The organism is Bacillus sp. A015, assembly GCF_053851875.1.
Window position 1 is genome coordinate 115,343 of sequence record NZ_JBSPZB010000001.1, and the last position, 57,671, is coordinate 173,013.

A 57,671-nucleotide genomic window follows, 5' to 3' on the forward strand; every position below is an offset into this window, starting at 1 on the left:
TCATGGACGGTCATTTCGTACCGAATATCACATTTGGACCGAATGTAGTGGAAGCGATCAGGCCGCATACACATCTTCCGCTGGATGTTCATTTAATGATTGAACAGCCAGACCGTTATATCCCTGCATTCGCAAAAGCGGGCGCTGACATCATTTCTGTCCATGTGGAGGCGTGTCCGCACTTGCACCGCACGATACAGCACATTAGAGAACAAGGTGTAAAAGCAGGGGTCGTCCTAAACCCGCACACACCTGTTTCTCAAATTGAGCATGTATTAGAGGATGTGGACCTTGTGTTATTCATGACGGTGAACCCTGGTTTTGGTGGACAGGCGTTTATTTCATCTGTCCTCAATAAGGTAAAAGAAGTGAAGGCACTTAGTGAGCAAAAGGGCTTAACCGATTTACTCATTGAAATAGACGGCGGTGTCAATGTAGAAACAGCAAAGAGCTGCAGGGAAGCCGGCGCTAATTTACTTGTAGCCGGCTCAGCGGTATACGGTAAAGACAACCGCGCAGCAGCCATTCAAGCGATTCGAGAAGCGTAAAGAAAGGAACCAAAGGCATTGTGATCTTTGGTTCTTTTTAAATGGAGAGGAGCGTATATCATGTACATACATATCGTAGCCGGCGGTCCTTTTGAATACATCCCGCCCCTTGAACGTGAAGCGTCTAAAGATGACATTCTCTGGGTTGGCGTAGACAGGGGAACCCTCTTCTTACTAGAGCATGGTATTGTACCTGCCAAAGCATTTGGTGATTTTGATAGTGTGACAGAAGAAGAGCTTCGCGAGCTAAAAAAGAAATTACCTGCCCTGAATGTATTTCAGGCAGAAAAAGATGAAACCGATTTAGAGCTCGCGCTTAACTGGGCCTTGCGTCAGCACCCAGCCCATATTCGAATATACGGCATAACAGGCGGAAGAGCCGATCATTTTCTAGGAAATATCCATCTCCTTTACAAAGGCATTCAGCACAAGCAGACCATCACACTTGTAGACAAACAAAATATCATTCAAATGTTTGGACCTGGCACATACGAAATAAAACAAGACTTGGACAAAAAATACGTGTCGTTTCTCCCCTTTGGTACACCTGTTGAAAAGCTGACATTAAAAGGTTTCAAATATCCTCTGAAAAATTGTCATATTGAGCCTGGTTCCACACTATGTATTAGTAACGAACTCATCCACTCAAATGGTACTTTTTCTTTTCATGAAGGCATATTAATAATGGTAAGAAGCAAAGATTGACCAACCTATCAATGTGGATGGCTGATTAAGCTCAATTGTGCTGCAAGCGGTACTTTTAGGAGGGGGACAAAATGAAATTTTATACAATCAAACTGCCTAGATTTCTTGGGGGCATTGTCCGTGCGATGCTTGGTTCATTTAAGAAAGATTAATGAGTAATCTCCTTTATTTCCACATAAAAACGCCTGCTACAGTTAATTGTAGCAGGCGTTTACTCTTGCTTATACACGCTCAACTTTACCAGATTTCAAAGCTCGAGCTGATACATATACTCTTTTAGGCTTACCGTCCACTAGAATACGAACTTTTTGAAGGTTCGCGCCCCATGTACGTTTTGTAGAGTTCATTGCGTGAGAACGGTTGTTCCCAGCTTTTGTTTTTCTGCCTGTAATAACGCATTTACGTGCCATTTGTTTCCCTCCTAACTGCGAAAACATATCATATTCTTCATATACGTTCTTAGAGAAGCCTCAAGATACTTTAATAATTTACCACAGCTTCAAGGGGTTTGCAAGGATTGTTTACTCCTCTTTCAAGAAAAATACCTTGACATCTTGATAAAAAATCAAGGCTATAGTATAAGTAGGATTGGGTCGGATTGAATGATTTCTTTTAAAAAGAAGGGTCTTATAGTAAAATAGTGATAACTCAGGGCAATTTCTCAAAAAGGGGGAACCAATGTGTCCATCGAACTTAGAACGAAATACGGACAAATTGATATATCAAATGAAGTCATTGCAATGGTGGCAGGAGGCGCTGCAATTGATTGCTATGGTATTGTTGGCATGGCGTCCAAAAATCAAATGAAGGACGGCTTGACGGATATTCTCCGCAAAGAGAACTTCAGCCGGGGTGTTCTTGTGCGTCAAAAAGAAGACAGCATTCATATTGATATGTACATCATCGTCAGCTACGGTACAAAAATATCAGAAGTCGCACATAATGTTCAAACGAAAGTCAAATATACGATTTCTCACACGATTGGACTTTCTGTTGACTCGGTCAACATTTATGTACAAGGAGTAAAAGTTACGAACCCGTAGTAAGGAGGAAATATATTGTCTATTAGAAATCTTGATGGCCGCTCATTTGCAAAAATGATTCTTGCAGGTGCTCACCATCTTTCTCAAAACGCACAAATTGTTGATGCGTTAAATGTTTTTCCAGTGCCAGACGGAGACACGGGGACAAATATGAATTTGTCGATGACTTCAGGGGCAAAAGCAGTTGAAGAAACAACTACCGATCATATTGGTAAGGTCGGGGTGGCCCTGTCAAAAGGACTATTGATGGGCGCAAGAGGAAACTCGGGCGTGATCCTGTCACAGCTCTTTAGAGGTTTCAGTAAAAATATAGAACAAAAAGAGACGATTGATGCCAAAGAATTTGCCCTTGCCTTGCAGGCAGGTGTTGATACAGCCTATAAAGCCGTGATGAAACCGATTGAAGGGACCATCTTAACGGTTGCAAAAGATGCAGCAAAGAAAGCGGTTGCTGTTTCAGCGACAGAAGATCAAATTGACCGCGTGTTAGAATTAACGATTGAGGAGGCAAGAGCATCACTTGATCGAACGCCAGATCTGCTTCCTGTTTTAAAAGAAGTGGGCGTTGTGGATAGTGGTGGTAAAGGACTTCTTTGTGTATATGAAGGTTTCCTTGCTTCTTTAAGAGGAGAAGAGCTCCCTTCTAAAACGGCCTCTTTGCCAACGCTCAAAGAACTAGTGAGTGCAGAACATCATAAAAGTGCGCAAAGCCATATGAACACAGAAGATATTGAATTTGGCTACTGCACAGAATTTATGGTGAAATTTGAAGAAGACAAACAGTCCTTTGAAGAGAATGCATTCAGAGAAGACCTAAGCGAATTCGGAGATTCACTTCTTGTGGTATCTGATGATACGCTAGCGAAAGTTCATATTCATGCAGAGCAGCCAGGAGATGTATTATCTTATGCACAGCGCTACGGCAGCCTGATCAATATGAAAATTGAAAACATGAGAGAGCAGCATAGCTCGATCGTGAATGAAGAAAGAGATCACTCGCCTGCTGTACCAAAAGCACCCGCTGCTGAAAAACAGCGCTTCGGAGTAGTGAGTGTCGCAATGGGAGAAGGAATTGCTGACTTGTTTAAAAGTATCGGGGCTTCCGTCGTCATCGAGGGTGGACAAACGATGAATCCGAGCACAGAAGACATTGTCAAAGCAATTGATAGCATTCATGCCGAAACCGTCTTTATCTTACCTAATAATTCTAATATTGTCATGGCAGCTAAACAGGCGGCAACTGTCTCAAGTCGTGAGGTCGTTGTCATTCCGACGAAGACCGTACCTCAAGGGATGTCAGCACTTCTTTCTCTAAATGAAACAGCTTCAAATGAAGACAATGAAGCAGCGATGTTAGAAGCGATTGATCATGTGAAAAGCGGCCAAATTACCTTTGCAGTGAGAGATACTCAAATTGATGGAATCGACATTGCCAAAGGCGATTATATGGGTCTATTCAACGGAAAAATCACCTTAACGGCGAAAAATCAACTAGATGCAGCCAAAGAGCTTTTGACCAAAATGGTGACAGAAGATGATGAGATTATCACAATCATTAAAGGGGAAGACGCATCATCTGATGAGATGGAAGCGTTAGAAGCTTTTATCGAAGAAACATTTGAAGATGTAGAAGTTGAAGTCCACGATGGAAAACAGCCGCTTTATTCATATATTTTGGCTGTTGAATAACGAAAGAAGGGCAAATAAAGCCCTTCTTCCAGCGTGTAGACAAACCCTCGCATTCGGTGTCAGTCCTGCGTGCCGGTGCTCACGAATGTCAAATTCGCTCCGCTCCGGTACTCGTCCTTCCTAGACTGCAAAGGTTTTCTATCACGCTGAAAAGAAGACAAAGAGCTAAAATAAAGGTCATTTTAGCCCTTTGTCAACAATCTGAAAGAAGGGCAAATAAAGCCCTTCTTCTTCTTTTGCAATTTTTTACTAGGGATTCCTCGGTGAAATGAGTTGCGGGAAACGAATGAATCCATTAGTCTAAAGGAAGAAACAAACCAATACGTGAGTGGTTATGAGAGGGGAAGACCTATGAAATTTAGAAGTGTGTTTGATATTATTGGACCCGTCATGATTGGTCCATCAAGTTCGCACACAGCGGGTGCGGCTCGTATAGGAAGAGTGGCTCGCAGCTTATTCGGAAGAGAACCGAAACGAATTGTCGTTTCATTTTATGGTTCTTTTAAAGATACGTATAAAGGACACGGTACAGATGTAGCGATTATAGGCGGTGTTCTTGACTTTGATACATTTGACGAACGAATCAAAACAGCGATTGATATTGCAAAAAGCAAAGCGATTGACATCGAATTTAAAGAAGAAGATGCGGTACCAGCGCATCCGAATACAGCAAAAGTAGAGATTTCAGATGCGAACGGAAAGCTTGAATTAATCGGGATTTCTATCGGCGGAGGTAAAATTGAAATCACCGAATTAAATGGTTTCGAGCTAAGGCTTTCAGGAAATCACCCTGCCATTCTTGTCGTTCATAACGATCGCTACGGTACAATTGCGGCAGTTGCCAATGTATTAGCGAAATTCGCCATCAACATCGGTCATATGGAAGTGGCGCGTAAAGATGTCGGGCAAGAGGCACTGATGACAATTGAAGTGGATCAAAATATTGACCCAGCTGTCCTATCAGAGCTTGAAACGCTGCCTAACATTATTCAAGTCACACAAATTGCAGAGTAACAACAAGGAGGTAATGTATGATGTTTAAAAACGTCAAAGAACTCGTGCAGCTAACAGAAGAACGGAATACCTCCATTTCAGAAATCATGATCGCGCAAGAAATGGAAGTGACAGGGAAGTCACGTGAAGAGATATTTTCGCAGATGTATCGCAATCTAGAAGTGATGGAGCAGGCGGTTGAAAACGGACTTAAAGGTGTGAAATCATTATCAGGCTTAACAGGCGGAGATGCGGTCAAACTTCAAGCATATATCGCATCAGGCAAAACATTGTCTGGTCATACGATATTAGATGCTGTCAGTAAGGCAGTTGCAACGAATGAAGTCAATGCCGCAATGGGGACCATCTGTGCGACGCCTACGGCAGGCTCAGCAGGTGTTGTACCTGGGACGTTATTTGCAGTAAAAGAAACATTACAGCCAACAAAGGAACAAATGGTCAGATTCCTATTCACTTCTGGCGCATTTGGTTTTGTTGTGGCCAATAATGCCAGTATCTCTGGTGCAGCAGGCGGCTGTCAGGCAGAGGTAGGCTCAGCATCAGGCATGGCAGCGGCAGCCATTGTAGAAATGGCAGGCGGCACGCCCCAGCAATCTGCTGAAGCGATGGCCATTACACTCAAAAATATGCTTGGACTTGTTTGCGATCCAGTAGCAGGACTTGTCGAGGTACCATGTGTGAAACGAAACGCAATGGGTGCATCAAATGCAATGATTGCAGCAGATATGGCACTTGCCGGTATTACGAGCCGTATTCCGTGTGATGAAGTCATTGATGCCATGTATAAAATTGGTCAAACGATGCCAACAGCCCTTCGTGAGACCGCACAAGGCGGACTCGCTGCAACACCGACAGCAAGAGAGCTTGAAAAGAAGATTTTCGGAGGTGTGACCTCATCTCGTGATACAGAAACTGCAAGATAATATCTCAGTCCTAAAAGGGATTGGAGCCGAAACAGAAAAAACCTTAAATGAACTAGGAATCCATACAGTAGCCGATTTACTCGGCTGCTTTCCTTATCGATATGATGACTATGAGCTTCGCAACTTAGAAGAAGTGAAGCATGACGAACGTATCACGGTTGAAGGCAAAGTGCACAGTGAGCCCGTTCTCACCTATTATGGAAAGAAACGAAGCAGGCTGACATTCAGGCTGCTTGTCGGGCGTTTTCTCATTACGGCTATTTGCTTCAATCGCCCATATTTAAAACGAAGCCTTGTTTTAGGTGATACGGTATCAGTCACAGGAAAATGGGATAAAAACCGTCAATCCATTATGGTGCAGGAATTTAAAAAAGGAACACACGAGCAAGATGGCAGTATAGAACCTGTTTATTCGGTCAAAGAAAATGTAACGGTGAAGATGATGAGGCGCTTTGTGAAGCAAGCTCTGTCGCTTTATGTAGACAAAGCCGAAGATCCACTGCCAAAGCAGCTTGTCACTGCCTATAAACTCATGTCCTATCAAGATGCATTAAAAACCATTCATCTCCCTGAAACAAGAGACTCGCTCAAGCAAGCAAGACGCCGCTTTGTGTACGAGGAATTTTTGATTTTTCAGCTGAAGATGCAGGCGATCAGGAAGAAAGAACGAGAAAAAACATCAGGTATCCAGCATCCGTTTTCAAAAGAGGCTGTCTTTGAGTTTGTTCACAGCCTGCCATTTCCGCTGACTAAGGCACAATCAAGAGTGCTTGATGAAATTATGTCCGATATGGCGTCCCCGTATCGAATGAACCGGCTGCTCCAAGGAGATGTTGGATCGGGGAAAACAGCCGTTGCAGCCATTGCACTTTATGCCGCTCATTTATCCGGCTTTCAAGGTGCGCTGATGGTGCCAACTGAAATTTTGGCAGAACAGCATGCAGATTCACTTTACCAGCTGTTTGAAAAATGGGGCCTGAATATCGCCTTGCTGACTAGCTCTGTGAAAGGAAAGCGCCGCAGAGAATTACTGGAACGTCTGAAAGAGGGCGAGATTGATATATTAGTCGGCACGCATGCTCTCATCCAAGACGAAGTGGAATTTCAGCAGCTCGGTCTCGTCATCACAGATGAACAGCACCGGTTTGGCGTGGAACAACGAAAAAAGCTTAGAAGTAAAGGGCAGGACCCAGATGTCTTGTTTATGACCGCAACACCTATTCCAAGAACACTTGCGATCACTGTATTTGGAGAAATGGACGTATCCGTCATTGATGAACTACCAGCTGGCCGAAAGCAAATCGAAACGTATTGGGTCAAGCATGACATGCTCGAGAGGATTCTTGCTTTTGTGGATAAAGAGCTGAGAAAAGGAAGACAGGCGTATATTATTTGTCCGCTCATTGAAGAATCAGACAAACTGGATGTTCAAAATGCGATTGATGTCCACAGCATGCTGACAGAGGCGTATCGCGGCAAGTGGTCGATCGGCTTAATGCACGGGAAGCTTGCAAGTGATGAAAAAGATCAGGTGATGAGAGCCTTTACTACCAATGAAGTCCAGATTCTCGTTTCGACCACAGTCGTTGAAGTAGGGGTTAACGTGCCGAATGCTACCATCATGGTCATTTATGATGCAGACCGATTCGGACTGTCTCAGCTTCACCAGCTAAGAGGACGTGTCGGCCGCGGAGAGCATCAATCATTTTGTATTTTAATGGCTGATCCGAAATCAGAGACGGGTAAAGAGCGAATGCGAATTATGTCCGAAACGACCGATGGATTTGAGCTGTCTGAAAAGGATTTAGAACTAAGAGGGCCTGGTGATTTCTTTGGCAAGAAACAAAGCGGGATGCCTGAATTTAAGGTGGCAGACATGGTCCATGACTACAGAGCACTTGAAACTGCTAGAAAAGATGCGGCAGACCTTGTGCAATCGGACGCCTTTTGGACAGATCCTGAATACAAAGAACTTCGGCAAACGCTTGTAGACAGCGGTGTGCTGGGCGGAGATAAATTAAGCTGATCGAGAGCTGGAGGAATTTTCTTGTCTTTTTGAAACAAGGATTGATTTATCATCTATGAGATTATATACTACTATTAGTACCTAGTCATAAATGTACGGATGGTGTCTGCATATGAAACTAAATAAAAAAGAACGTCAAAGGCTTCTCCAGCAAACGATCAGCTCGACTCCGTTCATTACTGATGAAGAATTGGCAAGTAAATTCGGTGTAAGCATTCAGACGGTTCGTCTTGATCGTTTGGAGCTGTCAATCCCTGAATTACGCGAAAGAATTAAGCATGTGGCCGAAAAGACATTAGAGGATGAAGTGAAGTCACTTCCGCTGGATGAAGTGATTGGAGAAATGATTGATGTAGAGCTTGATGATCAAGCCATTTCCATTTTTGAAGTGAGAAAAGAGCATGTATTTAGCCGTAACCAAATTGCCAGGGGACATCATCTCTTCGCTCAGGCAAATTCGCTGGCAGTTGCCGTCATCGACGATGAACTGGCGTTGACAGCAAAAGCGAATATCAGGTTTACAAGGCAGGTCAAACAAGGCGAAAGAGTTGTCTCAAAAGCCAAAGTAGCCTCGCATGATAAAGAAAAAGGCAGAACCGTAGTTGAAGTAAACAGCTATGTGGGTGAGGAAGTTGTCTTCTCAGGTGACTTCGTCATGTATCGCTCAAAACAAAAGTAAAAGGTGGCACATAACACATGAGAATTGCAGTCGATGCAATGGGGGGAGATCATGCCCCTAAAGCCATTATTGACGGTGTGCAAAAAAGCTTAGCAGCATTTTCAGATATCGACATTACACTTGTCGGCGATGAAAGCAAAATCAAACCATACATAACAAATAACGAGCGCATCACGATTTTAGATGCAAAAGAAGTCATTGAACCGACAGATGAACCAGTGCGTGCAGTCAGACGTAAAAAGGATTCATCCATGGTGAAAATGGCGCAGGAAGTATCCGAAGGAAGAGCAGATGCCTGCATCTCAGCAGGAAATACTGGAGCACTCATGACAGCAGGACTGTTTATCGTAGGCAGAATCGATGGTATTGACAGACCAGCACTTGCCCCAACCTTGCCAACACTTGATGGCAGCGGGTTTTTATTACTAGATGTCGGTGCAAATGTCGATGCCAAGCCAGAACATCTTGTGCAATATGCCATGATGGGGTCTATTTACGCAGAGCGCGTCTTCCCGAAGAGCAATCCGCGCGTTGGACTTTTAAATGTAGGAACAGAAGATAAAAAAGGCAATGATTTAACGAAAAAAACCTTTGGATTACTAAAAGCATCAGACTTGAATTTCATAGGAAATGTGGAGTCTCGTGATTTATTAGAAGGTGTAGCCGATGTCGTTGTCACAGATGGTTTTACAGGAAATATTGCGCTTAAAACGATTGAAGGCACAGCCCTTTCCGTATTTAAAATGCTGAAAGAAACATTAACATCCAGCTTTACTGCAAAAATAGCAGCTGGCATGATGAAGCCAAAATTGATGCAGATGAAATCTAAAATGGATTACTCCGAATATGGCGGTGCCGCTTTATTTGGTTTAAAGGCTCCTGTTATTAAAGCGCACGGCTCCTCTGATGAAAATGCCATTTTCCATGCAATTCGTCAGGCACGTGATATCGTTGAAAAAGACGTTTCAGCCATCATTTATCAAGAAGTCCAAAAAGAAAACACGAATGAGTCTTAATGGAGGTAGAGCAGCATGAGCAAAATTGCATTTTTATTCCCTGGCCAAGGCTCTCAAAAAATTGGCATGGGGAAAGATTTATTTGACCAAGAAGCAGCATCTAAAGCTGTGTTTGAAGAAGCAGACGAGACCCTTGGTTTTGACTTATCTTCTATAATTTTTGAAGGGGAAGCAGAAGAACTGACGCTGACATATAATGCGCAGCCAGCTCTTTTAACAACAAGTATCGCCATCTTAAAGAAATTTGAAGAGAGTGGAATCAAAGCAGATTATGCAGCAGGACACAGTCTTGGTGAATACACAGCCCTCGTTGCAGCAGGCGCTCTTTCGTTTAAAGATGCTGTATACGCCGTCAGAAAACGCGGCGAATTAATGAATGAAGCTGTTCCAGCAGGTGAAGGCGCAATGGCAGCAATCCTCGGACTAGATCAAGCTTCGCTTTTGGAAGTAACAAAAGAAGTGACAGAGAGCGGTCATCTTGTAGAACTCGCTAACTTAAACTGCCCTGGACAAATCGTCATCTCTGGTACAGCAAAAGGTGTAGAACTTGCATCAGAGAAAGCGAAAGAAAAAGGCGCAAAACGTGCAATTGCTCTTGAGGTGAGCGGACCTTTCCATTCAGCTTTAATGAAACCAGCAGCTGAAAAATTCACAGATGTTCTGTCAAAACTAGACATTGCGGATGCCAAAACACCGGTCATTTCAAATGTAACAGCAGACATCGTGACATCTCGTGATGAGATTGAGACAAAGCTCATTGAACAATTGTATTCTCCTGTTCGTTTTGAAGAAAGTGTGGAACGCCTTATTGATTTAGGTGTGACAACGTTTATTGAAATTGGTCCTGGCAAAGTGCTTTCAGGTCTTGTGAAAAAGGTCAATCGCCGACTGACGACTATTTCCGTTTCAGATCAAGAAACAATTGAAGCAGCAATTCAAACATTGAAGGGGGATTCTTGATGCATACAAATAAAACAGCCGTTGTAACAGGTGCATCACGCGGTATTGGCCGTTCCATCGCGATCGATTTAGCGAAGAATGGTGCAAATGTTGTCGTGAATTATTCAGGAAACGAAGCAAAAGCAAATGAAGTAGTGGATGAAATCAAAGCACTTGGCAAGCAGGCTTTTGCTGTCAAAGCTGATGTCTCAAATGCTGAAGAAGTACAAGCATTAATGAAACAAGCGATTGATACATTTGGCTCAATCGACATTCTTGTGAATAACGCTGGCATTACAAAGGACAACCTACTCATGAGAATGAAAGAAAATGAATGGGATGATGTCATTAACATAAACTTAAAAGGTGTCTTTAACTGTACAAAAGCCGTGACGCGTCAAATGATGAAACAGCGAAGCGGAAGAATCATCAATGTGGCATCAGTCGTTGGCGTATGCGGAAACCCTGGACAAGCAAACTACGTTGCAGCAAAAGCTGGCGTCATCGGGTTAACGAAAACAACAGCAAAAGAGCTGGCAAGCCGCCATATTACAGTCAATGCAGTAGCACCAGGCTTTATTTCTACAGATATGACAGATAAGCTTGATGACAATGTGCAGACAGAAATGCTAAAACAAATCCCGCTTGCACGCTTTGGTGCGCCTGAAGATATTAGCAACGTTGTTGTCTTTTTAGCTTCTGAAGGAGCAGGTTATATTACAGGCCAAACCATCCAAGTGGATGGCGGAATGGTCATGTCCTAAGAAATATCAAATTTCGTTACGTTTTCTCTAGTTTTTTAAAAACGAATCAACTATAATACTTTGAGGGGAGGTGAAAGGCAATGGCAGACGTATTAGAGCGTGTATCAAAAATTATTGTAGACCGCCTTGGCGTTGATGAGGCTGACGTGAAAATGGAAGCTTCATTTAAAGAAGATTTAGGCGCTGATTCCCTTGATGTAGTTGAGCTAGTTATGGAACTTGAAGATGAGTTCGATATGGAAATTTCTGACGAAGATGCTGAAAAAATTGCAACAGTCGGTGACGCTGTGAACTACATAAATAGCCAGCAATAAGTGTAACAAAGTCCCGTCTACTTTCATGACGGGACTTTGAAAATTTATGTTAGTTTCAACACATTCAGCTGATCAATTGTCAGCCTTTTTCAGATGCTGGGAGCAATGTTTCCTTGCATGTAGAAAGAGAGACTCCATATAATCTATATAATCAGTATCCTTAAAGGCGATTAAGCCTACCTGGAGGTTGCTATGCCAAAACACTATAAAGACAAACAGAAACAGAGCAAAAAACTAGAGCAATTTAGAGAATTCCAGCAGCGTATTTCCGTACAGTTTAAAAATGAAAAACTTCTATATCAAGCCTTTACACATTCCTCTTATGTGAATGAGCACCGGAAAAAACCTTACGAGGATAATGAAAGACTTGAGTTTTTAGGAGATGCTGTTTTAGAATTGACCATCTCTCAATTCTTATTTGCGAAATATCCAGCGATGAGCGAGGGAGACTTAACAAAACTGAGAGCGGCGATCGTGTGTGAACCGTCACTTGTGTCACTGGCACATGAGCTGTCCTTCGGAGACCTTGTTCTTTTAGGAAAAGGCGAAGAAATGACTGGTGGCAGAAAGCGCCCCGCACTTTTAGCAGATGTATTCGAGGCCTTTATCGGGGCACTTTATTTAGATCAAGGGCTGGAACCTGTTGAACGATTCCTAGAAGGGTATGTGTATCCGAAAATTAACGACGGAGCTTTCTCGCATGTCATGGACTTTAAAAGCCAGCTTCAAGAATTTGTTCAGCGTGATGGAAAAGGTGTGCTGGAATACCGAATCCTGCATGAAAAAGGACCTGCACATAACCGGGAATTTGAAGCAAATGTATCACTTCGAGGAGAAGTGCTCGGGATTGGAAATGGCCGCTCTAAAAAAGAAGCAGAACAGCATGCTGCACAGGAAGCACTTGCTAAATTGCAGAAACATCATATGAACCAATAAAATCCCCCTCGTCATTCAGGGGGATTTCACTCTGTTTTCCATCATCTTTTTTCACTTCATATGGTAAGATGATAGTACTTTAAATACATAAGGAGGATCACTCTCATGTTCCTCAAACGTTTAGACGTGATAGGATTCAAATCTTTTGCACAGCGAGTGACCGTGGACTTTGTCAAAGGTGTCACAGCTGTTGTTGGACCTAACGGAAGCGGCAAAAGTAATATTACTGATGCCATCCGCTGGGTACTTGGAGAACAATCGGCGAAAAGCCTCCGCGGAGGAAAAATGGAAGACATCATTTTTGCAGGAAGTGACTCAAGAAAAAGAGTCAACCTAGCAGAGGTGACTTTAACGTTAGATAACGAAGATCACTTTTTGCCGATCGATTTTCACGAAGTCAGTGTAACAAGAAGGGTGTATCGTTCAGGAGAAAGTGAATTTCTCATAAACAATCAATCTGTCCGCTTAAAGGATATTATTGATCTTTTCATGGATTCAGGCCTTGGTAAGGAAGCTTTTTCTATCATCAGTCAAGGAAAGGTAGAGGAAATTCTATCGAGTAAGGCAGAAGAGAGAAGAAGTATCTTTGAAGAAGCGGCTGGTGTCTTGAAATATAAAACAAGAAAGAAAAAAGCCGAGAATAAACTGTTTGAAACGCAGGACAACTTAAACCGAGTAGAAGATATTCTGCATGAACTAGAAGATCAAGTAGAACCATTAAGAATGCAAGCATCCATTGCAAAGGACTATTTGCAAAAAAAAGAAGAGCTTGAACATGTAGAAATCGCACTAACCGTTCATGATATCGAAGCACTTCACGAAAAATGGACAACACTTGGAGAAGCTGTCGAGCGGTTCAAACAAGATGAAATGAAGCAGTCCACAGACATTCAAGCAAAAGAAGCCAAAATTGAAGAGTCGAGAGACCGAATTCAGGCGCTGGACGAATCCATTAATGACCTGCAAGAAGTCCTTCTGTTCACAAGTGAGGAATTAGAAAAGCTTGAAGGAAAAAAAGAAGTTCTAAAAGAACGAAAAAAAAATGCAGCCGCCAACCAAGGACAGCTGGAAGAAACGCTCGTTCGCTTAACTGAAAAGCAGGCGCTGTTAACCGAAAAGATTCAGCAGCAGAAAATCACGCGGGACAGCCTGCAAAAAGAAGTGCAGCAGCTAAAAGATGAAGTGAAAACAAAACAGCATCAACTGTCACTTCACAGTGAAGATGTGGAAGGTCAAATTGAACAGCTGAAAAGCGATTATTTTGATCTGCTAAATGAACAGGCTTCAATCCGCAATGAACGTAAATTACTAGAAGAGCAGCAGCGCCAAGCGGCCATGCAGCTAGAGCGTCTAACGCAAAATAATCAGAAACATATCGAAGAACGTGTGTCTGTCAAAGAACAGAAAACGGAAGCTGAGCAGCAGCTTTCAGAACTAGAAGAAGACATTTTGACTCAGGTGAAACGCTTTAGAGAGGCAGAACAAAAGCTTGAGCAAATGAAACGTCAATACGAAAAAAAAGAAACGGCTCTTTATCAAGCCTATCAATATGTTCAGCAGGCAAAATCAAAAAAAGAGATGCTTGAATCCATGCAGGAAGACTTCTCAGGCTTTTTCCAAGGAGTGAAAGAGGTCTTAAAGGCAAAGGACCGGTTAGGCGGTATTCACGGTGCCATTGCAGAGCTGATTCAAACAGATCAGCAGCATGAGACAGCGATTGAAATTGCGCTAGGTGCAGCAACGCAGCACGTAGTCACGGAAAATGAAGCAGCTGCGAGACAAGCGATTGGTTACTTAAAGCAGCATTCCTTTGGACGTGCGACCTTCCTGCCAATGAACGTGATCAAAGAAAGAACCATTCAGTTCAGGGACGTCCAAACAGCTGAACAGCATGCAGCGTTTATCGGCGTAGCGAGTAACCTCGTTTCCTTTGACGAAAAGTACCAAAAGGTCATTCAGAACTTGCTTGGAACCGTCCTGATTGTCAGAGATTTAAAAGGCGCCAATGAACTGGCGAAAATGCTCGGACATCGTTATCGCATCGTGACCCTTGATGGGGATGTTGTCAACCCAGGTGGTTCAATGACCGGGGGCGGCGTGAAGAAAAAGAGCAATTCCCTCCTTTCAAGAAATCGAGAGATCGAAACATTGACGAAGCAGCTCGTAGAAATGGAAGAAAAAACAACGATTCTTGAAAAAGAAACAAAAGAAACGAAGCAATCGATTGCAGCAAGTGAAACCCAATTAAATGAACTGCGTCAGCGCGGTGAGACGCTTCGAGAAAAGCAGCAAGAGCTCAAAGGGAAACTATACGAACTGCAAGTAGCAGAAAAAAATATTAATGCTCACCTTGAACTCTATGATCAAGAAAAAGAAGAATTGCAGCAGCGCTCTTCTGAACTTGCGAGCAAGGACAAAGAGCAGGTCACCCTTGAAGCCTCTATAGGTGAGAAACTGACGTCTCTTGATGAAGAGATCAACACATTAACAAAGCGTAAGCAGACCCAAAGCTCAACGAAAGAAACCATTTCTGCGGAATTAACAGAGCTGAAAATCTCGCTTGCGAAAAAAGAGCAGTCCTTAGCTAATGAACAAGAGAAGCTGTCGATCTTGATGGCTGAATTGGAAGAGGCGGAACAGACGCTGATTGAAACAAAAGAAGATCTGTCACTCTTAACAAGTGAAATGTCATCAAGCTCAAGCGGAGCAGAACAGCTGGAAGAAGCTGCGAAAGAGAAGCTTGAAAATAAAAATAAAACGACAGCACTCATTTCCGAGCGCCGTAAACAGCGCCTGGCTCTTTCAGAAACATTAGAATTTGCTGAACGTGAACTCAAAGAGCAAAAACGTCTTTACAAGCAGCTCACCACAAGCTTAAAAGATGAAGAGATCAAGCTTGGCCGCATGGAGGTTGAGCTCGATAATCTTATCGCCTATTTGAACGAAGAATATGCACTTTCGTTTGAAGGAGCAAAAGAAATGTACCATCTGACGTTAACGCCAGATGAAGCAAGAAAACGAGTGAAACTGATCAAACTAGCCATTGAAGAGCTTGGAACAGTGAACTTAGGCAGTATTGATGAGTATGAACGCGTGAATGAACGTTATCTATTCTTAACAGAACAGCGAAATGATCTGACAGAAGCGAAAAATACGTTATTCCAAGTCATCGAAGAAATGGATCAAGAAATGACAAAGCGCTTCTCTGAGACATTCTCTCAGATCCGCGGGCATTTTGAATCTGTTTTCCAAGCATTATTTGGCGGGGGAAGAGCAGACCTGAAGCTGACCGATCCAAACGATTTACTAAACTCTGGCGTCGATATTGTCGCGCAGCCGCCGGGGAAAAAGCTGCAAAATCTAAGCCTGCTTTCAGGCGGAGAGAGAGCATTAACAGCGATCGCTTTACTATTCTCCATCTTAAAAGTCAGACCTGTTCCATTCTGCGTGTTAGATGAAGTAGAAGCGGCGCTTGATGAAGCCAATGTCTTCCGTTTTGCGCAATATTTAAAGAAATACAGCCAAGAAACGCAGTTCATTGTCATTACGCACCGCAAGGGAACGATGGAAGAAGCAGATGTCCTGTACGGTGTCACAATGCAGGAGTCAGGCGTCTCAAAGCTAGTATCCGTCAAACTAGAAGAAACGAAAGAGCTTGTCCAGTAATAAAAGGAGGTCTATGAACCAATGAGCTTTTTTAAGAAATTAAAAGAAAAATTTACGCAGCAAACCGATTCAGTATCAGAAAAGTTTAAAGATGGACTTGAAAAAACGAGAAACTCATTCCAAGGAAAAGTAAATGAACTGATTTCTCGCTATCGTAAGGTCGACGAAGACTTTTTTGAAGAACTAGAAGAAGTTCTCATCGGTGCCGATGTCGGTTTCACGACCGTGATGGAACTGATTGATGAGCTGAAAAAAGAAGTGAAATTAAGAAACATTCAAGACCCAAGTGAAGTACAGGTGGTCATCTCTGAAAAGCTTGTTGACATCTACAATAGCGGAGAGGAACAAATCTCTGAGCTGAACATCGAAGACGGGCGTTTAAATATCATTTTATTTGTGGGTGTCAACGGTGTTGGGAAAACAACAACCATTGGTAAGCTTGCAAACAAGCTGAAAAATGAAGGGAAATCCGTCATATTAGCAGCAGGAGATACGTTCCGTGCCGGTGCCATTGAGCAGCTTGAAGTATGGGGAGAGCGTTCAGGTGTCCCTGTCGTCAAACAGACGGCGGGCTCTGATCCAGCAGCGGTTATCTATGATGCCGTTCAGTCAGCAAAAGCGAAAAACGCGGATGTCCTCATCTGTGATACAGCAGGAAGACTTCAAAACAAAGTCAACTTGATGAAAGAGCTGGAGAAGGTCAAAAGAGTCATTGAGCGCGAGGTCCCAGATGCACCGCACGAAGTACTGCTTGCCCTTGATGCAACAACAGGTCAAAACGCCATGGCACAAGCGAAGGAATTTTCTAAAGCGACAAATGTGACAGGAATTGCCTTAACAAAGCTTGACGGTACTGCAAAAGGCGGAATTGTGCTTGCGATTCGAAATGAACTGAACATCCCAGTGAAGCTTGTCGGTTTAGGTGAAAAGATGGACGATCTACAAGAGTTCGATGCAGAATCATATGTGTATGGTTTATTTTCAGACGTGATTGATCAAGAAGACTAACAAAAAAGCCGGCTAAATTGCTGGCATTTTTGTTTATACGCCGCATCATGAAGTGACAAGATAAAAACTTGACACACAGGAGAGAACCGTGTAAACTTAGTTGATGTAAAGGGAATGAACTTAACAAAGGGGAGAGAGCCCATGACGCTTGAAAAAACAACGAGAATGAACTACTTGTTTGACTTCTATCAATCGTTGTTGACCGCAAAGCAAAAGAGCTACATGTCGCTTTACTACCTAGACGATTTTTCCCTCGGTGAAATTGCGGATGAATATGAAGTATCAAGACAGGCTGTTTATGATAATATTAAACGGACTGAAGCGATGCTCGAACAATATGAAGAAAAGCTGCTCTTGTTTAAGAAATTTAAAGAGCGTAAAGAACTTCTCAATAAAATGAGAGAGCTTGTAGCAGATTCCCCGCAAAAGGAAGAAGCAGAAGCTTTAATTGAATCGCTTGAGAAATTAGATTAGGAGGCGGCACAGTATGGCATTTGAAGGATTAGCCGACCGACTGCAGCAGACGATTTCAAAAATCCGCGGCAAAGGAAAAGTGTCAGAGCAAGATGTAAAAGAAATGATGCGCGAGGTACGCCTTGCCCTTCTTGAAGCTGACGTCAATTTTAAAGTAGTCAAAGACTTTGTGAAAAAAGTAAGCGAGCGGGCAGTTGGACAAGAGGTCATGCAAAGCCTTACCCCTGGACAACAGGTCATTAAAGTTGTAAAAGAAGAACTCACTGAATTAATGGGCGGGGAAGAGAGTAAAATCGCTGTGGCGAAAAAATCTCCGACAGTCATTATGATGGTCGGTCTTCAAGGGGCAGGTAAAACGACCACAACTGGGAAACTTGCCAATTTACTTCGCAAAAAACATAATCGCAAGCCGATGATGGTGGCTGCAGATATTTACAGACCGGCAGCGATCCAGCAGCTTCAAACCCTTGGGAAACAGCTTGATATGCCAGTGTTTTCATTAGGTGATCAAGTAAGTCCTGTCGAAATTGCCAAACAGGCAATTGAAAAAGCGAAAGAAGAACACCACGATTATGTCATTTTAGATACAGCAGGACGTCTTCATATCGATGAGGAATTGATGGATGAACTTCAGAAAGTAAAAGAAGTAGCAAATCCAGAAGAAATTTTCCTTGTTGTTGACTCTATGACAGGTCAAGATGCTGTCAATGTAGCAAAAAGCTTTAATGAACAGCTTGGCTTAACAGGTGTCGTTCTAACGAAACTAGACGGTGATACAAGAGGCGGAGCAGCACTTTCGATTCGTGCTGTCACAAATACGCCGATTAAATTCGCTGCACTAGGAGAAAAGCTTGATGCGATTGAACCATTCCACCCGGAGCGGATGGCATCAAGAATTCTTGGCATGGGAGATGTGCTCACACTTATTGAAAAAGCACAGGCAAACGTTGACCAAGATAAGGCGAAAGAGCTTGAACAAAAAATGCGGACCATGAGCTTCACGCTCGATGATTTCCTCGAGCAGCTTGGCCAAGTTCGTAATATGGGTCCACTTGATGAACTGATCCAAATGATGCCGGGAGCCGGTAAAATGAAAGGGCTCAAAAACGTCCAAGTAGACGAAAAGCAGCTCAATCACATCGAAGCGATTATTAAATCAATGACGACCGAGGAAAAAGAACAGCCAGAGGTCATTAATGCAAGCCGAAGAAAACGGATTGCAAAAGGAAGCGGAACATCTGTACAGGAAGTCAATCGCCTTTTAAAGCAATTTGACGAAATGAAAAAGATGATGAAGCAAATGACCAACATGTCCAAAGGAAAGAAAAAAGGCTTTAAATTACCATTTATGTAATAGGTTATACATGATAAAACCGTTGTTAAGAAAAAACACTTTACAAACCCTTTTATCATTGTTAATATACTATCTTGTTGAAATATTTTCGGAGGTGCTAGTAAAATGGCAGTAAAAATTCGTTTAAAACGTATGGGATCAAAAAGATCTCCTTTCTATCGTATTGTTGTAGCAGATTCTCGTTCACCACGTGACGGTCGTTTCATTGAAACAGTTGGAACTTACAACCCAGTGTTATCACCAGCTGAGGTGAAAATCAACGAAGAATTAGCCCTTAAATGGCTTCAAAATGGTGCGAAACCATCTGATACAGTTCGCAACCTTTTCTCAAGCCAAGGAATTCTTGAAAAATTTCATAATGCGAAAAACAGCAAATAATGAATGAGCTGTCCTTGGAAGAATTGATTGTGTCCATCGTCGAGCCACTTGTTGATTTCCCAGAAGATATTCATGTATCTTCATTAGAAAAAGATGAACAGGTGATTTACACACTGTCTGTCAATGCCGAAGATACCGGAAAAGTGATCGGAAAGCAGGGGCGTACAGCAAAAGCGATACGAACAGTCATTTTTGCAGCAGGTGCAGAGTCTTCTAAGAAAGTTCAACTTGAGATTGCTGACTAAAAAGGGAGAGGGCTTAGGACCTCCCCTTTTTTTACACGTTTAAATCTATTTTTCGTTATACTGTAGAGGACAAATGCCTTCGGATAGGGGGACAAAAAGGAAGATGCAGATCATTCAACATGTCACCGTGATGCAAGTATTAACTGAAAGCAGTAAGGACAAACTGTTAACGACTTTTTTGGAGAAAAAAGAAAGACTAGAACGTGAATGCAATCAGCTATATTTTCAACTAAAGAAGCATGAAAAAGAACCACATCAGCAAGAAGCCATCCCTCAATTTCAAAAAGCCATTGATAAAAGGCAAGAGAAAATCAGACAAATTGATTTTCAAGTAGAGCAGCTGCATATCTTGCCGCTTGGAAGTGAAATGAAAGAAACAGAAGTGGATGCGCTGGTTGAAGTGAAAATAGGTGATAAATGGGATGACAAAATGCAAGATAATGTCATTGTCGTCAAAGACGGCACCATTGTGGAAATACGTCAGGGGTGATTGAGAACATGGAGCTAGATTGGTTGAATGTCGGAAAGATCGTCAATACACACGGAGTGCGCGGCGAAGTGCGCGTTGTGTCAAAGACCGATTTCCCGGAAGAGCGCTACAAAAAAGGGAGCGTCCTCTATATTTTTAAGCAAGGTCAAAAGGAGCCGCTGAAAGTCACTGTCGCATCACACCGGCAGCACAAACAGTTTGATTTGCTCACATTTGAAGAAATAGGAACTTTAAATGAAGCAGAGCAATTGAAAGAATCGATTTTAAAAGTAGAAAAAGAACATCTCGTTTCATTAGATGAAGGAGAGTTTTATTTTCATCAAATCATTGGCTGTGAAGTATACGATGAAAAGGACAAACTCATCGGCCACATCAAAGAGATTTTAACGCCGGGGGCAAATGATGTCTGGGTCGTTGAAAGAAAAGGAAAAAAGGATGCCCTTATTCCTTATATTCCACCTGTCGTCAAAAAGATCGATATCTCATCCAAAACAGTACACATTGAAGTGATGGAAGGACTCATTGACGAATGAAAATTGACTTTTTAACGCTTTTTCCTGAAATGTTCGAAGGAGTGCTACACTCATCGATCTTAAAAAAAGCACAGGAAAAAGAAGCTGTCTCATTTCATGTCGTGAATTTTAGAGAGTATTCGGATCATAAGCATAAAACAGTGGATGACTATCCGTATGGCGGCGGTGCTGGTATGGTACTGAAAGCACAGCCTGTATTTGATGCGGTAGAAGATTTGACGAATAAAGCAAACAAGAAGCCCCGAATCATTCTTGTCTGTCCTCAAGGGGAAAGATACACACAAAAGAAGGCAGAAGAGCTTGCAAAAGAAGAGCATCTTATGTTCATTTGCGGCCACTATGAAGGCTACGATGAGCGCATCAGGGAGCATCTTGTCACAGATGAAATTTCAATTGGAGATTTCGTTCTCACAGGCGGAGAGCTGCCGGCGATGATGATTGCAGACAGTGTGGTCAGGCTTTTGCCTCATGTGCTTGGAAAAGAAGCGTCTCACATCGAAGATTCATTTAGTACAGGTCTGCTTGAGCATCCGCACTATACAAGACCAGCCGATTATAAAGGACTAAAAGTGCCGGATGTGCTCCTCTCTGGAAATCATGCCAAAATTGAAGAGTGGCGGCGCAAAGAATCCTTGAAGCGAACCTATACAAGACGGCCAGATTTGATTGATTCATGCAAAACTTTAACGGATGAAGAAAAAAGATGGCTTTGGCAGCTTCATAATGACTAGATTGTATTGCACAGGGCATAGAGGTATGGTATGATACTACTTGTGACTTGGACGGCTTGCTGATTCAAGTTTGAAAACGATGTTCCGCTGCAATGAAGAAAGAGGACATGAGCATCTGTTGGAAGGAGTTGAAAACGATGCAACAATTGATTGAAGAAATCACAAAAGAACAATTACGCACTGATCTTCCTGCGTTCCGTCCTGGTGACACTTTACGTGTACACGTTAAAGTTGTCGAGGGTACTCGTGAGCGTATCCAGATCTTTGAAGGTGTTGTAATTAAGCGTCGTGGTGGTGGAATCAGCGAAACTTTCACAGTTCGTAAGATTTCTTACGGTGTAGGCGTTGAGCGTACATTCCCTGTACACACACCAAAAATCGCTAACATCGAAGTTGTGCGTCACGGTAAGGTACGTCGTGCGAAACTTTACTACCTACGTGAACTTCGCGGTAAAGCGGCTCGTATCAAAGAAATCAGACGATAATGATATCAAAGGAAAGAGCTTGTTACCTGTAACAGGCTCTTTTTTTGTACAATGTATATAGACAATCAATAGAAGAGAGAAGGTGCACCTATGACGATTCAATGGTTTCCAGGCCATATGGCAAAAGCAAGACGTGAAGTCACAGAAAAATTAAAGCTCATCGACATTGTATTTGAATTAACGGATGCAAGAATCCCGATGTCCTCTAGAAACCCAATGATCGAAGAAATCCTTCAAAATAAACCGAAAATCATGCTCTTAAACAAAGCAGATAAAGCAGATCCTCGTATGACAAAGGAGTGGCAGGCGCATTTTGAGCAGCAAGGCGTTCGGTCACTTGCCATTAACTCTGTCGATGGACAAGGGTTAAATCAGATCATCACGACTTCAAAAGAAATCTTAAAAGAAAAATTCGACCGCATGAAAGCAAAAGGCGTCAAGCCGCGTGCGATTCGAGCGCTGATTATCGGGATTCCCAATGTCGGGAAATCGACCTTGATCAATCGTTTAGCAAAAAAGAACATCGCTAAAACAGGAGACAGGCCTGGTATTACCACATCACAGCAATGGGTGAAGGTAGGGAAAGAACTTGAACTGCTCGATACCCCTGGAATCCTCTGGCCAAAATTTGAAGATGAGCAAGTAGGACTCAGGCTGGCGGTTACTGGAGCAATCAAAGATTCAATCATCAACTTACAGGATGTCGCCGTGTATGCACTCCGTTTTCTAGAAGAGAACTATCCAGAGCGATTAAAAAAACGCTATGACCTCGCAAATATACCTGAAGATACGGTTGAGCTATTTGATGCAATTGGCACAAAGCGCGGCTGTCTGATGAGCGGAGGATTCATTAATTACGACAAAACCACCGAAATCATTATTCGGGATATTCGAACTGAAAAATTTGGTCCCCTCACTTTTGAGAAGCCTGAAAGCTAAAAGACACGCAGCTCATGCGGGTCTTTATTTTTTGTGAAAAACTGCCGATATAAAGAAGGAGGCTGCGAAAAGCCTATGTACACTGTGAAACAAATAAAAGAACTGATAGAAAAGCATTCGCACGACGAGTCATACATTCGTGAGCTTGTAAAAGATGATACAAGAAAAAGTGTCCAAAAGCTTATAGAAAAGTGGCACAAAGAGAGAGAAAAGCAGCAAGAACTTCGTGCAGCATGGAATCAAATGCTGCAATTTGAAAACCAAGCAAAGGCACAAGGATACACGTGTATTGCAGGTATAGATGAAGCAGGAAGAGGCCCGCTGGCAGGCCCAGTTGTCGCAGCAGCTGTCATATTAAAAGAAGAAACAGTCCTGCTCGGTTTAAACGACTCAAAGCAACTATCTGAGAAAAAAAGATTGGCTTATTATGATTTGATTCAAGAAAAAGCACTCGATATCGGAATCGGCATTGTTGATGCGGCTACGATTGATGAAATCAATATTTACGAAGCATCAAGACTGGCGATGGTGAGAGCTGTGGAGCAGTTAACTCATACACCTGACTATCTACTCATAGATGCAATGACGCTCCCGCTTCCTACTCACCAGGAGAATATCATCAAAGGAGATGCAAAAAGTGCATCCATCGCAGCGGGTGCATGTATTGCGAAAGTGACAAGGGATCAGATGATGGAGGAGTATGGACGTCAATACCCTGAGTACCAGTTTGAAAAACATAAAGGGTACGGAACGAAAGAGCACCTGGCTGCCATTCAAAAACACGGTGCCACCCCCATCCATCGATTATCGTTTGCACCAGTAAAATCCGTTATTTCATAAATTTTTGACACAAGGAGGCTGCCTGTGATGACAAGAGTTGAAGACATACATACAGCACTGAATAGCCGGTTAAATACGGCAGAATCTGTTCCATTAAACACCGAAGGAAAGGAAAATGTGCACCGGCTGATTCTCGGAAAAGTACTTAAAATGCTTGGAGATGATACTGCGCTTGTTCAAATAGGCTCGACCAAAATAAAAGCGCAGCTAGCAGCTCAGCTAAAAGCGGATGCATTCTATTGGTTCCAATTTGAACAAGAGGGTGGAGGCAGCCTCAATAAACTAAGACCCGTTCAACAATTTGATCAAGATCCCAAGACGTTAAAGGATGCAGCAGCCAAACTATTAGAAGGCCTGTCACTTAAAAATGGGATTGAAAACATATTAACGGCTACAGCCTTTTTAAAAGAAAAATCGGTTATCAATGAAGCCGAGTTAAAAACGGCAGTGAAATGGATCGAACAGTTTCAAGGAGCCGATGTCAAAAAAGGGCTGCAGGCACTCCTGTTTGCTTTGAAGAAAGATTTACCGATCCAGCAAGGGGTTCTCCAATCGATATTAGCAGTGAAATCATCTTCTGCTCTTCATCAGGATATAAAAGCGCTGCTAGATCGTTTAACACAGCTGCCGAAGCAATCAGATGCCACACAGGCCCTTACACAAGCCGTTCGGTCAGTCATAGATGCTGAGACTACTGTTCATGCAGAAAAGCTCTTATCGGGGCTTCTAACAGCGAAAGAAGGCCAAGTGAAGCAGGGAGGCAGTATGACAGTGCCATCTCATTTCAATCCGTCTCAGCAAACAGAGAATAGCCAAGCTTCAATCGTCCAAGGGCGTCAGACAGTTTCAATCAATCAGCCTAACGCGCAGCAGTTGATAAGTCCAAAGCAGCTACCTATCCCGATTCAGCAAATAGAGCGCATACTGACAAGCATGACAAAGCAAGGTGCAGACGGACAGCAGCAGCCCGACTTAAAACCGTTCACATCACTGCTTCAAGGGCTCCAGCAGGCAGGGTCTCAGCCTGACGCAAAGGCATCCGTGCTTCTAAAAGAATTTCCGTTCCTTTCAAAAACAGAGGCGAATGCATTGGCTCAGGTCATTCAGCAGACTGAACCAACATTAAGCAATAAAACCGATGTGCTCGATTTACTTACGACGATGAAAAAGGCGATAGGTGTACGTGATGAAATCGGTATGCTGAAACTACTGGAAAAAGGCAGCCAGGATGTAAAAAGTCAGGAGCTTCATCAATTAAAGCTCGTCTTAAATGATGTGAGGCAGGCGGATTTACCGGAGCACGTTAAAAAAGAAGTGGATCAATTGTTTCATAGATTGAATGGCCAGTTATTCGTGCAGCAGGAAAACCAAACCGTCAGTCAGATGATGGTTTCCTATCCTCTTTTCTCAAAGCATAGTGTTCAAGATTTAACGTTCATTTTAAAAGGACATAAGAAAAAAGATGGTTCTATTGATATTTCTCAGTGCCGCCTCATGTTTTACTTAAACATGGAAAATCTTGAAGAAACATTAATAGACTGTATGATTCAGCAAAAGGTCATGGCGATTACAGTTGAGACAGCCCATGAACTGCAAAGCACAATTAATCCGATGATTCCAGCTGTTCGAGAGAATTTAAATGCCTTAGGATACAGTTTAACGGGTATTACAGCAAAGAAGAGGCAAGAACAAATAGATCCGTCTCATTTTCTAGATGAACACTTTCATAAAATCAGCGAGAAAGGGCTGGACTTACGAGTATGAAGGATTCAAAACCGCTTAGAAGAGCGGTCGCTCTACATTACGATGAAGAAAAACAAAAGGCGCCAAAAGTCATCGCAACAGGAAGCGGCTATGTGGCAGATCATATTATTGAAGAAGCAAAGAAATCAGGAGTTCCCATCCAAGAAGACCCTAATTTAGTAGAACTCATGCGCCACTTAACGCTCGATGAGGAAATACCTGAAGCATTATACGATACTGTAGCAGAAATATTTTCGTTTATCTATAGGTTAGATCAAAAAATGAAAAAATAAGTGATTTGGATGAAAAATTTATATTTTTAATAAAATAAAAGTTTGAATGTTTAGAAGGATTTTACGATTTTACATAGAACCCTAGACATTCTCTTTTTTATTCTTTAAAATGAAAGCGCAGTCTATTTTATAATTTTTGTTTCTACATATGTTGGGAGGATGGGAAATGAATATCCATGAGTACCAAGGAAAAGAAATCCTAAGAAAATATGGGGTTTCAGTTCCAAATGGTAAAGTAGCATTTACACCTGATGAAGCAGTGAAAGCATCAGAAGAGCTAGGAAGCTCTGTATATGTCGTAAAAGCACAGATTCATGCAGGCGGCCGTGGTAAAGCAGGTGGGGTAAAAATTGCAAAAACAAAAGATGAAGTGAAAGGGTTTGCAGAGGAATTGCTCGGCAAAACACTTGTCACACATCAAACAGGGCCTGAAGGGCGCGAAATAAAACGCTTACTTATTGAAGAAGGCTGCGATATTCAAAAGGAGTACTATGTTGGACTTGTTTTGGACAGAGCGACATCAAGAATTGTATTAATGGCTTCTGAAGAAGGCGGTACTGAAATTGAAGAAGTAGCAGAAAAAACGCCGGAAAAAATCGTCAAAGTGGTCATCGACCCAGCGATTGGTCTTCAAGCCTATCAGGCGAGAGAAGTAGCGTTTAAAATTAATATTCCAACAAAATTAGTTGGCCAAGCTGTTAAATTTATGACTAGCCTTTACAACGCGTTTATTGAAAAAGATTGTTCAATTGCTGAGATTAATCCACTTGTCGTAACGGGCGATGGAAAAGTCATGGCACTCGATGCAAAATTAAACTTTGATAGCAATGCCTTATATAGACAAAAAGATATATTAGAATACCGTGACCTTGATGAAGAGGATCCAAAGGAAATTGAAGCTTCTAAGTATGATCTAAGCTATATTTCCCTAGATGGAAATATTGGCTGTATGGTCAATGGAGCAGGTCTTGCGATGTCTACAATGGATATCATCAAGCATTACGGGGGGGACCCTGCAAACTTCCTAGATGTTGGCGGCGGTGCAACAGCTGAAAAAGTAACAGAAGCATTTAAAATCATCTTATCTGATCAAAATGTCAAAGGGATTTTCGTTAACATTTTTGGCGGCATCATGAAATGTGATGTTATCGCAGAAGGTGTAGTTGAGGCAACGAAACAAGTTGGCTTAACATTGCCACTCGTTGTACGTCTTGAAGGAACAAACGTTGAATTAGGGAAGAAAATTCTGAGTGATTCAGGCTTAAATATCACTTCTGCTGAGTCTATGGCTGACGGGGCAGAAAAGATTGTATCTTTAGTCTAGTAGAGCAGAAAGGCAGGGAACCTAAATGAGTGTATTTATTGATAAAAATACGAGAGTAATTGTTCAGGGAATTACTGGTTCAACCGCATTGTTCCATACTAAACAAATGATTGAGTACGGAACAAATATTGTTGGCGGTGTCACACCTGGAAAAGGTGGAACTGAAGTAGAAGGAGTTCCTGTATTTAATACTGTATCTGAAGCCGTACAAACAACTGGAGCAAACGCTTCTGTTATCTATGTACCAGCACCATTTGCAGCAGATGCCATTTTAGAGGCAGTTGATGCAGACGTGGATCTAGTCATTTGTATTACTGAACATATTCCAGTACTTGATATGGTCAAAGTGAAACGGTATATGGAAGGTAAGAAGACAAGACTTGTTGGACCAAACTGTCCTGGTGTGATTACACCTGAAGAATGTAAGATTGGCATCATGCCTGGCTACATTCATAAAAAAGGTCATGTTGGAGTTGTTTCGCGTTCTGGAACGCTTACATATGAAGCGGTACATCAGCTTTCAGAGGCTGGTGTTGGTCAATCGACAGCTGTAGGAATCGGCGGAGACCCTGTAAATGGAACGAACTTTATTGATGTATTAAAAGCCTTTAATGAAGATCCTGATACACACGCTGTCATTATGATCGGCGAAATCGGCGGTACGGCTGAAGAAGAAGCAGCTGAATGGGTAAAAGCAAATATGACCAAACCAGTTGTTGGCTTTATTGGCGGTAAAACGGCACCTCCAGGAAAACGCATGGGGCATGCTGGTGCAATTATTTCCGGTGGTAAAGGGACAGCTGACGAAAAAGTAAAAACAATGCGTGAATGTGGAATTGAAGTGGCAGAGACTCCATCTGTCATGGGAGAAACCTTGATTAAAGTGTTAAAAGAGAAGAACCTCTTCGAAGCTTGTAAAACGCATTAATGACACAAGAAGACTTGTTCTTTGACAAGTCTTCTTCTTTCTATCTTAAACTGGAGGAATGGTATGTACAACGTGTCCGAAAGAATGATTTTTCACCGCTTAAAAGGCCTCATCTCACCCTCTTTGTTAACAAAATGGTGGAAAGTTGATCCTGAGTTATATATAAATGAAGAAACACATCATTTCAAACAGGATCGATCATTACAAACGATCGACTTTACCCGCTTAAAACAAGCTGAAGAAAATGAATTCCCCATTTTTCAACACATCGTTCAAGCCTATTTAAAGCAAAACATTCACATGATTCCCATCACATCACCCTTATATCCCAGAACACTAAAACATATTTATGATCCTCCCCCTGTGTTATTCCTAAAAGGAAACGTATCATATTTAAATGAAGAAAAAGGTTTAGGTGTAGTAGGCACGCGTGTTCCATCGTCTTATGGAGAAGCATGTGTGAAGAAAATTGTTGGTGAACTTGTTAAGGAAGATTGGATGATTGTCAGTGGCTTAGCAAAAGGAATCGATGGACTTGCACACAAGGAGTGCATCAGAAAAAAAGGGAAAACCATTGGTGTTGTAGCAGGCGGTTTTCAGCATTTATATCCAAAGGAACATGTGCAAATGGCTCAATACATGGGAGAGCATCATTTGCTTTTATCAGAGCATCCGCCTTATATCAAACCAGAAAAATGGCACTTTCCAATGAGAAATCGTTTAATTAGTGCACTGACAAAAGGAACCATCGTGATCCAGTGTAAAGAAAAGAGCGGTTCGCTCATTACAGCGTATCAGGCGCTTGAGCAAGGAAAAGAAGTGTTTGCCGTGGCAGGATCAATCTTTGATCCTAATTCCACAGGTCCAGCTAGACTCATTCAGCAGGGAGCAAAGCTTGTTCATTCTACGAAGGATATTTTAGAGGAATTCTCCTTCCGTGGCGTTCAATATACTGAACTCTCATAAAAATATCGTTTGACAAACGACACAGGAATATTTAATAATAGTGAGGATTTAAGTTTACACTTTGTTTTTCGTGTTTATAATGATGTTCATCATAAAGAATTTTTAACGATTGCCTGTTAGATAGGTGCAATTAACATAAATATGAATTGTGAAATGTATAAAGAGAGAACACCTCTTAAGGGGGATTTTGAGTATGGCTGATTATTTAGTCATCGTTGAGTCGCCAGCAAAGGCGAAAACGATTGAGCGTTATTTAGGAAAAAAGTATAAAGTAAAGGCTTCAATGGGGCATATAAGGGATTTACCGAAAAGTCAGTTAGGTGTTGACACTGAGCATGACTTCGAACCGAGATATATTACGATTCGCGGAAAAGGCCCCGTTTTAAAGGAATTAAAAACAGCGGCGAAAAAAGCAAAGAAAGTCTATCTCGCAGCTGACCCCGATAGAGAGGGAGAAGCGATTGCTTGGCATTTAGCACACAGTCTTGACCTTGACCTCTCTTCAGATTGCCGCGTTGTCTTTAACGAGATTACAAAAGATGCGATTAAAGATTCCTTTAAGCATCCACGTATGATTAATATGGACTTGGTTGATGCGCAGCAGGCAAGACGGATTTTAGATCGTTTAGTTGGGTATAAAATCAGTCCAATTTTATGGAAGAAAGTCAAAAAAGGATTAAGTGCTGGGCGTGTTCAATCTGTTGCACTCCGCCTGATTATTGATCGCGAGAATGAAATTAATGAATTCAAACCAGAAGAATACTGGACAATTGATGGTACATTCCTAAAAGGAAAAGAAACCTTCGAAGCTAGTTTCTTTGGCGTGAGTGGCAAAAAGCACCCATTGAAAACAAAAGAAGATGTAAAAGAAATCCTTTCGAAACTAAAAGGTAGCAAATTCTCTGTAGAAAAAGTGACGAAAAAAGAGCGGAAACGCAATCCAGCTGTCCCGTTTACGACTTCTACCTTGCAGCAGGAGGCTGCAAGAAAACTAAACTTCCGTGCAAAAAAGACGATGATGATTGCACAGCAATTATATGAAGGAATAGATCTTGGTAAAGAAGGTACAGTAGGACTCATTACATATATGAGAACGGACTCAACACGTATTTCCAATACGGCGATTGAAGAAGTATCTGCTTTCATTGATCAAACGTACGGCAAGAATTTCTTAAACACAACAAAACGAACCGCCAAAAAGAACGAAAATGCACAAGATGCGCACGAAGCCATCAGGCCGACTTCTACGCTAAGAAAACCAGCAGATGTCAAACACGTGCTAAGCAGAGACCAGCTTCGTCTTTATAAATTGATTTGGGAACGATTTGTGGCAAGCCAAATGGCGCCAGCTGTTCTTGATACAATGAGTGTGGATCTTGAAAATAACGGTCTTACGTTCCGTGCAAATGGGAGTAAAGTGAAATTTCCTGGGTTTATGAAGGTATATGTGGAAGGAAAGGACGACCAGCTAGAAGAAAAGGACAAAATGCTTCCTGATCTAAAAGAGGGTGACACAGTTCTTTCAAAAGATATCGAACCTGAACAGCACTTCACGCAGCCGCCTCCGCGCTACACAGAGGCAAGACTTGTCAAAACGCTTGAAGAGCTTGGTATAGGCCGTCCATCTACGTATGCACCAACTTTAGATACGATTCAAAAGCGCGGCTATGTCGCACTTGATAACAAACGGTTTACCCCAACAGAGCTTGGAGAAATTGTACTCAACTTAATTATTGAATTCTTCCCTGAAATCATTAACGTGGAATTCACGGCGAAAATGGAAAAAGAACTTGATAGCGTTGAAGAAGGTACGATTGAATGGGTTCGCATTATCGACAGCTTCTATCAAGACTTTGCCAAACGGGTAGAAAAAGCAGAAGCAGAGATGCAAGAAGTGGAAATTGAGCCTGAATACGCCGGAGTTGATTGTGAAGAGTGTGGACATCCGATGGTGTACAAAATGGGTAGATACGGTAAGTTCATGGCGTGCTCTAACTTTCCTGACTGCCGTAACACGAAACCAATTGTCAAAGATATCGGTGTCAAATGCCCGACATGTCATGAAGGAAACATTGTTGAACGAAAATCTAAGAAACGCCGCATTTTTTATGGCTGTGATCGTTTTCCAGAGTGTGAATTCGTCTCTTGGGACAAACCAATTGAAAGAAAGTGTCCAAAATGCGAAAATATGCTTGTAGAGAAAAAGCTGAAAAAAGGCGTTCAAGTTCAATGTGTGAACTGTGATTATAAAGAGGAACAGCAAAAATAGCGGTGAGCAACCTTGTTCACCTGCTTTTTTATGTCATCAAACAGAACTTACGAAATAGGAGAGTTGTACAATGAGTCAATTTGTAAATGTGATCGGAGCAGGTTTAGCAGGAAGTGAAGCTGCATGGCAAATTGCCAAGCGCGGAATTAAAGTCAATTTGTATGAGATGAGACCTGTCAAACAAACGCCAGCTCACCACACAGATAAATTTGCGGAGCTCGTATGCAGTAATTCATTGCGTGCGAACGCTTTGACAAATGCAGTAGGTGTATTAAAGGAAGAAATGCGTCATTTAGATTCGGCGATTATCGCAGCAGCAGATGAAAGCTCAGTTCCTGCTGGCGGAGCACTTGCAGTAGACCGTCATGAATTTGCAGCAAACGTCACAGACCGCGTGAAGAATCATCCGAATGTCACTGTCTTTCAAGAGGAAGTACAGAGCATTCCAGAAGGTCCGACAATCATCGCGACTGGTCCACTTACTTCAGAAGCTCTTTCAAAAAAATTAAAGTCTTTAACTGGTGAAGAGTATCTTTATTTCTACGATGCAGCGGCACCAATTCTAGAGAAAGATAGCATTGATATGGATAAGGTGTACTTGAAATCACGCTATGATAAAGGGGAAGCCGCTTATTTAAACTGTCCAATGACCGAAGAGGAATTCGATCGTTTTTATGAGGCGTTAATTTCTGCTGAAACGGTGCCTTTAAAAGAGTTTGAAAAAGAAATCTTCTTTGAAGGCTGCATGCCAATTGAAGTCATGGCGAAAAGAGGAAAGAAAACGATGCTGTTTGGTCCGATGAAACCAGTAGGACTTGAAGATCCGAAAACAGGAAAAAGACCTTACGCTGTTGTTCAATTAAGACAGGATGATGCAGCAGGTACTTTATATAACATCGTTGGTTTCCAAACTCATTTGAAGTGGGGCGATCAAAAGGAAGTATTCCGTTTGATCCCAGGTCTTGAAGAAGCAGAGATTGTTCGTTATGGCGTGATGCACCGTAATACATTTATTAACTCTCCAAGCCTTTTAAGACCGACTTATCAGTTTAAAAATAGAGATGATCTATTCTTTGCCGGACAAATGACAGGCGTTGAAGGCTATGTCGAGTCCGCGGCTTCAGGACTAGTGGCTGGAATTAATGCGGCTCGTTTTGTCAAAGGAGAAGAGCTTGTCACACTTCCTGAAGAAACGGCGATTGGCAGTATGGCTTACTATATCACGTCGACAAACAAGAAAAGCTTCCAGCCGATGAATGCAAACTTTGGCTTGCTGAAGGATCTTGGCGTTCGGATTAAAAACAAACAAGAGCGGTATGCAGAGTACGCTAAGCGCGCAATTGAAACTATTCAAACTATTTCGAAATCTCTGTAGTAAAACATTGCACGGAAAGCAAGATATGTGATACCATTTAAAAGCCTTAAAGAGGTGTAAAAATGACGAATAAACAGCGTCTTGTCCACTTATTCATTGAATATTTGCAAATTGAAAAAAACTATTCAGCTTTAACGATCTCAGGATATTCAGAAGCCATTGAAGAGTTTGTCAGATTTATGAACATTCAAGGAATAGACGGTTTTGAAGAGGTATCCTATCAAGATACGAGAATTTATTTAACAGAAGCTTATGAAAAAGGCCTGACAAGAAGAACGATTAGTAAGAAAGTCTCTGCGTTTCGCAGCTTTTATAAATTTTTATTAAGAGAACAGCTTGTGAAAGAAAACCCTTTTTTACTCGTTAGCTTACCAAAGCAGGATAAGCGAATTCCTTCATTTTTGTATGAAGAGGAACTAAAAGAGCTTTTTACAGTTTCTGATGTAAGCACACCGCTTGGACAAAGAAATCAAGCCATTTTAGAAATTCTTTATGCAACAGGAATGAGGGTCAGTGAGTTATGTTCATTAAAAGAATCTGATCTTGATTTATCGATGGATACAGTGCTTGTTCATGGGAAAGGCAGCAAACAGCGGTATGTTCCTTTCGGTTCGTACGCACATGAAGCGCTGGTCACTTATTTAGAGGATGGAAGGCAGAAGCTGACAGCTAAGGCGAAAGAGCGTGCTGATGCATATGTATTTTTGAATCAGCGCGGAGCCCCTCTTACAGATCGAGGCGTTCGATTCATTCTCACTGAATTAATGAAAAAGGCGTCAGGCACATTACATATCCATCCTCACATGTTAAGGCACACCTTTGCCACGCATCTCTTAAACGAGGGGGCGGATTTGAGAAGTGTTCAAGAACTTCTCGGTCACTCAAACTTATCATCAACACAGGTGTACACGCATGTATCAAAAGATTCTTTAAGAAAAACGTACATGTCTCATCACCCAAGGGCTTTTAAACGATCCTAAAAGGAGGTTTTTTCATGTCATCATTTCATGCAACAACCATCTTTGCCGTTCAACATAAAGGAAAAAGTGCGATGGCTGGAGACGGTCAGGTCACATTCGGGCAGGCTGTCGTGATGAAACACACAGCAAAAAAAGTGCGCCGTCTTTTTGGAGGCAAAGTGCTCGCAGGTTTTGCAGGTTCAGTAGCAGATGCATTTACACTCTTTGAAAAGTTTGAAACAAAGCTTGAAGAATATGGTGGTAACTTAAAGCGAGCAGCTGTAGAACTAGCGAAAGAATGGCGAAGTGACAAGATGCTCAGACAGCTAGAGGCAATGCTCATCGTCATGAACAAAGAAAGCATCCTGCTCGTATCTGGAACAGGAGAGGTCATCGAGCCAGATGATGGTATTTTAGCAATCGGCTCAGGCGGCAACTATGCGCTTAGCGCCGGGAGAGCACTCAAAACACATGCAGGTGATCATCTCTCAGCTAGAGAAATTGCAAAGGCTGCTCTTGAAACGGCAGGAGAAATCTGTGTCTACACGAACGACCAAATCACTTTAGAAGAGCTTGAATAGAAAGGACATGAGACGTATGGAGAAAAAGCCGTTTACCCCAAGAGAGATAGTTGAAAAGCTTGATCAGTATATCATTGGTCAGCTTGATGCGAAAAAAGCAGTGGCGGTGGCTTTAAGAAACCGTTACAGAAGAAGTCTTTTACATGATAAGCTAAAGGATGAAGTCGTTCCTAAAAACATTTTAATGATCGGTCCAACAGGTGTGGGGAAAACAGAGATTGCCCGCAGAATTGCACGAATTTCTGGTGCGCCTTTTATTAAAGTGGAAGCGACCAAGTTTACTGAAGTTGGATATGTCGGCCGTGACGTAGAGTCGATGGTCAGAGATTTAGTTGAGACAGCGATTAGACTTGTCAAAGAAGAAAAGATGAAAGATGTTCAAGAAGAAGCAGAAAAACAAGCAAACAGACGTCTTGTTCATTTGCTTGTTCCTGGTAAGAAAAAAAGCCAGTCTGTGAAAAATCCTTTTGAGATGCTGTTTGGCGGTTCTGATGCAGACGACCGTGATCGAGATGACTCAAATGAAGAAGTAGAGCTTGAATCGACAAGAAAACGTATTGCTCACCAGCTGGCTATGGGTGAACTTGAAGATCATTATGTCACAATCGAAGTGGATGAGCAGCAGCCGTCCATGTTTGATATGCTTCAAGGCTCGGGTATGGAGCAAATGGGTATGAACATGCAGGATGCGCTCAGCAATCTCATGCCTAAAAAGAAAAAACGCAGAAAGCTGACCGTCAGAGAAGCTAGAAAGGCGTTAACTGCTGAGGAAGCTTCAAAACTGATTGATATGGATGAAGTCAGTCAGGAAGCCGTCCAAAAAGCAGAGCAGCAAGGGATTATTTTTATCGATGAAATCGACAAAATTGCCAAAAGCGGCGGTGCATCATCTGCAGATGTTTCTCGTGAAGGGGTTCAACGTGATATTTTACCGATTGTAGAAGGTTCAACTGTGATGACGAAATATGGGGCAGTGAAAACGGATCATGTGCTTTTTGTAGCAGCAGGTGCATTTCATATGGCGAAACCCTCAGATTTGATTCCAGAGCTTCAGGGGCGCTTCCCAATCCGTGTAGAATTAGATAAATTAAGTATAGAAGACTTTGTGAAAATCTTAACGGAACCAGATAACGCGTTATTAAAGCAATATAAAGCTTTACTTGAAACAGAAGGTATATCTCTTGAATTTTCTGACGATGCTATTCATAAGATTGCCGAAGTGGCTTATCACGTCAATCAGGAGACGGATAACATCGGTGCAAGAAGGCTTCATACCATACTTGAGAAGCTGCTTGAAGAGCTTTCATTTGAGGCACCTGATATTACACTGGAGACGGTGACCATTACCCCTCAGTATGTAGAAGAGAAGCTGGGAAAGATTGCAAATAACAAAGACTTAAGTCAATTTATACTTTAACAAATGAATAAAGTAATCTAGGAGGATCATTATTATGGCGTTACTGCAAAAAACAAGGATTATTAACTCAATGCTGCAAGATTCAGCGGGGAAACCAGTTAATTTTAAAGAGATGGCGGAAACACTGAGAGATGTCATTGATTCAAACATTTTTGTGTTGAGTAGAAGAGGTAAACTTCTTGGTTACTCAATCAATCAACAGATTGAAAATACACGTATGAAAAAAATGCTTGAAGATCGTCAGTTCCCAGAAGAATATACGAAGAGTCTATTCAACGTACCTGAAACGTCTTCAAACCTTGATATTAACAGCGAATATACAGCTTTCCCGGTTGAGAACCGTGATTTATTCCAATCAGGTTTGACAACCATTGTTCCGATTATCGGCGGTGGGGATCGTTTAGGAACGTTAATCCTGTCTCGTTTGCAAGATAGATTCACTGATGATGATTTAATACTTGCTGAGTACGGAGCAACCGTTGTTGGAATGGAGATCCTTCGCGAGAAAGCGGAAGAAATCGAAGAAGAAGCAAGAAGTAAAGCAGTTGTTCAAATGGCGATTAGTTCTCTTTCATATAGTGAGCTCGAGGCGATTGAGCACATCTTTGAAGAACTTGATGGAAACGAAGGACTCCTTGTGGCAAGTAAAATTGCTGACCGTGTAGGTATCACTCGTTCAGTGATCGTCAACGCCTTACGTAAATTAGAAAGTGCAGGCGTGATCGAATCTCGTTCTCTTGGAATGAAGGGAACGTACATCAAAGTGTTAAACAACAAATTTTTAATTGAACTTGAAAATTTAAAATCTCATTAATCAAAAACCCTTTTCGGCCGAAATAAATGCTGAAAAGGGTTTTTTGTATGAAAAAGGGGGATTTGTCCGAAAAATGACACTCTTTTTTCCAAGAAACCCCTTACAATTCTGTAGTGCTTTGAATCTAGGTCTTTGTACCTATCTATAAAATAGATATATATTACGAGTTTTTTTTACATATACATCATAGACTTTAATCCTATTATTTCTTACAATGAACATATGGTTTTACAAATCTCGACATGATTAAATGGAATGAAATACATATGATTGGAGGTATATGGTTTTGGATTTATTTTCTGGAACGATAAGCAACCTTGAGAATGCCTTGGGCAGAGCGAATGTTAAGCAAAAAGTCATAAGCAATAATATCGCGAATATAGACACACCGAACTACAAGTCGAAAAACGTCACATTCCATGATATGCTAAATGACGCGGCAATCAAATTAGATGCCAAAAAAACATACCAAGGTCACATTGATTTTTCTAAAACAGGGTCTAATTATTCAGTTGTTTCGAGTAACCGTACTTCTTATCAAGAAAACGGAAATAATGTCGATATTGATCAAGAGATGAGTGAACTCGCTAAAAATCAAATTCAGTATAATGCGTTGGTTGAAAGAATGAGCGGAAAGTTCAATTCTCTTAAAACAGTTTTGACAGGAGGTAAGTGATGTCGATTTTTTCAGGAGTTAACGCTTCGGCCTCAGCATTAACAGCACAGAGGCTCAGAATGGACGTTGTATCCTCGAACCTTGCAAATATGGATACAACAAGAGCTAAACAGGTTGATGGCAACTGGGAGCCTTATAGACGTAAGCTCGTCACATTACAGCCGTCAGGTGAATCATTTTCATCTATATTGAACTCAAGCATGAATTCGAGCGGCAAATTAGGAAACGGCGTCAAAGTAACGAAGATTACAGAGGACGAAACTCCATTCAACCTTCAATATGACCCTACAAATCCCGATGCCAATGAAAATGGATATGTTCAAACGCCAAATGTTGATCCATTAAAGGAAATGGTTGACCTCATCAGCAGCTCAAGGTCATATGAAGCAAATGTGACTGCGCTAAATGCGAATAAAAACATGCTGATGAAAGCTTTAGAAATAGGAAAGTAAGGTGAAAAGAATTGGTTAATGCAATATCTCCTTTCCAGCTTCAAACCGCTCAGCAAGCAAGTGAATTGACGAATGCATCGCCTGTGCAGGCGGCTGCACCTAAAAGCCAAACGAATTTCTCTGATGTGCTGAAAAATTCCATTGAGGCATTAAATCAATCACAGCTGAAATCAGACCAGTATACAAATGCTCTTGCACAAGGAAAAGATGTCAATCTCGATGAAGTCATGATTGCCTCGCAAAAGGCGAGTGTGACACTCACAGCTGCAACGGAGTTTCGAAATAAAGCAGTCGAAGCGTACCAAGAGATTATGAGAATGCAGATGTAGGAGGTGCTGACGGACAAAAAAAGACTGAATGGAATGACCGGGGGTTAAGATGAATCGTACTTTAATGCAATTAAGAACAAAAACAGTTGAATTTTGGCGAAATCGATCAAAATTACAAAAAATACTCATGATTGGCGGCGTTGCTGCCCTAGCAATCATTATAACGGTTGCTAGCATCTTTGCTTCTTCTGAAAAAATGGTTCCGCTGTTTAGAGACTTGTCTGCGGCAGAAGCTGGGCAAATCAAGCAGGAACTAGATGGCAAAAAAATCAAATCGGAACTTGCAAACAATGGAACGACGATTCTCGTTCCAGAAAAGCAGGCAGACTCTTTAAAGGTAACACTCGCATCTCAAGGACTTCCTAAGACAGGGAATATTGATTATTCCTTCTTTGCGAAAAATTCCGGCTTCGGTTTAACAGATAATGAATTTGATGTTCTGAAAGTAGGCGCAACTCAGACAGAACTGTCCAATCTGATCAACACGATTGATGGGATTAAAGATTCAAAAGTGATGATTAACCTGCCAAAAGATTCCGTTTTTGTTGGAGAAGAGCAAAGTAATGCATCAGCATCCATTGTGCTGCAAGTGGAGCCAGGCTACACGCTTACACAGCAGCAAGTAAAAGGCCTTTATCATCTTATTTCAAAAAGTGTGCCGAATTTAAAGACAGAAAACATTGTCATTATGGACCAAGATTCTAACTACTACGACTTAAACAGCAGTTCCGATTCCTATGCAAGTGGAATGGATGCACAGCAGCAGAAAAAAGAGGAAATCGAAAAGAACCTCCAAAGAAAAATCCAGCAGCTGCTCGGAACGATGATGGGTCAAGATAAAGTGGCTGTATCGGTCACAACAGACGTTGATTTTACTGAAGAGAAAAGAAAAGAAGATCTTGTAGAACCAGTTGATAAAGAAAACATGCAAGGCATCGCTGTCAGCGCTGAAAAGATTGCTGAAACCTATTCAGGTAATGGCGCAGCAGCTGGAGGCACAGCTGGAACAGGCGGCAATGATGTCACAAATTATCAAGGCGCCGATGGAGCAAATGGAAGCGGAAATTACGAAAAGAACGAAGATCGTATCAATTATGAGGTAAACCGTATTCATAAAGATATCAAAGAAAGTCCTTATAAAATCAGAGACGTTGGCATTCAAGCATTGGTTGAACCACCAACTGCAAACGATGCGAACTCTTTAACTGCTGAAAGGCAGGATGATATCAAAAAGATTCTTTCAACGATCATTAGCACATCGATTGATAAAGAATACACAAATGGTCAAGCGCTCACTCAAGCTGACTTAGAGAACAAAATCGTTTTATCTGTATCAAAATTAGACGGTAAACAGCAAACTGCAGCAGAAAACCCTTCAAACAATATTCCGATCTGGGTTTATATTGTAGGCGGTGTGCTACTACTTGCAATTATCGCTCTCATTATTCTTCTTGTGCGTAAGCGCAGAAAAGAAGAGAAAGAAGCGTTTGAGCTTGATGAACGTACACCAATCGATGTTCCTGATATCGATACTGAACCAGAAACAGAAGAAATGGTGAGAAAAAATCAGCTTGAAAAAATGGCAAAAGAAAAACCAGAAGACTTTGCTAAATTGCTACGCAGCTGGCTGTCCGAGGATTAGGAGGAATACACATGTCGAGAAAAGATCCAAATCGACTAACAGGCAGACAAAAAGCAGCAATCCTAATGATTTCCTTAGGGCTAGACGTGTCAGCATCTGTATACAAACATCTGTCTGAAGACGAAATAGAAAAATTAACATTAGAAATTTCCAATGTGCGAAGTGTAGATACTGCTAAAAAAGATGAAATCATCGAAGAGTTTCACAGCATTGCCATCGCGCAGGACTACATATCACAAGGCGGCCTTATGTACGCAAGACAAGTGCTTGAAAAAGCGCTTGGTGAGAACAAAGCGGATAGCATCTTAAACCGATTGACATCCTCTCTTCAAGTGAAACCATTTGATTTTGCTAGAAAGGCTGACCCGGAGCAAATCCTAAACTTTATCCAACACGAGCATCCACAAACGATTGCGCTCATACTTTCCTACTTAGATCCAGTACAAGCGGGGCAAATTTTATCTGAGTTAGGCGAGGATGTACAAACAGAGGTTGCGAGACGAATTGCCTTAATGGACCGCACATCTCCAGAGATCATCAATGAGGTGGAACGCATTCTTGAACAAAAGCTTTCTTCAACCTTTACGCAAGACTATACCCAAACGGGCGGGGTCGAAGCGGTTGTGGAAGTGTTAAATGGTGTAGACCGTGCAACGGAGAAGACCATTTTAGATACACTTGAAATTCAAGATCCTGAGCTTGCTGATGAAATTAAGAAACGTATGTTTGTCTTTGAAGATATTGTCACTCTTGATAGCAGAGCCATCCAGCGAGTCATTAGAGATGTTGAAAATGATGACTTATTGCTCGCCCTCAAAGTGGCAAGCGAAGAGGTCAAAGAAATTGTCTTCCGCAACATGTCCCAGCGGATGGTCGAAACGTTCAAAGAAGAAATGGAGTTTATGGGGCCTGTCCGGCTTAGAGATGTCGAGGAAGCACAAACCCGTATTGTCAGCATCGTAAGACGACTCGAGGAAGCTGGAGAAATCGTCATAGCTCGAGGCGGAGGAGACGATATCATTGTCTAGGATTATCAAACATGAAACATCTGTTATTCCTGAGCAAGGCCGGCAAACGATTCCTTTGCAGCAAGTGGAGTTCAAAAAAGAACATCACGAAGAAGAGCTTGTCAATGAAACGGAAGCATCACAGCTTATCCTAAGTGATGCAGAAGATCAAGCAAGCCTTATTCTAGAACAAGCAAACAGTGAGCTAGAAAAAACAATGGCTGAAATCAATCAGCGCCGAGCTGATTTTGAAGCAGAAAGAATGCAGCTCATTGAAGAAGCGAAACAAACTGGTTATCAAGAAGGCTTCCAAAAGGGCGAGGCAGATGCGAACATGCAGTACCAAGCTATGCTTGATCAAGCAAATGACATTGTCAATCTTGCGAAACAGGACTATGAAGAAAAAATTGAAAGCTCTGCTGAAGAAATTGTGGAACTGGCTTTCGAACTCGCCAAACGAGTTTGGTATGCAGCTGAGGAAACGAAAGATCAATTTTTAGCTCTTGTGAAGCAGGTCATTTCAGAAGTGAAAGAATATGATGATATTTCCATCTATGTCGACCCTGAACATTACGAGCATGTTATGGAATATAAAGACGAATTGATCAGAATTCTTCAAAAGGATACACATCTTGCCATTTACTCGGATGGAAAAGCACCAAAAGGGACTTGTTACGTAGAAACAAGCTTTGGAAAAGTGGAAGCGAGTGTTGATACACAAATGAATCAGTTAAAAGAAAAACTATTAGAAGTCATTGATTCAGGTGATCACAAATGAACATAGATGTGTTAAAAGAAACGATTGAAACCGCCGATCCTTATAAACGATTTGGTAAAGTCAATCGAGTTGTTGGGCTGATGATCGAGTCCAAGGGGCCAGAGAGCTCTATCGGAGATGTGTGTCTCATTCATAAAAAAGGAAGTAAACGCCATCCGATCAAAGCAGAGGTCGTTGGTTTTAGAGACGAAAACATTCTGCTCATGCCTTATGTTGAAGCATCCAATATCTCACCAGGAAGTCTAGTTGAAGCGACAGGTGAGTCGTTAAAGGTCAAAGTAGGTACTGGCTTAATTGGTGAAGTCGTTGACGCCTTCGGTGATCCACTGGACGGCAGTATGCTTCCAAAGGGACTTGCACCTGTTTCGACAGAACAGTCTCCTCCAAACCCGATGGACAGGCCGCCGATTCGAGAAAAGATGGGCGTTGGTGTCAGAGTGATCGATAGTCTGCTCACAGTTGGCACTGGTCAAAGGATCGGGATTTTTGCTGGAAGTGGTGTTGGAAAAAGTACCTTAATGGGAATGATTGCAAAGCAGACAGAAGCGGATCTAAATGTCATTGCCCTTGTTGGAGAGCGTGGCCGTGAAGTTCGTGAGTTTATCGAAAAGGATTTAGGTGCTGAAGGACTGAAGCGTTCGATTGTTGTCGTCGCAACTTCTGACCAGCCCGCGCTGACGAGAATGAAAGCAGCCTATACAGCGACAGCCATTGCGGAATATTTCAGGGACAGAGGCAAAAATGTCATGTTTATGATGGATTCTGTCACGAGGATCGCCATGGCACAAAGGGAAATAGGTCTTGCAACAGGCGAACCGCCAACTACAAAAGGATATACACCTTCAGTGTTCGCTATACTGCCAAAATTGCTTGAACGAACTGGAACGAATCAGCTTGGTTCCATCACAGCGTTTTACACAGTGCTTGTTGATGGTGACGACATGAATGAGCCGATCGCTGATACAGTCAGGGGAATTTTAGATGGCCACATTGTACTTGATCGTGCTTTAGCAAACAAAGGACAATTTCCCGCTGTCAATATTCTGAAAAGTATCAGCCGTGTCATGAGTAATATAGCAAGTCATGATCACAAGGAAGCGGCCAATCGGTTCCGTCAGCTTTTATCCACTTATCAAAACGCTGAAGACCTCATTAACATTGGAGCATATAAAAAAGGCTCCTCTAAGGATATTGATGAGGCCATGCAGGCTTATCCTCATCTCATTTCATTTTTGAAGCAGGATGTAGAAGAGGCTGTATCTATTGAAGACAGTGTGAATTTATTGCTCGGTTTGATGAATAGAGAGGATTGACAAAAAAGTGAGATATCAATACAAATTTCAAAAGCTCTTGGAACTGAAAGAAAGTGAAAAAGACAAATCATTCGCAGCGTATCAACAATCCGTTTCGGCATTTGAGCAAGCCGCTGAAAAACTCTATGAAAATATGAGTAAAAAAGAGCTAATGGAAAAAAGCAAAGAAGAAAAGCTGAGAAGTGGAATGAGTGTCCAAGAAATGCGTCATTACCAGCAATTTGTGACCAACTTAGATAACACCATCCAGCATTATCAGCAACTTGTGATCATGAAACGTCATCAAATGAATGAAAAACAATCTGATTTAACTGAAAAAAACATTGAGTTTAAAAAGTTTGAAAAAATGAAAGAAAAGCAATTTGAAAAGTTTTCCCTTGAACATAAGGCAGTTGAAATGAAAGAAATGGATGATATCTCTATCAGCCAATTCATGTTTCAAGGACATTAGGAGTCGAGATGAATGCCTAAGAAGGTAAAAGCGAAGGAATCAAGCGGCGGAAAATTTCAATGGATCTTGTTTATTGTCATCATCCCATTGATTGTGCTTGTGCTTGTGAGTGGCACAATCCTTTATATTGCGGGTTTTGATCTAAAGAAACCGCTCCAAAACATTCCAGTGATTAGTAGCTTGGTTGGTTCAGATGACAGCTCAAAAACGTCATCTTCACATAATGATCAACGTGATGAAGAGTTGAAAAAATTGAAAAAGACCATTAAAGAGCAAAAGAATGAACTCGAAATTGCACAAAAAGACTTGAAAACAAGTGATGAAGAGATTAAAAGACTGAACCAAAAAATCAATTCACTTGAAAAAACAACTGAAAATGACGCAGAAAATACGTCAGCAAATGACAGTGCATCAAACAGTACGTCAAGTAATAACTCAGCAGGGACGACCTCTGATACGGCGGCATCCTCTAATCAACAATCAAAAGGGAAGGTTGCCAGCATTTATGAAAGCATGGATGCAGGGAAATCCGCCAAAATTTTATCAGAATTAAGTGATAAAGAGGCTTTGAAGATCCTTGAAGAGCTGAGTAAAAATAAGCTGACGGACATATTAGCAAAACTGACACCTCAGAAGGCAGCAACGTTTACGAAGGAGCTTGCCAAAAAAGAAGAAAGTGACAATGGGGGTGGACAATAAGTGAAGCTATTGGATATTGGAGCCTTACAGCAATCGTCTCAAGGTCTCTCGGGACCAAAGGGGGGCGGCGTGGCATCTGCACGCGGTTTATTTAAACAATTGCTTAGTGGTGCAGGCATTCAAAGCGGGCCAGTCAATTCTGAGCCAGCGGGAGCCTCTCTTTCTATCGATGATGCAATACAAATCATTGAAAAATGGATGCAATCGCCTGAAGATGGGGTCGATGGAGATCTCCTCGGGGCGCTTCAAACGCTTCAAGGTCAAAAACTAGATCCAACTGATCTAACGTCACTTGAAGAGTTATTTCAAAAAATGGAATCATCCATTTATGGTGATCAAGCTGATAAGCCAGCTGCTGAACATAGTGAACAGCTCATACAAGTCCACTTTTTCTTATATCAATTGCTAAACCAACAGCCGATCAGCTTTGATGCAAAACTTGTACAGGATATTGGGGAAAAAGGTCAAGACTTCATCCATTTTCTTTCGAAAAACGGTGCCGATGAGAAGCTCATTCAGCAAGTAAAAGAGCAGTTCTTCTCGCAGGGGTCAGCGCCAAAGCTGAACTCTATGTCCCAAAGTGAGCTGAAACACTTTAATCAGTTAATCGACCATATGATGGCGAATGCGAAAGGGTCAGATAAAGAGTGGAAAATTTCTCTAGGAGAGTTAAAAGAATTGGTCTCTCCAAAACAAGAATCTTCCCTCACGTCTCCCGCAAAGGGTGCGACATCACTTGAATGGCTCATCAAAAAGGAAGTCGTCAAAGGGCAAAACGCCGCTGCACCTGCTTCTGAAAAAACAATGACCCATACGCTTTTACCAGGTCATAAACAGTTTTTTCAACTGCAATCAACTGCTCCAATGCAGCAGACACAAACATCTGATGAAAAACCAGGTACGGTTGATCAGCAAATCCTAAACACGTGGAAGCAAATGAAATTTACGCCATTTGGCAACTCAAGTGGACGCTTTACAGTTCGGTTAAATCCAGAAAATCTTGGGTTTATCACCATTCAACTAACGAAACAAAACGGTGTGTATGCGAGTAAAATTACAGCCTCGACGCAAGCAGCAAAAGAGATGTTAGAGCATCATCTGCCGCAGCTCAAGCAGGCACTTCCGAATATGTCGGTTCAAGTGGACCGTTTCCATATACCGCTTCAATCAAATGAACAGCCGTTATTTGGACAGTTTAGTGAAGAAAACAAACAGGACCAGTCAAAAGGGCAGAATTTTCAGCAGCCTGAAGAACAGGAAGCAGAATTCCAAGATGTACTGGATGCTCTTGTTGGGTCAGATGAAGAAGAGGAGGAGATCTAATGGCAACAGTCGATGCTACGAATAGAACAGCCGCAGTAACAGACACTTCTTCAAAAGCAGAAAAGAAAACAGATACGCTTGGCAAAGATCAATTCTTGAAAATATTGCTTACACAGCTTCAAAACCAAGATCCGACAAACCCACTAGATGACCGTGAGTTTGTCACGCAGCTTGCAACATTTTCATCTTTAGAACAGCAGACCAATATGAACGATTCTATCACCAAGCTGAATCAACTCATGTCTACATTTGTTGCACACCAAGATCCTTTTACTACGTATGTAGGCTGGATCGGTAAAGAAGTAGCGGGCAAACAAGGTGACAAAGAGATATCAGGCACTGTGAAGTCTGTTAAAAACATAAACAATGAATACTTCCTATATCTAGAGGATGGAACGAAAATCAGCCCTTGGGACGTTACAACTGTTGGAGAAAAACCGTAAGCAAATCGAGGAGGAAAATAAATGTTACGCTCACTTTACTCAGGAATTAGCGGAATGAAAAACTTCCAAACAAAATTAGATGTTGTGGCCAATAACGTAGCCAACGTCAATACACACGGATACAAAAAGAGCCGAATCACTTTTAAAGATATGGTCAGTCAGACCATTGCAAGCTCTGGTGGACCGACAAACAACTCAGGTTCGATCAACTCGAAACAAGTTGGACTAGGATCTTCTTTGTCATCTATTGATAAGATCATGTCAGCGGGTGCTTCCCAAAATACAGATGAACCGTATGACTTCTATATCAATGGTGATGGATTCTTCCGTATTGAAAGCCAAGGAGAAATTCTTTATACAAGAACTGGAAATTTCAAACCTGATTCAGAGGGCAGCTTAGTCACTCCTGATGGGAACTATCTACTTGGAATGGATGGACAAAAAATAACGATTCCAGATGGCATTTCAAGTGTGAGTGTTGGTCCAGATGGAACGATTTCGGTTGTTGAAAACAATGTATCAAGAACCGTTGGACAGGTTTCACTCGTGTCCTTCCGAAACGCAGGAGGGTTAGACAAAGTTGGTGACAACCTTTACCGCCAAACGCTAAGCTCAGGTGCACCAAGTAATGCCATCGTACCTGGTGAAGAAGGAACAGGTGTCATCCAAACAGGTAGACTTGAAATGTCAAACGTTGATTTAACAGACGAATTTACAGAAATGATTATCGCGCAGCGCGGATTCCAATCGAATGCAAAGACGATCACAACATCAGATGAAATTCTGCAAGAGCTTGTGAACCTGAAACGATAGGAGGTAGGGGGAGCGGTTTATCGCTTCTCTGCTTAATATGATTGAAGTGACAAGATTAAATGGCAAAGGATTTATGATTAACGCTCTCCATATCGAGCAAATCGAAAGCTTTCCAGACACGACCATTACATTAGCCAATGGAAAGAAATTCGTTGTGAAGGAAGATGAGGAGCAGCTTCAGGAGAAAATCATTTCTTTCTACAGAAAAATCCAAGTCATTTCATTGAACCAAGGAATAGAGGAATTTGAATGAAGAAGAAATTAGTCGTAGTAATGCTAATCATGATTATTGCCATCGTCGGAATTGGAGCTGGCATTGTTTTTCTGTTGAATGGGTCAGACGAAGCAAAAGCAGAAAAAGAGCCGACAGCAGATGAAGTCGCAAAAGCTTCTATTGAAATTCCTGAGATTATTACAAATTTAAAGTCTGAAGGAAATGCCGTCAAACTTGTACTAAACATTGAAACGGATTCTGAAAAAGCAAAAGAAGAGCTTGAAAAAAGAAGTTTCCAAGTGAAAGATGCCGTGATCGACATTTTATCAGAGACGAATGCCGATGAACTTGATGGCAAAAAAGGCAGAGAACAATTTAAAACACAAGTCAAAAATAAAGTGAATCACTATTTGCAAGATGGCAAGGTGAAAGAAGTTTATATAACCTCCTTTAATCTGCAATAGAGGCGATTAATTGACACGATGGAGGTGAAGAAATGTCAGGAGAAGTGCTTTCCCAGAATGAGATCGACGCATTATTATCCGCCATATCTACAGGCGAAATGGATGCAGAAGAGCTGAAAAAAGAAGAAACGACCAAAAAAGTGAAGGTGTATGACTTTAAACGTGCACTGCGTTTTTCAAAAGACCAGATTCGAAGTTTAACAAGGATTCACGATAACTTCGCTAGACTGCTCACCACTCACTTTTCAGCGCAGCTAAGATCATATATTCAAATTTCTGTCAGCTCGGTAGACCAAGTACCATACGAAGAATTTATTCGTTCGATTCCTAATATGACCTTATTAAACTTATTTTACGTCAGCCCGCTTGAAGGAAGAATCATGCTTGAAGTGAACCCGACAATCGGCTATGCCATGATGGACAGGCTGATGGGCGGGATTGGCATTAGTCATAATAAGACAGAGTCACTTACAGAAATCGAAACAAAGATTATCTCAAACATGTTTGAGGGAGCTTTGGAAAATTACAGAGAAGCGTGGCAGTCCATAACCGACATCGAGCCAGAAATGGCAGATTTCGAGGTAAATCCCCAGTTTGTTCAAATGGTGTCACCAAACGAAACAGTTGTCGTCATTTCGCTTAATACACAGATTGGTGAGGTGAGCGGGGTTATCAACCTATGTATTCCTCACGTTGTATTAGAGCCAATCATTCCGAAGCTGTCTGTACACTACTGGATGCAGTCTGAACGAAATGAACCGAAACAAGAAGAAACGAAGGCCATTGAAAAACGGATTATGACGGCAAAAATACCGGTAGTCGCAGAGCTTGGACAATCGGAAATGACGGTGGAAGAGTTTTTGAATTTGGAAATTGGTGATTGTATTGCCTTGGACAAACCAGTAAATGCGCCTCTTACTGTTATGGTCGGAAATAAACCGAAATTCTTGGGACAGGCCGGCCGCGTGAATCGGAAACAGGCGATTCAAATTCTAGATCACGACATAAGAGGTGAAGAAGATGGAGAATAACGGAAGTAAATTATCACAAGATGAAATCGATGCGCTCCTTAAAGGAGGCAGCAATGACGATATAGAGCCCGATACACTCCTTTCCGCAATGGAACAAGATGCCATTGGGGAAATCGGAAATATTTCATTTGGTAGCTCTGCAACAGCACTTTCAACCCTATTAAATCAAAAAGTGGAGATTACAACTCCAACTGTCTCAGTGATTCAAAAAAGCAAGCTGAATGAGGAGTTTCCTCATCCATATGTTGCTATTGAAGTGAATTATACGGAAGGCTTTAGTGCAAGTAACCTGCTTGTGATCCAGCAAACAGATGCGGCAGTCATTGCGGACTTAATGATGGGCGGAGATGGAACAAATGCTGACCCGTCTTTAAGTGAAATTCACTTAAGTGCAGTGCAAGAAGCGATGAACCAAATGATGGGTTCAGCAGCGACATCCATGTCGACAGTCTTTAATAAAAAGATTGACATTTCTCCGCCGCGCGTCGAATTACTCGATGTGAAAGAAGGAGAAGGCACAGACCGCATTCCAGCTGAAGAAATGCTTGTCAAAGTGTCCTTTAGATTAACGATAGGTGAACTCATAGATTCAAATATTATGCAGCTTTACCCTATTACGTTTGCGAAGGATTTAATCGCAGAATTAACAGACCCGACGCAAGAAGAAGAGCCTGTTCAAGAAACTCCAGTGAGCGCACCTGAACCTCAGCAGGCAGTTCCGCAAGCACAGTCTGCTCCTGTGCAGCAAGCGGCACCGCCGAAAAGACAAGCGAAGCCAAAGTCAGCAGAACCTGTAAATGTGGCGCCAGTTGAATTTGAAGCGTTCAGTGAGCCTCAGCATACAACGAGCCAGCTAGGAAACCTCGATATGCTGATGGATATTCCGCTTTCTATTACGGTGGAACTCGGTAGAACGCAGCGCAGTGTGAAAGAAGTACTTGAACTTTCAGCTGGAAGTGTCATTGAATTGGACAAACTTGCGGGTGAGCCAGTCGACATTCTGGTCAACAAACGAATCGTCGCCAAAGGGGAAGTCGTTGTGATCGATGAGAACTTTGGTGTTCGTGTGACTGATATATTAAGTCAATCAGAAAGACTTTCTAATTTAAAATAAACAAACATATAGGGAGAGAATAAGTAAATGGCTACTAAGGTATTAATCGTAGATGATGCAGCATTCATGAGAATGATGATTAAGGATATTCTTGTCAAAAACGGATTTGATGTAGTAGGAGAAGCAGAAAACGGCGCACAAGCTGTTGAAAAATATAAAGACACATCTCCTGATCTTGTGACAATGGATATCACAATGCCAGAAATGGATGGGATCACTGCGTTAAAAGAAATTAAACAAATCGATGCTTCTGCAAAAATCATTATGTGTTCTGCGATGGGACAACAATCAATGGTTATTGATGCCATTCAAGCAGGTGCAAAAGACTTTATCGTAAAGCCATTCCAGGCAGACCGTGTACTTGAAGCAATTAATAAAACGTTAGGCTAAAAAAGGGTGTAAGACTTGTTGAAAAAACGTTTGATATGTATAGCGATGATCAGTTTTATGCTTTTCTTGACGATGCAGCCTGCTTCACTGTTCGCTGAAACGAAAGATCCTGAAAATGGTACAGTGAATGACTGGATCAAAGGTGAGAAAGAAAGCAAAAAGGATACAGAAAAGAAAACCACTGACAATCAAACGAATCCGGCAGAAGAAGTTCCCTCTTCTTCTGTCTCCATTATGGATTTTGTCAAAATGATTGGTGCCTTACTTTTTGTCATCCTGCTCATTTATGGATTGGTGAGATTTGTTGGTAAGCAAAACCGCTTACTCAAACCATTCCGCTATGTTGAAAATATTGGCGGAACTACGGTTGGCCAAAACCGTTCGGTCCAGCTTATCAAAGTGGGCAAGCGCGTACTAGTTGTCGGTGTAGCAGACTCAATCCAGCTGCTAAAAGAAATTGACGATGAACAAGAATGTGAAGCGATTGTGAAACAATATGAAGAAGCGATGGAAAGCAAGACAGATTTACCAAAAATCGTTCAAAAATTCACATCGCAGGTGAAGAAACATGACCAGACAACCACTTCTTCTTTTTCAGCCAATTTAAAGGCGCAGTTAGCCGAATTGAAAAAGACCCAATCAGAAGTCAGAAAGAAAGGCCCGAAACAAAATGAATGAGTTTATCGATTTATTTAATTCCAGCGGTGCAGGGAATATCAGCACGTCTGTCCGTCTTCTTTTACTTTTGACCGTATTTTCGGTTGCACCAGGCATTCTCATTTTAATGACGTGTTTTACACGGATTGTGATTGTCCTTTCATTCGTCAGAACATCACTTGCAACCAACTCAATGCCGCCAAATCAAGTGCTTGTTGGACTTGCTTTGTTTCTCACATTTTTTATTATGGCACCCACGTTCTCAGAAATAAATAAAGAGGCGCTTACGCCGCTTTTAAATGATGACATTACGTTAAACCAGGCGTATGAAAAAGCCGAAGTGCCAATCAAAGAGTTTATGAGTAAACATACGAGACAGAAAGATTTGGCTTTATTTCTTAGTTACGCAAAAATGGATACACCTGAATCGATTAAAGAGATCCCATTAACGGCGATGGTACCAGCTTTTGCAATTTCAGAATTAAAGACGGCATTTCAAATTGGTTTCATGATCTTTATTCCATTTTTAATTATTGACATGGTGGTCGCAAGTGTCCTGATGTCAATGGGGATGATGATGCTTCCGCCGGTTATGATATCGCTCCCTTTCAAAATATTGTTATTTGTTTTAGTCGATGGATGGTATTTGATTGTAAAATCCTTGCTGCAAAGCTTTTAGAGTAGGTGCTTAAAACATGAGTTCAGAATTTGTCATTACGATGGCTGAAAGATCAGTGTATGTTGTATTGCTTGTCAGCGGGCCGCTTCTAGCGCTCGCACTAATTGTGGGACTGATTGTCAGTGTGTTTCAGGCGACAACCCAAATTCAAGAACAGACGCTTGCGTTCATTCCTAAGATTGTTGCTGTGCTCATTGGGCTTGTTGTGTTTGGTCCGTGGATGCTTTCAACAATTGTGTCCTTTACGACAGAGCTATTCTCGAATTTAGATCGATTTGCAGGTTAAACAGCGATGTCAATCATAGAATTATTCCCTGCTTTTCTTCTAGTTTTTATTCGGATCACCGCTTTTTTTGTGACAGTACCACTTTTAGCGCATAGAACGATACCAGCTGTACACAGAGTTGGATTCTCACTGTTTTTGGCTGTCATCAGTTTTAGCACGATTAAAGAACCGCCAGCACTCGACATAGACGGTCTTTATATGATGCTTGCGGTGAAAGAAGCCATGGTCGGACTTCTTCTTGGGCTGATTGCATATATCATGGTGTCCTTTGTTAAAATTGCCGGCTCATTTATTGATTTTCAAATGGGTTTTGCGATCGCCAATGTTATTGATCCGCAAACAGGAGCGCAAACACCGCTGATGGGGCAGTTTTTTTATACGGTCACACTGCTATTGATGCTTGCAACGAATGCACATCACCTGCTGCTTGATGGGATATTTTACAGCTTTCAATATATTGCAGTTGATCAGTACGCGCTGAATTTCGGCAGTGAATCCTTTGCTTACTTTATCGCAAAGAGCTTCAACCAAATGTTCATTATTGCCTTTCAAATCTCGGCACCTGTTGTGGCAAGTTTGTTTTTAGTCGATTTAGCATTAGGGATTGTAGCACGTACGGTTCCGCAAATGAACGTATTCGTTGTCGGACTTCCTATTAAAATGGGTGTGAGTTTTATTATGATCATCATCTGTATGGGCGTGATCTTCGGAGTCGTCCAAAATACATTTGAAACGATTGTGCTCACCATGAGGAATTTCTTAGCATTGGTCGGTGGTTCGTCATGATGACAAGGCTTAGACTAGACTTGCAATTTTTCGCAGGTGAAAAAACAGAAAAAGCAACGCCAAAAAAAAGACAGGATTCACGAAAAAAAGGGCAGGTTGCCAAAAGTACCGACGTCAATACAGCCATCTCATTTCTATTAATCTTTTTATCATTCTTTTTTATTGGGCCTTTTATGAAAGAGCGTATTATTGCGCTCATTGAACGTTTTTATTCAACAACAATGCTAATGAAAGTTAGCACATCTAATATTCATCAACTATTCTTGGACTTGCTTCAAGAAACAGCACTCCTCCTCATGCCGATTCTTGGTGTTGGTATGCTGGCAGGTGTCATCAGTAACTATTTACAAGTCGGGCTTCTCTTTTCGACAGAAGTGATCAAACCGAAATTAGAAAAGCTCGATCCAATCAAAGGGTTTAAACGAATATACAGTATTCGAGCCCTCGTAGAGCTATTAAAATCCATTCTGAAAATTGGTTTTGTTGGTTTTGCGACATTTATTGCACTATGGACGCACTTTGACGAAATCCTGCGGCTCCCTCTACTAACAGCGGAGGAAACCCTGCATTTCGTCGCAAATATGACCTTGATTATGGGCCTATATGCAGCAGGTGCTCTTCTGATCTTAGCATGGCTTGATTACATGTATCAGAAATTTGATTATGAAAAAAACTTACGGATGTCTAAGCAAGACATCAAAGATGAGTATAAAAAATCAGAGGGTGACCCGCTCATAAAATCAAAGATTAAACAGCGCCAGCGGGAAATGGCCATGAGACGGATGATGCAGGAAGTCCCAAAAGCGGACGTCATCATTACAAACCCAACTCACTACGCAATTGCCTTGAAATATGACGAAGAAAAGATGGATGCGCCCTTTGTTGTAGCAAAGGGAACAGATATTTTGGCTATGAAAATTAGAACGATTGCGAAAGAGCACGATATCATGACCGTAGAAAACCGGCCGCTAGCTCGTGCGCTATATGATCAGGTCGATATCAATCAAGCGGTGCCAGAAGAATACTTTAAGGCCATCGCAGAAATTTTAGCTTACGTATATAAAACGAAACAAAAGATTTTATGAATTTTTGGTTTTAAAAGGAGAGAACAGGCATGTCAGCAAGAGATTTATCTGTTTTATTCAGTGTTATTTTAATTGTGGCGATGCTGGTCATACCGTTTCCGCCCATTCTATTAAGTATTTTAATCATTATTAATATTTCTCTTGCGCTTATCGTGCTTCTCACCACAATGAACATGCAAGAACCACTGCAATTTTCGATTTTTCCATCATTGCTTTTGCTCTTAACGCTGTTTCGCTTAGGGCTTAACATCTCTACAACACGTTCTATTTTATCAACTGGAGATGCTGGAAAGGTTGTAGAAACGTTTGGTTCATTTGTTGTTGGAGGAAATGTACTCGTTGGTCTGGTTGTCTTCCTTATCCTGATCATCATTCAGTTTGTTGTGATCACCAAAGGGGCTGAGCGTGTATCAGAGGTTGCTGCAAGATTTACACTTGATGCGATGCCAGGTAAACAGATGAGTATTGACGCAGATTTAAATGCAGGAATGCTGACAGAAAGTGAAGCAAGAAATCGCCGTGAAAAGGTATCGAGAGAGGCAGACTTTTATGGTGCGATGGATGGTGCAAGTAAGTTCGTCAAAGGGGATGCCATCGCAGGTATTATCATCGTCATTATCAATATTATTTTTGGAATCATTATTGGGATGCTTCAGAAAGGAATGTCGATTCAAGAATCAGCTTCCCACTTTACGCTATTAACGGTAGGGGACGGGATTGTTTCACAAATTCCTGCACTCCTCATTTCAACAGCGACAGGGATTGTCGTCACGAGGGCTGCTTCTAACGGAAACCTTGGTTCTGACATTACTAGTCAGCTCTTTGCATTCCCGGCTATGCTTTACGTCACAGCAGGCACGATCTTCCTTCTTGGTTTGTTTACTCCGATTGGCGTACTTTTGACAGGACCGATCGCAGGTTTGCTTGCACTCGGGGCATACATGATGTCGAAAAACAAACAGGATCAAGAAGAAATTGAAGAGGTGCTGGAGGAACAAGCTGAGGTAGAAGAGATGAAAAGTCCAGAAAGCGTCATTCATCTCCTGCAAATGGATGCCATTGAATTTGAATTTGGCTATGGTCTGATTCCGCTCGCTGATGCCAATCAGGGCGGTGACCTGTTAGATCGAATTGTGATGATCCGAAGGCAGCTTGCCCTCGAACTAGGCCTTGTCATTCCAGTTGTCCGAATTCGAGACAACATTGCACTTAACCCAAATGAATACCGGTTGAAAATTAAAGGGAACGAAGTGGCAAAAGGTGAGCTGCTGCTTGATCACTACTTAGCGATGTCCCCAACGCCTGATGATGATCCGATTGAAGGAATTGAAACGATCGAACCATCCTTTGGCTTGCCGGCTAAATGGATATCAGAAGCAGAAAAAGATCAGGCTGAGATGCTTGGCTATACGGTTGTAGATCCTGCATCTGTTGTGTCTACTCACATCACAGAGAAGATTAGACAAAACACACACGAACTGCTCGGACGCCAAGAAACGAAGCAATTAATCGATCATCTTAAAGAAAGTTATCCTGTCTTAGTGGATGAGGTGACGCCAAATCCATTGGCAGTTGGTGATATCCAAAAGGTACTGGCAAAGCTGCTGAAAGAAAAGGTTTCTATTCGAAATCTTGTCACCATTTTTGAGACGCTTGCAGACTACGGAAAATTAACGACGGATACAGATTTGTTAACAGAGTATGTCAGACAGGCGCTGGCAAGACAGATTACCGCACAATATGCAAGAGAAAATGAATCATTGAAAGTTGTGACATGCTCAGGCCGAGTTGAAAAGGTGATTGCTGACAGCGTACAGCAGACGGAGCATGGCAACTACTTATCGTTAGATCCAGAATCCTCTGAAAGTGTGATTCAATCCGTGGCGAGAGAAATTGAACAGCTTTCGCTTCGTCAGGAAACGCCAGTTCTATTGTGCTCACCTCCTATAAGAATGTACGTCAAGCAGCTGTTAGAAAGATATTTTCCAGAATTACCGGTACTATCATATAACGAACTAGAAGCAAATGTGGAAGTACAGAGCATCGGAGTGGTGGATATCTAATGAAAATGAAAAAAATCACAGCGAATTCTATGCAGGAGGCAACGATTCAAATTAGGCAGCAGCTTGGGAAAGATGCCGTCATTTTAAATTCGAAAACCGTTGTCAAACGAAAGCTGTTCGGTTTAAAAAAACAGCAAATGGTCGAAGTGATTGCGGTGCTGGATCAAGATTTTGAAGAAAGAGCCGGTGAAGGCCTAAACCCAGATCTTCCTATCCCGGTGTTACCGAAAAAGGAGCCGGTTCAAAAGCAGGCGCAAGAACCATCCTTTGCTCCTGAGGAAGTCAAAGCCGTTGCCCCTCATTCTCAGCCTTTAGAATATACAAGGAACGAGCGGCATGCTGGAATTTTGCCTGATTCTCTTATGGCGGTCGATCAAAAGCTAAAGGATCAAGGTCTTGATGATGAGATTCGAGATGAGTGTTTAAAGGGTCTTTTAACGAAGGGTGCTGTCAAGGAAGATCAAATAAAAAAAGAACTTGAAAAACTGCTCACAGAGATGCTGCCAGCTCACACCTCTGATGAGCCGATGATTCGTTCGAAATATATTGTGCTGTTTGGTTCAACGGGCGCTGGCAAAACGACAACGATTGCAAAGCTGGCTGCCAAAACGGCTATTCAGCATCAAAAGAAAATCGCTTTTATTACAACGGATACGTACCGAATTGCAGCGATCGAACAACTAAAAACATATGCTGAACTGCTGAATGCGCCGCTTGAGGTTTGTTATTCAAGAGAGGATTTTGTGAAAGCGCAGCAGACCTTTAAAGATTATGATCATATTTTCATAGACACAGCAGGCCGTAACTTTAAAGAAGAAGCGTATATGAAAGAGCTGACAGACATTATTCCATTTGATGAAAGCATTCAAAGTTTCCTCGTCATGAGTGCGACGTCGAAGTATCAGGACATGAACGCCATGGTCAAACGTTTTGAACACGTTCCAATCCATCAATTCATTTTTACGAAAGTAGATGAAACAGACACGATGGGAACGATCTTTCAAATCATTGCAGAATCTCAAATTGGGCTCGGTTTTTTAACAAATGGCCAAAATGTACCTGAGGATATTCTTGAGGGCTCTCCTCTTGAATTAACAAGGATGGTCTTACAATGATGAAGCCTGACCAAGCAGAAGGTCTAAGAAAACTTGTTCAGCAGAGTCAAACGATAACGCCGGCCCCTCTTGGCGTAAGCGGACTGGCAAAAACCATTGCAGTCATGAGCGGTAAAGGCGGAGTAGGCAAATCGAATTTGACGCTGAACATGGCACTGTCCATCGCTAGTGCAGGCAAGCGAGTGTTAGTCATCGACCTTGATTTTGGCATGGGGAATATTGATATTTTATTAGGGAAAACATCGACTAGCTCTATATTAGATGTTCTCGTCAGGAAGAAATCTTTCCAAGCGGCCATGACAAAAGGAACTGACAATCTTTATTACATTTCTGGCGGAAGCGGACTTGAACAGCTGTTTTCTTTAGATAAAGAGCAATGGTCATTCTTTCTGGAGGAGGTGGAGAGAATGATGCGTGATTTCGATTGTATATTCTTTGATATGGGTGCAGGCTTGTCAAAAGATCAACTGCCTTTTGTCTTATCGGCAGGAGAAGTGGTGGTCGTGACAACGCCAGAACCAACATCCATCATGGATGCCTACAGCGCGATTAAACACTTAGCCATTCATCAGTTTGAGCAGTCAGTGCAAATCATTGTTAACCGGTGTAAAACCCCGTCAGAAGGGTCTGAAACTTACCGGAAATTAGCAGGAGTGGTCACATCATTTCTACACAGAAAGCTTGTGTTTGCTGGGGCTGTGCCTGATGATCCTGCGGTTCCTAAAGCAGTAGCAGAACAAATTCCATTTTATATCAAGCAGCCTCATTCAAGGCTGAGTAAAACAATGAAAATGCTGGCGGAAACACTTTATCATCAGCAGATAAGAGAGGCACGGAGAGAGCAGCATACGTTTATAGATAAGTTGTCCTCTTTTTTTAAAAGGAGGAAGGTGGACTCATGATTAGAGTGCTTGTAGTAGATGACTCGGCCTTTATGCGAAAGCTCATTAGTGATTTCCTAAGTGCCGAACAAGAAATTGAAGTCGTGGGAACGGCGCGAAATGGGGAAGATGCCTTAAAACGGATCAAGGAATTGAATCCAGATGTTGTCACACTAGATGTGGAAATGCCTGTTTTAAATGGAACAGAAGCATTAAAACAAATTCTGGCTGAACATGACCTTGCTGTGATTATGGTGTCAAGCCAGACAAAGCAAGGGAAGGATTTAACCATCCATTGCTTAGAGCTCGGTGCTTTTGACTTCGTGACAAAGCCTTCGGGAAGTATTTCGCTCGATTTACACAAAGTAAGAGGTCAAATTGTAGAGCGGGTACTTGCGGCAGGTCTGTCTAGGAAACGCACTGAGAAACAGGTTTCTCCTAAGCCAGTCATCAAGCCGCCAAGTCCAGTGGCTGTTCCCCGTCTGCAAGAAGTAAAAAGCGGCTCACTTCGAAAGATTATTTCAATCGGAACATCTACGGGAGGGCCAAGGGCGCTTCAACGAGTCGTCACG

Annotated in this window: 64 protein-coding genes (2 of these 64 running past the window's edge); 63 read left to right on the forward strand and 1 reads right to left on the reverse strand. The window is 41.9% G+C overall.

All coding sequences use genetic code 11. The features are described 5' to 3' along the window. From rpe to spoVM, 3 genes are all read left to right on the forward strand, one after another. On the forward strand, positions 1–548 hold the 3' portion of the coding sequence (gene rpe / locus ACSLGF_RS00570) for a ribulose-phosphate 3-epimerase (protein WP_456001442.1). It extends 103 nt beyond the left edge of the window; the window shows 548 of its 651 coding nt (coding positions 104–651); its start codon lies off the left edge, out of view; the stop codon is at positions 546–548. A 60-nt stretch (positions 549–608) separates the two neighbouring features. After that, complete coding sequence (locus tag ACSLGF_RS00575; protein ID WP_456001444.1) at positions 609–1,253, forward strand: thiamine diphosphokinase; 645 nt, start codon at positions 609–611, stop codon at positions 1,251–1,253. 71 nt (positions 1,254–1,324) lie between these two features. Beyond that, entirely contained in the window at positions 1,325–1,405 is an 81-nt protein-coding gene (spoVM, locus tag ACSLGF_RS00580; RefSeq protein ID WP_008354550.1) for a stage V sporulation protein SpoVM, read from the forward strand. A 69-nt stretch (positions 1,406–1,474) separates the two neighbouring features. Here the strand turns inward: spoVM and rpmB are convergent, their stop codons facing one another. After that, positions 1,475–1,663: a 50S ribosomal protein L28 gene (gene rpmB / locus ACSLGF_RS00585; RefSeq protein ID WP_003212514.1), complete on the reverse strand. Its 189-nt coding sequence runs from the start codon at positions 1,661–1,663 to the stop codon at positions 1,475–1,477. A gap of 270 nt (positions 1,664–1,933) precedes the next feature. On the opposite strand from rpmB, the gene ACSLGF_RS00590 reads away from it, so the two are divergent. The 60 genes from ACSLGF_RS00590 to ACSLGF_RS00885 all read left to right on the forward strand — a co-directional run. Continuing rightward, positions 1,934–2,296 carry an Asp23/Gls24 family envelope stress response protein gene (locus ACSLGF_RS00590; RefSeq protein WP_099725893.1) on the forward strand — a complete coding sequence of 121 codons (363 nt, stop codon included), beginning with the start codon at positions 1,934–1,936 and terminating at the stop codon, positions 2,294–2,296. A gap of 15 nt (positions 2,297–2,311) precedes the next feature. Beyond that, complete coding sequence (locus tag ACSLGF_RS00595) at positions 2,312–3,985, forward strand: DAK2 domain-containing protein (RefSeq protein WP_456001446.1); 1,674 nt, start codon at positions 2,312–2,314, stop codon at positions 3,983–3,985. Between the two features lie 351 nt (positions 3,986–4,336). Continuing rightward, positions 4,337–4,999 carry an L-serine ammonia-lyase, iron-sulfur-dependent subunit beta gene (gene sdaAB, locus ACSLGF_RS00600; protein WP_456001448.1) on the forward strand — a complete coding sequence of 221 codons (663 nt, stop codon included), beginning with the start codon at positions 4,337–4,339 and terminating at the stop codon, positions 4,997–4,999. Positions 5,000–5,019: 20 nt separating this feature from the next. Then, positions 5,020–5,922, forward strand: coding sequence for an L-serine ammonia-lyase, iron-sulfur-dependent, subunit alpha (gene sdaAA / locus ACSLGF_RS00605; RefSeq protein WP_099726000.1), 903 nt, complete (start codon positions 5,020–5,022; stop codon positions 5,920–5,922). Beyond that, entirely contained in the window at positions 5,900–7,948 is a 2,049-nt protein-coding gene (recG, locus tag ACSLGF_RS00610; RefSeq protein WP_456001450.1) for an ATP-dependent DNA helicase RecG, read from the forward strand. The genes sdaAA and recG overlap by 23 nt, the downstream gene beginning before the upstream one ends. Positions 7,949–8,060: 112 nt before the next feature. Further along, complete coding sequence (fapR, locus tag ACSLGF_RS00615; RefSeq protein WP_456001452.1) at positions 8,061–8,627, forward strand: transcription factor FapR; 567 nt, start codon at positions 8,061–8,063, stop codon at positions 8,625–8,627. A gap of 17 nt (positions 8,628–8,644) precedes the next feature. Beyond that, entirely contained in the window at positions 8,645–9,643 is a 999-nt protein-coding gene (gene plsX / locus ACSLGF_RS00620) for a phosphate acyltransferase PlsX (protein WP_456001454.1), read from the forward strand. A 15-nt stretch (positions 9,644–9,658) separates the two neighbouring features. Then, positions 9,659–10,603, forward strand: a complete 945-nt coding sequence (gene fabD, locus ACSLGF_RS00625) for an ACP S-malonyltransferase (protein ID WP_456001456.1) — start codon at positions 9,659–9,661, stop codon at positions 10,601–10,603. Further along, positions 10,603–11,346 (forward strand): 3-oxoacyl-[acyl-carrier-protein] reductase, encoded by a 744-nt coding sequence (fabG, locus tag ACSLGF_RS00630; protein WP_456001458.1) that lies wholly within the window; start codon positions 10,603–10,605, stop codon positions 11,344–11,346. Before fabD ends, fabG begins: the two co-directional genes overlap by 1 nt. An 80-nt stretch (positions 11,347–11,426) precedes the next feature. Further along, a complete protein-coding gene (acpP, locus tag ACSLGF_RS00635) occupies positions 11,427–11,660 on the forward strand; it encodes an acyl carrier protein (RefSeq protein WP_003212028.1) in 234 nt (77 codons plus the stop codon). 192 nt (positions 11,661–11,852) lie between these two features. Further along, entirely contained in the window at positions 11,853–12,596 is a 744-nt protein-coding gene (rnc, locus tag ACSLGF_RS00640) for a ribonuclease III (protein WP_034317819.1), read from the forward strand. A gap of 105 nt (positions 12,597–12,701) precedes the next feature. Continuing rightward, positions 12,702–16,262, forward strand: coding sequence for a chromosome segregation protein SMC (smc, locus tag ACSLGF_RS00645; RefSeq protein WP_456001460.1), 3,561 nt, complete (start codon positions 12,702–12,704; stop codon positions 16,260–16,262). Between the two features lie 21 nt (positions 16,263–16,283). Next, positions 16,284–17,270 (forward strand): signal recognition particle-docking protein FtsY, encoded by a 987-nt coding sequence (gene ftsY / locus ACSLGF_RS00650; RefSeq protein ID WP_456001462.1) that lies wholly within the window; start codon positions 16,284–16,286, stop codon positions 17,268–17,270. 141 nt (positions 17,271–17,411) lie between these two features. Further along, on the forward strand, positions 17,412–17,744 hold the full coding sequence (locus ACSLGF_RS00655; protein WP_191095435.1) for a putative DNA-binding protein: 333 nt from the start codon (positions 17,412–17,414) through the stop codon (positions 17,742–17,744). Positions 17,745–17,757: 13 nt separating this feature from the next. Beyond that, positions 17,758–19,098, forward strand: coding sequence for a signal recognition particle protein (gene ffh, locus ACSLGF_RS00660; RefSeq protein WP_230031480.1), 1,341 nt, complete (start codon positions 17,758–17,760; stop codon positions 19,096–19,098). 105 nt (positions 19,099–19,203) lie between these two features. Next, positions 19,204–19,476 carry a 30S ribosomal protein S16 gene (rpsP, locus tag ACSLGF_RS00665; protein ID WP_003212139.1) on the forward strand — a complete coding sequence of 91 codons (273 nt, stop codon included), beginning with the start codon at positions 19,204–19,206 and terminating at the stop codon, positions 19,474–19,476. Continuing rightward, positions 19,476–19,721 (forward strand): KH domain-containing protein, encoded by a 246-nt coding sequence (locus tag ACSLGF_RS00670; RefSeq protein WP_099725881.1) that lies wholly within the window; start codon positions 19,476–19,478, stop codon positions 19,719–19,721. Before rpsP ends, ACSLGF_RS00670 begins: the two co-directional genes overlap by 1 nt. Before the next feature lie 103 nt (positions 19,722–19,824). Then, positions 19,825–20,211, forward strand: a complete 387-nt coding sequence (locus tag ACSLGF_RS00675; RefSeq protein ID WP_024424191.1) for a YlqD family protein — start codon at positions 19,825–19,827, stop codon at positions 20,209–20,211. 8 nt (positions 20,212–20,219) lie between these two features. Next, a complete protein-coding gene (gene rimM / locus ACSLGF_RS00680; RefSeq protein WP_456001465.1) occupies positions 20,220–20,744 on the forward strand; it encodes a ribosome maturation factor RimM in 525 nt (174 codons plus the stop codon). After that, positions 20,741–21,475, forward strand: a complete 735-nt coding sequence (gene trmD, locus ACSLGF_RS00685; RefSeq protein WP_456001467.1) for a tRNA (guanosine(37)-N1)-methyltransferase TrmD — start codon at positions 20,741–20,743, stop codon at positions 21,473–21,475. The genes rimM and trmD overlap by 4 nt, the downstream gene beginning before the upstream one ends. Positions 21,476–21,612: 137 nt before the next feature. Next, complete coding sequence (gene rplS, locus ACSLGF_RS00690) at positions 21,613–21,960, forward strand: 50S ribosomal protein L19 (protein ID WP_012009940.1); 348 nt, start codon at positions 21,613–21,615, stop codon at positions 21,958–21,960. Between the two features lie 90 nt (positions 21,961–22,050). After that, positions 22,051–22,899, forward strand: a complete 849-nt coding sequence (gene ylqF, locus ACSLGF_RS00695; RefSeq protein ID WP_456001469.1) for a ribosome biogenesis GTPase YlqF — start codon at positions 22,051–22,053, stop codon at positions 22,897–22,899. Between the two features lie 75 nt (positions 22,900–22,974). Continuing rightward, positions 22,975–23,739: a ribonuclease HII gene (locus ACSLGF_RS00700; RefSeq protein WP_034317790.1), complete on the forward strand. Its 765-nt coding sequence runs from the start codon at positions 22,975–22,977 to the stop codon at positions 23,737–23,739. A gap of 27 nt (positions 23,740–23,766) precedes the next feature. Beyond that, positions 23,767–25,503 carry a glycosyltransferase gene (locus ACSLGF_RS00705; RefSeq protein ID WP_456001471.1) on the forward strand — a complete coding sequence of 579 codons (1,737 nt, stop codon included), beginning with the start codon at positions 23,767–23,769 and terminating at the stop codon, positions 25,501–25,503. Beyond that, positions 25,500–25,775 carry a FlhB-like flagellar biosynthesis protein gene (locus ACSLGF_RS00710; protein ID WP_099725876.1) on the forward strand — a complete coding sequence of 92 codons (276 nt, stop codon included), beginning with the start codon at positions 25,500–25,502 and terminating at the stop codon, positions 25,773–25,775. The genes ACSLGF_RS00705 and ACSLGF_RS00710 overlap by 4 nt, the downstream gene beginning before the upstream one ends. 166 nt (positions 25,776–25,941) lie before the next feature. After that, the gene (sucC, locus tag ACSLGF_RS00715) at positions 25,942–27,099 is read left to right on the forward strand and encodes an ADP-forming succinate--CoA ligase subunit beta (RefSeq protein ID WP_456001473.1); all 1,158 of its coding nucleotides are present in this window, start codon (positions 25,942–25,944) and stop codon (positions 27,097–27,099) included. A gap of 25 nt (positions 27,100–27,124) precedes the next feature. Further along, positions 27,125–28,027: a succinate--CoA ligase subunit alpha gene (gene sucD / locus ACSLGF_RS00720; RefSeq protein WP_099725875.1), complete on the forward strand. Its 903-nt coding sequence runs from the start codon at positions 27,125–27,127 to the stop codon at positions 28,025–28,027. A 63-nt stretch (positions 28,028–28,090) separates the two neighbouring features. After that, positions 28,091–28,993, forward strand: a complete 903-nt coding sequence (gene dprA / locus ACSLGF_RS00725; RefSeq protein ID WP_456001475.1) for a DNA-processing protein DprA — start codon at positions 28,091–28,093, stop codon at positions 28,991–28,993. A gap of 193 nt (positions 28,994–29,186) precedes the next feature. Next, entirely contained in the window at positions 29,187–31,262 is a 2,076-nt protein-coding gene (gene topA, locus ACSLGF_RS00730; RefSeq protein WP_456001477.1) for a type I DNA topoisomerase, read from the forward strand. A gap of 70 nt (positions 31,263–31,332) precedes the next feature. Next, positions 31,333–32,637: an FADH(2)-oxidizing methylenetetrahydrofolate--tRNA-(uracil(54)-C(5))-methyltransferase TrmFO gene (gene trmFO, locus ACSLGF_RS00735; protein WP_456001479.1), complete on the forward strand. Its 1,305-nt coding sequence runs from the start codon at positions 31,333–31,335 to the stop codon at positions 32,635–32,637. 62 nt (positions 32,638–32,699) lie between these two features. Next, the gene (gene xerC / locus ACSLGF_RS00740; RefSeq protein ID WP_456001481.1) at positions 32,700–33,617 is read left to right on the forward strand and encodes a tyrosine recombinase XerC; all 918 of its coding nucleotides are present in this window, start codon (positions 32,700–32,702) and stop codon (positions 33,615–33,617) included. 14 nt (positions 33,618–33,631) lie between these two features. Continuing rightward, positions 33,632–34,177 (forward strand): ATP-dependent protease subunit HslV, encoded by a 546-nt coding sequence (hslV, locus tag ACSLGF_RS00745; RefSeq protein ID WP_024424181.1) that lies wholly within the window; start codon positions 33,632–33,634, stop codon positions 34,175–34,177. A 16-nt stretch (positions 34,178–34,193) separates the two neighbouring features. After that, on the forward strand, positions 34,194–35,594 hold the full coding sequence (gene hslU / locus ACSLGF_RS00750) for an HslU--HslV peptidase ATPase subunit (RefSeq protein ID WP_456001483.1): 1,401 nt from the start codon (positions 34,194–34,196) through the stop codon (positions 35,592–35,594). Between the two features lie 34 nt (positions 35,595–35,628). After that, the gene (codY, locus tag ACSLGF_RS00755; protein ID WP_456001484.1) at positions 35,629–36,408 is read left to right on the forward strand and encodes a GTP-sensing pleiotropic transcriptional regulator CodY; all 780 of its coding nucleotides are present in this window, start codon (positions 35,629–35,631) and stop codon (positions 36,406–36,408) included. A 286-nt stretch (positions 36,409–36,694) separates the two neighbouring features. Continuing rightward, a complete protein-coding gene (gene flgB / locus ACSLGF_RS00760; RefSeq protein WP_456001486.1) occupies positions 36,695–37,084 on the forward strand; it encodes a flagellar basal body rod protein FlgB in 390 nt (129 codons plus the stop codon). Then, the gene (flgC, locus tag ACSLGF_RS00765; protein ID WP_327842534.1) at positions 37,084–37,536 is read left to right on the forward strand and encodes a flagellar basal body rod protein FlgC; all 453 of its coding nucleotides are present in this window, start codon (positions 37,084–37,086) and stop codon (positions 37,534–37,536) included. The genes flgB and flgC overlap by 1 nt, the downstream gene beginning before the upstream one ends. A gap of 11 nt (positions 37,537–37,547) precedes the next feature. Continuing rightward, positions 37,548–37,865 carry a flagellar hook-basal body complex protein FliE gene (fliE, locus tag ACSLGF_RS00770; protein WP_076839565.1) on the forward strand — a complete coding sequence of 106 codons (318 nt, stop codon included), beginning with the start codon at positions 37,548–37,550 and terminating at the stop codon, positions 37,863–37,865. Between the two features lie 49 nt (positions 37,866–37,914). Next, positions 37,915–39,507: a flagellar basal-body MS-ring/collar protein FliF gene (gene fliF / locus ACSLGF_RS00775; RefSeq protein WP_456001488.1), complete on the forward strand. Its 1,593-nt coding sequence runs from the start codon at positions 37,915–37,917 to the stop codon at positions 39,505–39,507. Positions 39,508–39,518: 11 nt separating this feature from the next. Beyond that, positions 39,519–40,535, forward strand: coding sequence for a flagellar motor switch protein FliG (gene fliG / locus ACSLGF_RS00780; protein WP_456001490.1), 1,017 nt, complete (start codon positions 39,519–39,521; stop codon positions 40,533–40,535). Next, entirely contained in the window at positions 40,528–41,292 is a 765-nt protein-coding gene (gene fliH, locus ACSLGF_RS00785) for a flagellar assembly protein FliH (protein WP_456001492.1), read from the forward strand. Before fliG ends, fliH begins: the two co-directional genes overlap by 8 nt. Next, a complete protein-coding gene (gene fliI / locus ACSLGF_RS00790; protein ID WP_456001494.1) occupies positions 41,289–42,605 on the forward strand; it encodes a flagellar protein export ATPase FliI in 1,317 nt (438 codons plus the stop codon). Before fliH ends, fliI begins: the two co-directional genes overlap by 4 nt. A 7-nt stretch (positions 42,606–42,612) precedes the next feature. Next, a complete protein-coding gene (gene fliJ / locus ACSLGF_RS00795; protein ID WP_456001496.1) occupies positions 42,613–43,056 on the forward strand; it encodes a flagellar export protein FliJ in 444 nt (147 codons plus the stop codon). 12 nt (positions 43,057–43,068) lie between these two features. Further along, a complete protein-coding gene (locus ACSLGF_RS00800) occupies positions 43,069–43,755 on the forward strand; it encodes a MotE family protein (protein ID WP_456001498.1) in 687 nt (228 codons plus the stop codon). Then, on the forward strand, positions 43,756–45,078 hold the full coding sequence (gene fliK / locus ACSLGF_RS00805; RefSeq protein ID WP_456001500.1) for a flagellar hook-length control protein FliK: 1,323 nt from the start codon (positions 43,756–43,758) through the stop codon (positions 45,076–45,078). Further along, positions 45,078–45,521: a flagellar hook assembly protein FlgD gene (flgD, locus tag ACSLGF_RS00810; RefSeq protein ID WP_456001502.1), complete on the forward strand. Its 444-nt coding sequence runs from the start codon at positions 45,078–45,080 to the stop codon at positions 45,519–45,521. Before fliK ends, flgD begins: the two co-directional genes overlap by 1 nt. A 21-nt stretch (positions 45,522–45,542) precedes the next feature. After that, positions 45,543–46,334 (forward strand): flagellar basal body rod protein FlgG, encoded by a 792-nt coding sequence (flgG, locus tag ACSLGF_RS00815; protein ID WP_099725860.1) that lies wholly within the window; start codon positions 45,543–45,545, stop codon positions 46,332–46,334. A 37-nt stretch (positions 46,335–46,371) separates the two neighbouring features. Continuing rightward, positions 46,372–46,587: a flagellar FlbD family protein gene (locus ACSLGF_RS00820; RefSeq protein ID WP_336493203.1), complete on the forward strand. Its 216-nt coding sequence runs from the start codon at positions 46,372–46,374 to the stop codon at positions 46,585–46,587. Beyond that, positions 46,584–47,012 (forward strand): flagellar basal body-associated protein FliL, encoded by a 429-nt coding sequence (fliL, locus tag ACSLGF_RS00825; RefSeq protein ID WP_456001504.1) that lies wholly within the window; start codon positions 46,584–46,586, stop codon positions 47,010–47,012. The genes ACSLGF_RS00820 and fliL overlap by 4 nt, the downstream gene beginning before the upstream one ends. A 32-nt stretch (positions 47,013–47,044) precedes the next feature. Continuing rightward, entirely contained in the window at positions 47,045–48,043 is a 999-nt protein-coding gene (gene fliM, locus ACSLGF_RS00830) for a flagellar motor switch protein FliM (RefSeq protein ID WP_008354483.1), read from the forward strand. Continuing rightward, positions 48,033–49,157, forward strand: coding sequence for a flagellar motor switch phosphatase FliY (fliY, locus tag ACSLGF_RS00835; protein WP_456001506.1), 1,125 nt, complete (start codon positions 48,033–48,035; stop codon positions 49,155–49,157). Before fliM ends, fliY begins: the two co-directional genes overlap by 11 nt. 27 nt (positions 49,158–49,184) lie before the next feature. Further along, the gene (locus tag ACSLGF_RS00840) at positions 49,185–49,547 is read left to right on the forward strand and encodes a response regulator (protein WP_456001508.1); all 363 of its coding nucleotides are present in this window, start codon (positions 49,185–49,187) and stop codon (positions 49,545–49,547) included. Positions 49,548–49,565: 18 nt separating this feature from the next. Then, a complete protein-coding gene (gene fliZ / locus ACSLGF_RS00845; RefSeq protein WP_099725856.1) occupies positions 49,566–50,225 on the forward strand; it encodes a flagella biosynthesis regulatory protein FliZ in 660 nt (219 codons plus the stop codon). Further along, positions 50,218–50,883 (forward strand): flagellar type III secretion system pore protein FliP, encoded by a 666-nt coding sequence (gene fliP / locus ACSLGF_RS00850; protein WP_456001510.1) that lies wholly within the window; start codon positions 50,218–50,220, stop codon positions 50,881–50,883. Before fliZ ends, fliP begins: the two co-directional genes overlap by 8 nt. Positions 50,884–50,899: 16 nt before the next feature. Continuing rightward, entirely contained in the window at positions 50,900–51,169 is a 270-nt protein-coding gene (gene fliQ / locus ACSLGF_RS00855; RefSeq protein ID WP_003211206.1) for a flagellar biosynthesis protein FliQ, read from the forward strand. 6 nt (positions 51,170–51,175) lie between these two features. Continuing rightward, positions 51,176–51,955 carry a flagellar biosynthetic protein FliR gene (gene fliR, locus ACSLGF_RS00860; protein ID WP_456001512.1) on the forward strand — a complete coding sequence of 260 codons (780 nt, stop codon included), beginning with the start codon at positions 51,176–51,178 and terminating at the stop codon, positions 51,953–51,955. Next, the gene (flhB, locus tag ACSLGF_RS00865) at positions 51,952–53,040 is read left to right on the forward strand and encodes a flagellar biosynthesis protein FlhB (protein WP_456001514.1); all 1,089 of its coding nucleotides are present in this window, start codon (positions 51,952–51,954) and stop codon (positions 53,038–53,040) included. Before fliR ends, flhB begins: the two co-directional genes overlap by 4 nt. Before the next feature lie 29 nt (positions 53,041–53,069). Continuing rightward, positions 53,070–55,103: a flagellar biosynthesis protein FlhA gene (gene flhA, locus ACSLGF_RS00870; protein WP_456001516.1), complete on the forward strand. Its 2,034-nt coding sequence runs from the start codon at positions 53,070–53,072 to the stop codon at positions 55,101–55,103. Then, a complete protein-coding gene (gene flhF / locus ACSLGF_RS00875; RefSeq protein ID WP_456001518.1) occupies positions 55,103–56,218 on the forward strand; it encodes a flagellar biosynthesis protein FlhF in 1,116 nt (371 codons plus the stop codon). Before flhA ends, flhF begins: the two co-directional genes overlap by 1 nt. Next, positions 56,215–57,120: a MinD/ParA family protein gene (locus ACSLGF_RS00880; protein ID WP_456001520.1), complete on the forward strand. Its 906-nt coding sequence runs from the start codon at positions 56,215–56,217 to the stop codon at positions 57,118–57,120. Before flhF ends, ACSLGF_RS00880 begins: the two co-directional genes overlap by 4 nt. Then, positions 57,117–57,671: the 5' portion of a protein-glutamate methylesterase/protein-glutamine glutaminase gene (locus ACSLGF_RS00885; RefSeq protein ID WP_456001522.1), read on the forward strand. It continues 519 nt past the right edge of the window; 555 of the gene's 1,074 nt are visible here — the first part of the coding sequence; the start codon lies at positions 57,117–57,119; its stop codon lies off the right edge, out of view. The genes ACSLGF_RS00880 and ACSLGF_RS00885 overlap by 4 nt, the downstream gene beginning before the upstream one ends.

Coding starts and splice junctions, on each gene's coding strand:
- ACSLGF_RS00575 (WP_456001444.1), top strand. CDS start 609: ATGTACATACATATCGTAGCCGGCGGTCCTTTTGAATACATCCCGCCC.
- spoVM (WP_008354550.1), top strand. CDS start 1,325: ATGAAATTTTATACAATCAAACTGCCTAGATTTCTTGGGGGCATTGTC.
- rpmB (WP_003212514.1), bottom strand. CDS start 1,663: ATGGCACGTAAATGCGTTATTACAGGCAGAAAAACAAAAGCTGGGAAC.
- sdaAB (WP_456001448.1), top strand. CDS start 4,337: ATGAAATTTAGAAGTGTGTTTGATATTATTGGACCCGTCATGATTGGT.
- sdaAA (WP_099726000.1), top strand. CDS start 5,020: ATGTTTAAAAACGTCAAAGAACTCGTGCAGCTAACAGAAGAACGGAAT.
- fapR (WP_456001452.1), top strand. CDS start 8,061: ATGAAACTAAATAAAAAAGAACGTCAAAGGCTTCTCCAGCAAACGATC.
- plsX (WP_456001454.1), top strand. CDS start 8,645: ATGAGAATTGCAGTCGATGCAATGGGGGGAGATCATGCCCCTAAAGCC.
- fabD (WP_456001456.1), top strand. CDS start 9,659: ATGAGCAAAATTGCATTTTTATTCCCTGGCCAAGGCTCTCAAAAAATT.
- fabG (WP_456001458.1), top strand. CDS start 10,603: ATGCATACAAATAAAACAGCCGTTGTAACAGGTGCATCACGCGGTATT.
- acpP (WP_003212028.1), top strand. CDS start 11,427: ATGGCAGACGTATTAGAGCGTGTATCAAAAATTATTGTAGACCGCCTT.
- rnc (WP_034317819.1), top strand. CDS start 11,853: ATGCCAAAACACTATAAAGACAAACAGAAACAGAGCAAAAAACTAGAG.
- smc (WP_456001460.1), top strand. CDS start 12,702: ATGTTCCTCAAACGTTTAGACGTGATAGGATTCAAATCTTTTGCACAG.
- ftsY (WP_456001462.1), top strand. CDS start 16,284: ATGAGCTTTTTTAAGAAATTAAAAGAAAAATTTACGCAGCAAACCGAT.
- ACSLGF_RS00655 (WP_191095435.1), top strand. CDS start 17,412: ATGACGCTTGAAAAAACAACGAGAATGAACTACTTGTTTGACTTCTAT.
- ffh (WP_230031480.1), top strand. CDS start 17,758: ATGGCATTTGAAGGATTAGCCGACCGACTGCAGCAGACGATTTCAAAA.
- rpsP (WP_003212139.1), top strand. CDS start 19,204: ATGGCAGTAAAAATTCGTTTAAAACGTATGGGATCAAAAAGATCTCCT.
- ACSLGF_RS00670 (WP_099725881.1), top strand. CDS start 19,476: ATGAATGAGCTGTCCTTGGAAGAATTGATTGTGTCCATCGTCGAGCCA.
- ACSLGF_RS00675 (WP_024424191.1), top strand. CDS start 19,825: ATGCAGATCATTCAACATGTCACCGTGATGCAAGTATTAACTGAAAGC.
- rimM (WP_456001465.1), top strand. CDS start 20,220: ATGGAGCTAGATTGGTTGAATGTCGGAAAGATCGTCAATACACACGGA.
- trmD (WP_456001467.1), top strand. CDS start 20,741: ATGAAAATTGACTTTTTAACGCTTTTTCCTGAAATGTTCGAAGGAGTG.
- rplS (WP_012009940.1), top strand. CDS start 21,613: ATGCAACAATTGATTGAAGAAATCACAAAAGAACAATTACGCACTGAT.
- ylqF (WP_456001469.1), top strand. CDS start 22,051: ATGACGATTCAATGGTTTCCAGGCCATATGGCAAAAGCAAGACGTGAA.
- ACSLGF_RS00700 (WP_034317790.1), top strand. CDS start 22,975: ATGTACACTGTGAAACAAATAAAAGAACTGATAGAAAAGCATTCGCAC.
- ACSLGF_RS00705 (WP_456001471.1), top strand. CDS start 23,767: ATGACAAGAGTTGAAGACATACATACAGCACTGAATAGCCGGTTAAAT.
- ACSLGF_RS00710 (WP_099725876.1), top strand. CDS start 25,500: ATGAAGGATTCAAAACCGCTTAGAAGAGCGGTCGCTCTACATTACGAT.
- sucC (WP_456001473.1), top strand. CDS start 25,942: ATGAATATCCATGAGTACCAAGGAAAAGAAATCCTAAGAAAATATGGG.
- sucD (WP_099725875.1), top strand. CDS start 27,125: ATGAGTGTATTTATTGATAAAAATACGAGAGTAATTGTTCAGGGAATT.
- dprA (WP_456001475.1), top strand. CDS start 28,091: ATGTACAACGTGTCCGAAAGAATGATTTTTCACCGCTTAAAAGGCCTC.
- topA (WP_456001477.1), top strand. CDS start 29,187: ATGGCTGATTATTTAGTCATCGTTGAGTCGCCAGCAAAGGCGAAAACG.
- trmFO (WP_456001479.1), top strand. CDS start 31,333: ATGAGTCAATTTGTAAATGTGATCGGAGCAGGTTTAGCAGGAAGTGAA.
- xerC (WP_456001481.1), top strand. CDS start 32,700: ATGACGAATAAACAGCGTCTTGTCCACTTATTCATTGAATATTTGCAA.
- hslV (WP_024424181.1), top strand. CDS start 33,632: ATGTCATCATTTCATGCAACAACCATCTTTGCCGTTCAACATAAAGGA.
- hslU (WP_456001483.1), top strand. CDS start 34,194: ATGGAGAAAAAGCCGTTTACCCCAAGAGAGATAGTTGAAAAGCTTGAT.
- codY (WP_456001484.1), top strand. CDS start 35,629: ATGGCGTTACTGCAAAAAACAAGGATTATTAACTCAATGCTGCAAGAT.
- flgC (WP_327842534.1), top strand. CDS start 37,084: ATGTCGATTTTTTCAGGAGTTAACGCTTCGGCCTCAGCATTAACAGCA.
- fliF (WP_456001488.1), top strand. CDS start 37,915: ATGAATCGTACTTTAATGCAATTAAGAACAAAAACAGTTGAATTTTGG.
- fliG (WP_456001490.1), top strand. CDS start 39,519: ATGTCGAGAAAAGATCCAAATCGACTAACAGGCAGACAAAAAGCAGCA.
- fliI (WP_456001494.1), top strand. CDS start 41,289: ATGAACATAGATGTGTTAAAAGAAACGATTGAAACCGCCGATCCTTAT.
- ACSLGF_RS00800 (WP_456001498.1), top strand. CDS start 43,069: ATGCCTAAGAAGGTAAAAGCGAAGGAATCAAGCGGCGGAAAATTTCAA.
- flgD (WP_456001502.1), top strand. CDS start 45,078: ATGGCAACAGTCGATGCTACGAATAGAACAGCCGCAGTAACAGACACT.
- flgG (WP_099725860.1), top strand. CDS start 45,543: ATGTTACGCTCACTTTACTCAGGAATTAGCGGAATGAAAAACTTCCAA.
- ACSLGF_RS00820 (WP_336493203.1), top strand. CDS start 46,372: ATGATTGAAGTGACAAGATTAAATGGCAAAGGATTTATGATTAACGCT.
- fliL (WP_456001504.1), top strand. CDS start 46,584: ATGAAGAAGAAATTAGTCGTAGTAATGCTAATCATGATTATTGCCATC.
- fliM (WP_008354483.1), top strand. CDS start 47,045: ATGTCAGGAGAAGTGCTTTCCCAGAATGAGATCGACGCATTATTATCC.
- fliY (WP_456001506.1), top strand. CDS start 48,033: ATGGAGAATAACGGAAGTAAATTATCACAAGATGAAATCGATGCGCTC.
- ACSLGF_RS00840 (WP_456001508.1), top strand. CDS start 49,185: ATGGCTACTAAGGTATTAATCGTAGATGATGCAGCATTCATGAGAATG.
- fliP (WP_456001510.1), top strand. CDS start 50,218: ATGAATGAGTTTATCGATTTATTTAATTCCAGCGGTGCAGGGAATATC.
- fliQ (WP_003211206.1), top strand. CDS start 50,900: ATGAGTTCAGAATTTGTCATTACGATGGCTGAAAGATCAGTGTATGTT.
- fliR (WP_456001512.1), top strand. CDS start 51,176: ATGTCAATCATAGAATTATTCCCTGCTTTTCTTCTAGTTTTTATTCGG.
- flhB (WP_456001514.1), top strand. CDS start 51,952: ATGATGACAAGGCTTAGACTAGACTTGCAATTTTTCGCAGGTGAAAAA.
- flhA (WP_456001516.1), top strand. CDS start 53,070: ATGTCAGCAAGAGATTTATCTGTTTTATTCAGTGTTATTTTAATTGTG.
- flhF (WP_456001518.1), top strand. CDS start 55,103: ATGAAAATGAAAAAAATCACAGCGAATTCTATGCAGGAGGCAACGATT.
- ACSLGF_RS00880 (WP_456001520.1), top strand. CDS start 56,215: ATGATGAAGCCTGACCAAGCAGAAGGTCTAAGAAAACTTGTTCAGCAG.